This window comes from Bradyrhizobium sp. Cp5.3, from assembly GCF_000426265.1.
Taxonomy (GTDB): domain Bacteria; phylum Pseudomonadota; class Alphaproteobacteria; order Rhizobiales; family Xanthobacteraceae; genus Bradyrhizobium; species Bradyrhizobium neotropicale.
On record NZ_AUFA01000041.1, the window covers coordinates 1 to 55,366 of the forward strand.

Here is a 55,366-nt window from a genome sequence, read left to right on the forward strand (position 1 = left end):
CGGCGTGCAGGGCCTCGTCGTCACCAAGCCCGATGCGCCGTTCGGCCTGCCGATGTCGCAGGACATGTGGCTCTACTACTTCACGCTGGTCGTCACGCTGGCGATCTACCTGTTCTCGGTGAACCTGTTGCGCTCCCGCTCGGGCCGCGCCTTCATGGCGATCCGCGACAACGAGATCGCCGCCTCCGCGATGGGCGTCAACGTCGCGCTCTACAAGACCCTCGCCTTCGGCGTCTCCGCCGGCATCACCGGCGTCGCCGGCGGCCTCAGCGCGATCGCGGTGCAGTTCGTGGCACCGGACAGCTTCACCATCACGCTCGCCATCCAGCAGTTCCTCGGCATGGTCGTCGGCGGCGTCGGCTGGCTGCCCGGCTCGATCGTCGGTGCCGCCTTCATCATCTTCGTGCCGAACCTCGCCGAGGGCATCTCCAAGGGCCTCTCCGGCGCCGTGTTCGGCGTGCTCCTGTTCCTCGTCATCTACCTCGTGCCGCACGGCGCAAGGCAGGTCGTGGTCCAAAGCGAAGCTTGGATCGCCAAAATCAAACAGAAGTGAAACTTAACAAGGAGACCTCAGATGTTTGGAAGGACTATACGGGCGACTGCATTGGCGACAGCAGCGATCGCGCTCGCCTCTGGCAGCGCGCTTGCACAGAAAAAGTACGATGCCGGGGCTACCGACACCGAGATCAAGGTCGGGAATCTCATGCCGTACAGTGGTCCAGGATCCGCTTACGGCGTCATCGGCCAAGTGGAGGCCGCCTATTTCAGGATGATCAACGACAAGGGCGGCATCAACGGTCGCAAGGTCAACTTCATCAGTTACGATGACGCCTACTCGCCTCCAAAGGCCGTCGAGCAAACGCGCAAGCTGGTGGAGAGTGATGAGGTTCTGCTCATGTTCGATCCGCTGGGCACGGCCAACAACACAGCCATCCAGAAATATCTGAACTCGAAAAAAGTTCCGCAGCTCTTCGTCGCGGCGGGTGCAACGAAATTCAACGACCCCAAGAATTTCCCCTGGACCACGGGTTGGCAGCCGTCTTATCAAAGCGAGGCGCGCGCCTATGCGAAGTACATTCTCAAGGGAAAGCCGAACGCAAAAGTTGCGGTATTCTTCCAGAATGACGATCTCGGGAAGGACTATCTGAAGGGCCTCAAGGAGAAGCTCGGTGCACAGATCGTCGCCGAGGAGAGTTATGAGACGACGGAGCCGACGATCGAGAGTCATATCGTCAAGCTCAAGGCTTCGGGGGCCGATACGCTGGTCAACATCAGCTCTCCCAAATTTGCGGCTCAGGCCATCAAGAAGATCGCGGAAGTTGACTGGAAGCCGCTGCATATCCTCAGCAATGTCTCGGCCTCTGTGGGCAGTGTGATCAAACCGGCCGGCTTCGAGAACGCGCAAGGCATCATTTCGGCGACGTACCTGAAGGACCCTGCAGATCCGCAGTGGGACAATGATCCCGGAATGAAGGAGTTTCAGAGCTTTCTGGGCAAATACTATCCGGAAGGAAACAAGCGCGACATATTGCTGATCACCGGCTACGCTCTCGCAGAGACGCTGGCTCAGACGTTGAAGCAGTGCGGCGACGATCTCACTCGCGAGAACGTCATGAAGCAGGCTGCGAACCTGAAGAACTGGCGCACCGAGGCACTGTTGCCTGGTATCTACGTGAACACCTCTCCGACCGACTTTGCGCCGATTAGCCAACTCCAGTTAATGCGGTTCAGCGGAGAGAAGTGGGAGCTCTTCGGTGGTGTAATCAACGGCGACGCCGACGACTGACCGCTTCGTGGACCGCGCATGCCTTTTACACGGCAGCTCTGATTCTAGGGTCTTTGTCGAAGGGTGTGCGCGGTCGGCCCTAGCCGGTTACGTCCGATTGGAGGGGCGCTGCCCCTCGTTATCAAACTGCACGCGGCCGCTCTTTCGCGCAGACGCAAGGGCAATGAACGCAATTTGCGTTCGTCACAATGGCGAGTAACGCATGATCGACTATCGACCCTCCTGGCTCGACGCCGACCTAGAAATGTACCGAGACACAGTGTCGCGCTTCGTTGAGAGGGAGATGGCGCCGCTGGACGAGGAGGCACGCAAGCAAGGCAATGTCGGCCACGAACTCTGGCTGAAGGCCGGAGCGCTTGGGCTTCTGTGTTCAGACATCCCCGCAGAGTATGGCGGCGGCGGGGGTGATTTTCGACATGAGGCCATTTTTTACGACGCCATGTCGCGTCGTGGCCTGACGGGAATGAACCCGTCCGTTCACACGATCGTCGCCCACTATCTGCTTAACCATGGGACCGAGGAGCAAAAGCGCGAGTATTTGCCGCGCCTGGCGAGTGGGGAGCTGGTCGGCGCCATCGCAATGACCGAACCAGGGGCGGGGTCGGATCTCCAGTCCATCCGAACCCGCGCGGAGAAACGCGGTGGGAATTATGTGATCAACGGCTCCAAGACCTTCATATCCAACGGCCTGCTTGCAGGACTGGTGCTCGTTGTCGCGAAGACCAATCCGGCTGAGCGAGCGAGCGGAATGTCGATCATCCTGGTTGAGACTGCAAAGGCTCCCGGCTTTAGGGTCGGCCGCGTCCTCGATAAGCTTGGACTGAAGGCGCAGGACACTTCCGAACTGTTCTTCGATGAGGTCGTGGTTCCGACCTCAAATCTACTCGGCGGAGTGGAAGGTCGTGGCTTCTATCAATTGATGTCTGACCTGCCTTATGAACGCACCGTTATCGGCGTGATGGCGGTGGCAGCAATGGAGGGAGCTCTGGAGGCCACGCTTGCCTTTGTTCGTGAACGAAAAGCGTTCGGAAAGGCGATCGCTGAATTTCAGAACACGAAATATAGACTTGCCGAATTGGCGACGGCCACCAAGGTCACTCGCAGCTTTGTCGACCAGTGCGTCGAAGCGCTGGTCTCCGGCACGCTGGATGCGGCCACCGCGTCGATGGCCAAACTCTGGGCATCGGAGCAGCAGGGTAAGGTCATCGACGAGTGTTTGCAGCTGCACGGTGGATACGGCTTCATGAATGAGTACCTCATTGCACGCATGTATGCCGACGCACGCGTGCAGCGCATTTACGGTGGAACTAGCGAAATGATGAAGGAAGTGATCTCCAGGTCGCTTTAGGGCTGTCGGAATTGTTCAAATTCTGTCGCGTGTACTCGTTGGCCGCCAAGTCGGCACGCTCAAGAGGATTTCATGAAAGCAGTCTTGGTTGAGACTTACGACCGGATCGAAAATATCACCATCAAGGACGTGCCTAAGCCGGAACTGTCAGCGGGCATGGTCCGCGTTCGAATTCAGGCCGCAGCCGTCGGTTTCGTCGACGGCTTGAAGGTGCAGGGCCTGTATCAGACCAAGGACCCGTTGCCGTTCACACCCGGTTCGGAGTTTGCGGGCGTGGTCGACGAGACGGCCGCAGATGTTGAGGGCTTCGCGCCCGGTACGCCGGTCATTGGGATGGTGAGAAATGGCGGCCTTGCGGAATACATCTGCGCAGCACCCGCGGACCTTTTCGTTACGCCGAAAGGCATTGAGCCCGAGGTCGGGGCCTCGTTCTTCGCCAACTATCTCACGGCACTATATGCACTCAGCGCTCGGGGAAAGTTGCAGAGCGGCGAAACGCTCCTGGTTTTGGGGGCGGCGGGGGGCGTGGGAATTGCCGCTGTTCAGGTCGGAAAGTTGCTGGGCGCCCGGGTCATTGCTGCGGCTTCGACTGAGGAGAAGCGACAATTTGCGATCAAGTTTGGCGCCGATGCGAGCCTGGATTACACACGTGAAGGCTGGCGCGACGAGCTCAAGGAAGTCACCGGTGGTCGCGGCGCCGACGTGATCTATGATCCCGTCGGTGGAGACCTGAGCTTGCAAGCATTCCGGTCGATCGCCTGGAATGGGCGGCACCTGGTGGTCGGTTTTGCTTCCGGAACGATTCCGGCGCTGCGGTTCAATCTGCCTCTCCTAAAAGGGGGAGCGCTGCTGGGTGTCGACCTCGCGCAAATTGGTCGTCGTGAACCGGACGTGCGAGATCGCGTCATCGGCCAGCTATTTACTTGGTTGAGCGACAAGACACTCGTCCCCGTTGTGGGAAAAGTCTTTGCATTCGAGGACTTCCACGCAGCATTCAAGGCGATGACTACGCGCTCGGCGCTCGGAAAGATGGTCGTCAGGATCGGCTGACAATCCTCCTCGCCTGGGTCTTTGGAGTAACCTTCATGAACGTTTCTGACGCGGTGAATTCGCGGACCTCCGTGCGGGCATTCTCGGACTTCCCAGTCCCCGCCGAGATTGTCCAAGATATTTTGGTGGCAGCGAGCCGCTCGCCTTCTGGCGGAAATCTACAGCCTTGGCATGTCTGGGCACTAGGCGGCCAAGAACTCGCGCGATTCAAGGCGTTGATGGCCGAGCGGATCAAGATCAACCCGGCGGGCGAGCAGCCGGAATACAACATCTATCCGCCAGAACTGAAAGAGCCGTATAGAACCCGGCGATTCAAGAACGGCGAAGATCTCTATCGCACGATCGGAATTCCGCGCGAAGACAAAGCTGCGCGTCTCAATCAGCTCGCAAAGAACTTCACGTTCTTCGGTGCGCCTGTCGGATTGTTTTTCGCCATCGATCGCCAGATGGAGCCGGGGCAATGGGCCGATCTCGGCATGTACATGCAATCCATTATGTTGCTCGCAGTCGAGAAAGGGTTGAGTACCTGTCCGCAAGAGGCCTGGGCGCTCTGGCACAAGACAGTCGCGGAATTCATCGGCTTGCCGTCGCATCTCATGCTCTTTTGCGGCATGGCTCTGGGCTACATGGATCGCGAACATCCGATCAACAGTCTGCGCGCAGATCGCGCTGACCTATCAGAATTCACAACCTTCATCGGATTCTAATCGCGAGACGCGGAAAATTTCGCGTGCATTGATCTTGTCGTCCAGCGTAACCCCACGTCGAAAGGCTAAGCGGAAATGACGTACGAATATGTCAAGGTCTCCCGTGAGGGGCACTGCACAATCGTGACGATTAACCGGCCTGAAGCACACAATGCCTTGAACTTTGCTTGCCATTCCGAACTTGAAGACGTCTTCGACAAATTTGCCGCTGATGACGAACAGTGGGTCGGTATCATCACGGGTGCCGGACAGAAGGCCTTCTGCGCTGGCCACGATCTAAAACAGCAAGCTGCTGGCGGGGGACTTGTAACCCCGCTCAAGGGTTTTGGTGGTCTGACGAAGCGCTTTGACCTTGCGAAGCCGGTAATTGCGGCAGTCAACGGAGTTGCGATGGGGGGCGGTTTCGAGATCGCGCTGGCGTGCGACATCGTGGTCGCGTCGGATAATGCCGTGTTTGCTCTACCGGAACCGCGTGTCGGCCTGGCGGCGCTCGCCGGAGGGATTCAGCGGTTGCCTCGCGAGATCGGCCTCAAGCGAGCAATGGGCATGATGCTGACCGGGCGGCGGGTCAGCGCCGAGGAAGCGCTCTCGCTGGGGCTCGTCAATGAGGTGGTGAGTGGTGACGTTCTGGAGGCGGCCAGACGTTGGGCCGGCGAGATCCTTGCCTGTAGTCCAATGTCAGTCCGGGCCACGAAGGAAGCAGTCCTCCAGGGATTGTCGCGCTCTATCGCCGAGGGGCTTTCGGAGGAATGGGATTACCCGGCCATGAAGGCGATGCTTGCTTCTGCGGACGCGGTAGAAGGTCCGCAGGCTTTCGCAGAGAAGCGAAAGCCGAATTGGAGGGGGCGCTAGACATACGTCGTCGCTGTGGATTGGCCGGGCGGCGAGTTCTCCAGCCCACTGTGTTGTCGCGGTGGCTTGGAGGAGCCGAGTGTCGGTTCCGGGCTTTTGCTGCACGGGCAAGAGCCGAAGCAGCGGGCCTTCGAGTGGGATCTAAGCGTCCCGCGACGAGCGCGCGATCAGGGACTTGTGTCGTCGGTGCGCGACATCTTGAATGAGAGTTCGTAACCACTGCAGGCCGGGATCTCTCTCATGTGAGATGCGCCATTGAAGGACGTCGCTCATCAGGGGGAGTGATATGGGAGCTGCTACTTGCCTTATCGGCAGGGTGGTAGCCGCGCGTTCTGCTAAGTCTGCGGGTATCAGCGCCAAGAAGCGGGTCCCGATGATGGCTTCTGGAATGAGTGTGAAGCTTGGCGCAGTTATCCCGGCTCGGGGAGCCCGACCAAATTGCTTGAAGAACCAGGTCTCTATGAATGTCGTCCGTTCGCTGTAGGCTTGTGCATGGCGCATCTCGAGAAATTGGTCGAGCGACAAGCTGTCCCCGACTGCGGCGTTGTCCTGCCACACGATGCACACGTAATTCGTCGAAGGGAGGACGGTGAACGGGCAATCCTCCAACATGAATCGATCAGGAACAATCAGGAAATCGATTTCCGTCCGAAAGAAGCGGGTGCTGGGACCTTGATAGAAAATGTCAACCGATGGCGCCGTAGTGCGCAACTCGGCGAGGATATTCGTTTACTCATTTCGATGTGTGGGCTTATGGCACGAACTTCTTCAACATTGATATGTTGAAATCCACACACAACGATCCTGCTTCACCTTGCCAACCCACCGGTACCTTGCCGTTCGGCACGACAGGAGCCTGCGCCGGCGCGACGGAATTCTACGGCATCGAGCGCAGCACGTTCGGCTGGAACGAGATATTCAACACTAACGCGTTCAAGATTGGGCCGCTGCGAAACATCTCGTTCGAGGTTGGCGTCGATCTCGGCACGGCGATCAGCTATTATGCGCCCACGACGAACAACGTCGTCGGCGGTCTGCAATTCGCCTTCGACCTTCCATACAAGGGCTATGTCAACGTGGCGCCCCTGGTGGTCGCGGGGTTGGCGAGCCACAAATCGTTTCTTCAGTGCGGTCTCTTCAATCCGGGCGTTCCCGGGGTGACCTGCCTCGCGGACGGAAACAGGGTGTTCCCGCCGACGTGGAAGGTCGAGACCAATTACTACATGGATCTGGGATTCCTCCCCGAAAGCATAAGGTACTTCGCGATCAGTGGCCGCGTTTCCGTGACTGGGCAGAAGGGCGATATCAACACCCTCCCTGCGCGGTCCGGCGTCGGACGTTTCAGCAACGCCAGCAAGATCGAAATAAACAGCGAACCGATCCGCTTGACCTTCGATGCCAGCAAGGCCTTCATCGGCCCCAAGTACAGTCACTTTGTCGATCTGTGGGTTGCCTACCGTTACTGGCAGAACAAGTACGGCCTTGATAGCAACGCCACTCCCGGAACTTGCACCATCGCGGCAACGGGCGTCAGCACCAATAGCTGTACGGAAAAATCGGCCAGCGCCGGCGTCTCGGTGAAGTTCTAGCACCTGTTCGCATGGGGCGGGAATGCCGCGGTGGTGAAACTCTGCAGCGTCGTCCAGGCTCTTCGGCGGAGCCTGGACGGTTAGTTCCGGTGGCCAATCACCGAAGGCGCTAAGTTTGGTCGATTCAGCGACGTTCGTCACGAAACAGTTCCGCTGACATTCGAGGGGTAAGAGGCGACAATCTCGTCGATTTATCTGCCTCCGAAGCCGCTCGACCACCCGGCTCGGAAGCACGAGGGCCCGCTTTCGATGCCGCTGACCAGCCGGCTCGGGAGCGGGCCATTTCCTGCACAAGAACTCGTACTATGGAGCCGTGGCCTTGGCTGCGGAGAGGACGCATGTCGTACATCAGACGTCTCATTTGCTTCGCGGGCTTGAGCGCGGCCAGTGCAGTCGCCCTACTGTCCCAAAGCGTCGCGGCGGAGACTCTGAATCTGCGCTTTAGCTGGAAGCTGAAGGGGGAATATGCCTTTTTCTACCTTGGGCAGAAAAGCGGTGTCTACAAGGAGGCGGGAATCGACTTGAACCTCGGTGAAGGTGCCGGAGCCCAAGCCGCACTCGCTGCCGTCGTGCAGGGGCGAGAGGACCTCGCGGTGGTTCCCGGGATATTCGCCATCACCGCAATTCAAAAGGGAATGCCAATAAAGATCGTGGCCTTGTATCAGCCAGAGGCTCCGGTGGTGTTCATCTCGCATAAGGCAAACCCGGTCCTGAGGCCCGCTGATCTTGAAGAGAAGTCGATCGCGAGCTCGATCGGCGAGACATCAACAGCATATCTCGACGTCTTTTGTAGTCGAAACAAGATCGACTGTAACAAGATCAAGAAGATTCACATGGACAGCCAGGTTCGAATTTCGCAGTTCATGCAAGGAAAGGTCGACGTCGTTGGCGTTTATCGCACCAGCGACCTGCCGACACTTAGGGACAAGACCGGCAGCGATTTTGCAGTGCTCGACCTGCCGGAGTTCGGCCTAGCGGTCCCTGGCCTGGCGGTGGTCGTAAGGGTCGCTGCCGTGGAAAAGAATGCCGTCGCGCTTCGTCGGTTTTTTAGCGCAACGAACCGGGCGATCGAGATGACGCGGAGCGATCCGGACGCCGCCACCGCTGCACTTAAGACTGTCTGGCGGACCGGACCAGCTGATGCGATCGTGCGAGAGCAGGTTGAAGCAACCTCTCGATCCATTCCACCTGGGGCGGGAAAGCCGCTCGGCTGGGTCGAAGACAACACGATCTCGGATGCTGTCCATCTCATCCGGACCGTTGAGGACATCGGCATGCCAAGACCGTCCTCGTCTTTTTATACCAACGAACTCCTGACGCGATGAAGGCCATCCCCGCCGGCAACATCATGGTCGAGGAGTAACCCTGGTACTGCGCCCTATGGGCTCCGTACCCACGGCTTACGCTCGACGCCGGTCGCGACGATGCGACGGCTGCGCGAATCAAGTTGATGGCGCAGATGGTCGCGGGACAAGATCCGCGAAGCGTTGTTGCGCGGCAAGGCTAATGTGACCTGACGAGTTGGGTCGTATGTCGCTTGCAGCAACCATTTGGCCCCGCACTTACCTCCGACCCTCGCGCTGCATGCCGACCAAGCGGATAGGGAGAGGAGCACGCGTAAGAAATTCTGAAGTCACTCGTCTAAAATTTTGGTTTGCATTTCGATCCGTCTCGGGTCCGAATTGACGTAGACCGAGTTCGATTGGCTGAGGACCATGCTTAGGCGATGGCGTCTGCGCGTCGTAGCTGCTTCTTCTCGTATGGCTGTGCTCGGATTCGCAAATCTCGTTGCGCGGAACGACGAACAACTAAGGAAAAGAGGGGGAGCGTCGGTGAACAAGATGGCGGTTGCGGCGATCGCAACCATCGCCGCGTTGTGTGTACGAGCCAGTAAGGCTGCGGACGAATATCCTAGCAGGGCGATTACGTTGGTGGTGCCGTTCGCGGCGGGTGGTCCGACCGATGTTGTTGCGCGAATTGCCGCGGCCGGTCTCTCGACCCGCCTCGGCCAACAGGTCATCGTAGAAAACGTGGGCGGTGCAGGCGGTACGATCGGAGCGATGCGCGTCGCGCGCGCGGCCCCAGATGGCTACACGATGCTATTGGGCCAAACCGGAACGCACGCCTTTGCGGTCTCTCTTTATTCCAAGCTTCCATATGACCCTCTGAAGGATTTCGAGACGATCGGAAACGTGGCCAATGCGCCTCAAGTCATTCTGACCAAGAAGCCGGGCCCGGCAAACTCGCTCGAGGAGTTGGCGGCTTTCGTGAAGGCGAATGATTCGAAGCTCAATATCGGACATGCTGGGGTCGGCTCAACCTCACATGTCGCTTGCCTGCTCTTCAATTTGCAGGTCGGTGCAAATCCCAACTATGTCCCGTATCGTGGTACGTCGCCTGCGCTCAACGATTTGATCGGCGGTCAAATAGACTACATGTGCGATCAGATTACCAACGTTGTCGGCCAGGCCAAGGGAGGTACCGTTCAGGTTATTTCGATCTTTGGACCTAAACGATCGCCGGCGCTCCCCGAGATCCCCACGGCCGCTGAAGCCGGGATGCCAGGACTGGACGCGGTCATTTGGAACGGACTGTTCTTTCCGAAAGGCACGCCTCAACCGATTATCGAAAAGATGAGCGAGGCTCTGGCTAAAACGTTGGATGATCCGATGACGCAGCAACGACTTGCTGACCTTGGTGCCGACGCTCCGGCCCCTGGCGAGAGGGGACCGATAGCCTTCAGAGACCTGGTGAAGCGGGAGGTCGATCGTTGGACTCCCATAATCAAGGGCGCGGGTGTCCAGGTCGAATAAGACCAGCACTACGCTGCTTGCATTATCGCTTACGCTTGCCGCGGGGCGCGGTTACGAATGATTTGAACGCATCAGCAACAGCCCGAACGGTAGGAGCATCAATTGTCCCACGGCGAGCCAAAATCCCGATTCGCCTATGAACTGGCGGATCGAACGAGATCGACTTCAGGACGTCGAGGTCCGGAGAAAATAAGCCGACGGGAATGATAGTCACTCCGAGCTTGAGTTTCACGATGCGGATCATTGTCTCGATGGAGTCGAACTCCATGAAATCGTTCACCAGAATCCGACGCGCGCGTAATGTTGAATCGATGACCCGTCCGACCCCCATGGCAGGATTGAAGCGAACGAATGGATATGTTCGCAGCATTTCCCCGACCGAACCCCGGGCCAAATCCTTGTGAATGACGACCTTGAGTTCTTCTTCCAATATCTGTTCAAAGACGGCTGATGGATCCAAACGTTCCAGCTCGGTAACGATAGCAACATCCAGGTGCTTTTCCTCAACCTTGAAGGCAAGTTCAGGCGACAGCCCACTTTGGATTTGAATTCGTAAGCTCGAGTGCTCGTTCCGCAGCTTCGATAGCGTCTGCGGAAGCAGGTGCGTCGCAACGGAAGGGATGACGCCAAGCCTCAACGACCCCGTAAGGCCCGTCGATGGTGTCGACGCAAGCAGCCGAAGGGAGTCGTAACGCTCGATAATCTGTCTAGCTTCGTCGACGAGACGCCAGCCGCTACTATTGAGAACCGGCGGCCTGATGGTTCGGTCGAAGAGCTTGGATCTCATGTCGACTTCCAAGGCCTTCATCTGCATGCTGACCGCCGATTGGGTCATGTAGAGTCGCTGAGCCGCCGCGTTAAAGCTGCCGCCATCGGCAATGGCCACGAGTGTGCGAAGCTGTCTGATGCTCATGACAGGCAACTTAACATAATTTGAAGTAGACTTCGCAAAATATTCGTTTGCCTTTCGATCCTTCCGAGAGTGAAAACCGGCCGACCGTCCCGTACCTGAAGAGGATCCGTCCCATGGATATGAAGCTCTCGCCTGAGCAACAGAAGCTGAAAGCCGCTGCGCGCGAGCTTGCAGAGGCGCAATTCGCCGAGAGGGCCGCTGAGGTCGACCGAACGGAGGCTTATCCTTACGACAACGTGAAGGCGCTGACCAAAGCCGGATTTATGGGCTACACGGTGCCTAAGGAGTATGGCGGTCGCGGCGGAAGTTTCTTTGAGGCGACCCTCATCATCGAGGAAATGGCCCGCGTCTGCGGTGCTACCGGTCGGATTACGGTCGAAGCCAACATGGGCGCGATCTCGGCCGTTATGCAGTACGGTACAGAAAAGCAGAAGCGGATGGCGGCGGAATTGGTTCTCGCCGGCGACAAGCCTGCGATTTGCATTACCGAGCCGAATGCCGGTTCGGCTGCAACCGAGATGACTACACGCGCAGACAAGCGCGGCGGTACTTATGTCATCAACGGGAAGAAGCATTGGATTACGGGCGGCGGTGTGTCCAAGCTGCATTTGATCTTTGCCCGCATTTTCGATGAGCGTGGAGAGGAGCAGGGGATCGGAGGGTTCCTTGCCGTGGCTGGGACCCCCGGTCTGAAAGTCGGCAAGCGCGAGCCGGCAATGGGCCTTCGCGGGATTCCCGAAACAGAGATCATTTTCGAAGATCTTGAGATCAGGGACGATATGCTCGTTCTGCCGCCGCGCGGGCTTCGTCGCGGGTTTGCTGATCTCATTGATGCCTACAATAGCCAACGTGTTGGCGCAGGCACGGTTGCGCTCGGCATTGCGCAAGGCGCATTCGAAAAGTCTCTAGTTTTCGTGAAGGAGCGTGAGCAGTTCGGTCGTCCAATAGCGGAGTTCCAGGGATTGCAATGGATGGTGGCCGACATGGCGGTCGCCGTGAATGCAGCGCGCCTGTCGCTGCATCAAGCTGCTTTGAGTGCGAACCCATTTCCGGACCCTCTCTTGGCTGCGCAAGCGAAGATCATCGCTTCGGAAACTGCCAACAACGTCACCAATCAAGCATTGCAGCTCTTCGGCGCTCGCGGATACTCGCGCAATTATCCCATGGAACGCGCGGTGAGAGATGCCCGCATGTTCACCATTGCCGGCGGGACAGCCCAAGTGCTCAGAACCCTGGTGGCATCGCGCGTGCTCGGCATGAAGATCCCGCAAACGCGGGGCGGTTACGTCCAAGTTGAGAAAAGCCGGGCCCGCGATGCTTCAGAATAGATGGCGGTCTGAGGACCGAGCGCCGTCCATCTAAAATCTCGCGGAATGAGGTTTGCGGCCTCGTCCGCCTCGGGCAGGGTCCATGATGCTGTGCGCCCTCGTCCGATAGTGGCGATACAATTTCGACCGTCCTCCCGGTCGGATCGGGGGGCTCGCGTTCGCAGGCCCCGCTACTTGAGCCCGGTGTGTGCAATGTACGTACCGGGCCCTTTTTTTCGAAAAGCATCGAGCAATCGATGCATTCTGTTCAGTGTGGGGCACCAGTTCGTTCATGACGATTTCTTCCGCCAAGCCGCTCGCCGGGACCCGTGTGATTGAGCTGGGAGAGCTCATAGCTGGACCTTTCGTAGGAACGTTGCTGGCTGACAACGGAGCAGAAGTCATCAAGATCGAGCGGCCGGGGCGGGGTGACGTGCTTCGGCAATTTGGCCCGATTGTCGATGGGACCAGTGCATTCTGGCAGGTCAACAGCCGGAACAAGAAGTCCGTCGTGCTAGACATTACCCACGATGGTGGCCTTGCGATCCTGCGTGATCTGATCAAGAGCAGCGATGTGCTCATCGACAGCCTGCGGCCCGGCGTGCTGGACAAGATAGCATTGAGCGACCAAGCGCTCCGGTCGCTGAATCCCAGATTGATCGTCGTGCATGTCTCTGCTTTCGGTCGAGTTGGCCCAAATTCCAGGCGCGGCGGCTATGATCCAGTCGCGCAGGGTTTTTGCGGCTTGAGCAATCTGACGGGTGAGCGCGATGGACCGCCGATGAGGGCGGGCGGTGCCGTCCCGGTCTGCGACTTCATGACGGGATTGCTTGGCGCGTTCGGCGCGGTGCTGGCCCTCCATCAGCGAAATGGCGGAATGGATCCCGTACCGTCGGTCGACGTCGCGCTTTATGACGTGGCGTTCAAGATGATTGCACCACTCATCTCCTACTACGAGGCAACTGGAAAAGCCTGGCAGAGAGACGGCAACCACAGTCTCGGGGGCGCTCCAACAGGGCATTTCATGACGGCGGACGACAAGTGGATCTGTCTTTCCGTTCAGAATGACGAGCAATTCGCGCGCTGCGCGGGATTGGTCGATCGGCCTGACTGGGTTTCCGATGGGAGGTTCGCTACCCTTTCGGGACGCACCGCCCATCGAGACGAGATTGAAGCGTGGGTGTCGAGCTGGATCCGGGAAAGAGATCGGGCGACCGTCATCGCCGCCTTCGAGTCGAAATCGCTGGGCGTTGGGCCGATCCAATCTATTGAGGATATGGCCAGCAACGAACATCTGAGTGCGAGAGATTTGAAGCTCGTCGAAGACCCGGTCCTGGGTTCGGTCAGAATGCCAAGGACGCTGCCTATCAATCCCAATGCTGAGAACCAGACCCCCGCTCCGGTGCTGGGTGAGCATACTCGCCAGGTGCTGTCTGAAGTGCTTGGCTATTCGGCCGAGGCGATCGCGCAAATGATAGGCCATGGTCATGCAGCCTCCGCGTAGCCGCACGCGTTCCAAGGTTCCGAAAGGCTAGGCTATGGCGGGGGCGCTCTCCACTTCATGAATTTTGAACTGTCTCGTGAATTTATCTCGTTTGCTTAAGTTGGCCGATGGCGCGACACATGGCGCTCCAAGCGCAAACTAATGGGCGTCGCGAATGCAATCCCAAGAATTGGCAATGAACTGCAAGTTTCCGCGCCACGTGAAGGCGGTTTTGCGTACGCGATAGACTTGCCCGACAGACGCGCTCAATCCGTACGGTCGTCTCCAGTAATCTCAGAACGGCGCGGCCAACGTCTGTTCGAGGGCTTCCTCCTCTCGCGCTTGGAGCGCCTGAGAAGGGGAGATTTTCGGACGCTCGCAGCGATCACCTTCAACGAAACGTCAAACTTTGAGGTCCCATGTTCGACGATCGAGGCTTGGAACTTAGCAGCCGGAACGAGGCGGCCGTGGCTTCCTATAATCGGGCAGTCAAGAGCTTTCTCGAGTACCGGACGACAGCAATGCCCTTGGCGAAGGAGGCGCTGGACGCCGATTCGCAGTTTTGCCTGGCGCATTGTTTGCGCGGCTACTTCTTCATGGTCTTCGGGACGTTTTTGGTCATGGACAAGGCCCGATCCGCTCTCAAGGATGCTCAAGCGACCCTCGGCAGCGCAAATAGCCGGGAGCGGAGCCACGTTGAAGCGTTGGGCTTTTGGATCGCTGGCGATCTCATGGCTGCAAACACCTGCTGGGAGCGCATTCTATTCGACTATCCTCACGACCTCCTGGCCTTGCGACTGCACCACTTCAACAGCTTCTGGATGGGACAGACGCGCGCCTTGCGTGCGGTGCCTGCGTCCGTGTTGGCGAGTTGGCGCAAAGACATGCCCGGTTATGGCAATGTTCTGGGCATGCTCGCGTTCGGCTTTGAAGAGAACGGCGAGTACGCGAACGCCGAACGTTGCGGGCGAGAGGCCGTCGAGGCCAGCCCTGACGATCTGTGGGCGTTGCACGCCGTTGCCCACGTGTTGGAGATGCAGGGTCGACATAGCGAGGGCCTCAAGTGGCTCAATCATCCTCTTGACCAGTGGAACGATAGAAATCCGTTCCGACGTCACCTGTGGTGGCACAAGGCACTGTTCAACATTGACGCGGGACGTCTGGATGGCGCGCTGCAGCTCTATGATGAGGCGATCAAGGGCGACAAATCCGACTTCTATCTCGATATCCAGAACGCCGCGTCTCTCCTGGCCCGGCTCGAATTCTGTGGCCTCGACGTCGGAAATCGCTGGGAGGCTCTCGCCGATCATGCCGAAACGCACGTCGACGATCACGCGCTGATCTTCACCGACGTCCATTGCGTGATGTCTTTGGCGCACGAGCGGCGCTTCGATGCGGCTCAGAAAGTGATCGAATCCATGAAGAGCTATGCCGGCGACGAGACGCGCTACGTAAGCGGCGTCATCCGCAAGCTCGGTGTCCCCCTGTGCGAGAGTATCATCGCTTTCGAGCAAGGACGATATGACGATGTCGTGGATGGAATTCTGCCGCTGCGTCACGTCACCGGTCCAATCGGTGCGAGCCACGCCCAGCGCGACATCTTCGATCAGTACCTTCTTGAGGCGGCGCTCCGCGCGAACAAGGTGCCACTTGCTCAGAAGCTGCTTCAGGAGCGTAGCTTTCTGAAGCCGGGCAGCCACGAGAGCGAATACAAGCAGGCCAGGCTGCAGGGGGCGATGGCGTCGCTCGCGTAGAATCGCGGGCTGTTCGGTTCAGCAGAAACCTCGCGGCGGCGCTGTCTTGCGCGGGTTGATTGCATCCGTCCGGTGCTTTCGGGGCGGGCCTGAGAGGGTGATCCGGTCGTCGCGGTCATCCGCCGACAACTCCCGTATGAGTCTTCCCTACGGTGAAGCAAGTGGAGGTGGCGTTGGAGAGCTCTCTTGACGCGATGGCGAAGTACATCGAGCGTGGGATGACGGTCGCGCTACCGGTGGACTACGCCGGCGTATCGATGGCCATGACACGCGAAATGATCCGGCACGGTGCGGATGATTTGCACCTCGTCTGCGTGCCGACCGGAGGCCTGCAGGTCGATCAGCTCATTGGAGCCGGCCTAGTTGGGACAGTCGAGACGAGCGCGGTTTCATTGGGGGAGGCTGGCGGCGCGCCTCGATTCAACGCCGCCGTCAAGAATGGCTCAATTCGTGTGAGGGACGCGACTTGTCCGGCGATTCATGCCGGCTTGATGGCTGCGCAGAAGGGCGTGCCATTTCTGCCGATGCGAGGGCTGATCGGAACAGACCTGCTCCGACACCGGAACGACTGGCGCGTAATCGACAATCCGCTTGCTGATGGCTGCGATCCGATCGTCTTGATCCCCGCCATCAAACCGGACGTAGCGATCTTCCACGCCCCCATGGCCGACCGCTTCGGGAACGTCTGGATCGGGCGTCGGCGCGAGCTCGCGGCCATGGCCTATGCTTCAAGTATCACGATCGTCACCGTAGAGCGCATCGTGGAGGAGAGCCTCTTGGCAGATGAGCGGACGGCCGCAGGCGTGCTACCAGCCCTTTACATTACGGCCGTCGGGCAAGCCCCACGAGGCGCGTGGCCCTACGGCCTATGGGGCGAATATCCCCCGGACGTGGCAGAGATCGCGCGGTATGCGCAGGCGGCACGAACGGTCGATGGATATTCCAGATACATGACGGACGCCAGACCGGAGGCGCGATCGTGACGGATGCCCTCCCCCGCGAGATACTGATCCATACCATCGCGAAGCTATTGGACGGCGTCAGACATGTGGCGGTGGGCGCTTCGTCACCTATCCCGGCCGCTGGGGCTATGCTCCTGCGCGAATTGAAGACTGCCAAGGGAGAGCCTGGCCCGCGCATTTCGGTTCTTGGATCGGTTGAGCACAACTTCTTCACCAACGGATCGGCGGAGCTGTTCGATTGCGCTGCTCAGGGGCGTATCGACGCATTCTTTCTTGGCGGTGGTCAGATCGACGGGCTCGGCAACGTCAATCTCGTGGGAGCGGGGGGCTATCCGCAGTCGAACGTGCGCTGGCCCGGATCTTTTGGGTCGGCTTATCTGTATTTTGTCGTTCCGCGGGTCATACTCTTCCGCGAGGAACATTCGCCGCGCGTTCTCGTCGACAAGGTCGATTTTGTGAGCGCGCCCGGAGTGAGCGAAGAAGGCGTGTTTCGAACTGGGGGCCCTATTGCGCTACTAACGGGCAAGGGCCTCTTCCGCTTCGATAAATCCCGCCCAAGATTCGTGCTCGAGAGCATTCATCCTGGATACGATCTCAACGAAATCAAGGCATCGACCGGCTTCAAGTTCGAGCATGATGACCAGCCAAGTCGCACGGCATTGCCGGACGCGTCAACGCTACATTTGCTGCGTGGAAAGGTGCTCGAGGAGCTTGCCGAGACCTACGGCGAGTTCGCCGCCGAGATGCGTGCTGCTACGCCGTAGCCAGCCAGCGGGCCAGGCGAGGATCGCGGGGGGTATGCGATCTTCGCCTGGCGGCAGATCAACTCATCGTCGGCATAACGAACTCCGCTCCTGACCGGATGCCGGTAGGCCATCGCGTGGTGATGGTCTTGAGTTTGGTGTAGAAGCGCACCCCCTCGGGACCATGCATGTGATGATCGCCGAAAAGGGATGCCTTCCAGCCACCGAAGGAGTGGAATGCCATCGGCACAGGAATTGGCACGTTAATGCCGACCATGCCCACCTGAATTTGATGGGCGAATTCGCGGGCCGCATCGCCGTCCCGCGTGAAGATGGCGGTGCCGTTGCCGAACTCGTGCTCGTTGATCATATTGGCTGCTTCGTCATATGAGTTGGCGCGCGCCACGGCGAGCACAGGTCCAAAGATCTCCTCTCTATAGATCTTCATATTGGTTGTGACGTTATCGAAGAGTGATCCCCCGATGAAGTATCCCTTTTCATACCCCTGACGCCGAAAATCCCGGCCATCAACGACAAGCTTTGCACCTTCGTCGACGCCCGCATCAATGTATCCGCGGACCTTGTCGAGGTGCTGCTTGGTCACCAGAGGTCCCATTTCGGCGTCGGGATCCGTTCCTGGGCCGATATTCAGGGCACGAACCTTTGGCGCGAGCTTTTCGATCAATCTGTCAGCGGTGGTGTCGCCTATGGGTACCGCCACCGAGATTGCCATGCAGCGCTCGCCAGCGGAGCCATACGCTGCCCCCATCAGAGCGTCGACGGCCTGATCCATGTCGGCATCCGGCATGACAATCATGTGGTTCTTCGCGCCGCCAAGTGCCTGGCACCGCTTTCCGTGCTGGGTCGCCGTCTCGTAGATGTAGCGTGCGATCGGGGTCGAGCCGACGAAGCTGACGGCGACGATACCGGGATCAGTTAAAATGGCGTCTACGGCTTCCTTGTCGCCTTGGACGACGTTGAAGACGCCGTCGGGAAGTCCAGCTTCTTTCAGCCACTGCGCGAGAACCAGGGACGCGGAGGGATCGCGCTCGGAAGGCTTGAGAATGAAGGTATTGCCGCAGGCGAGGGCGACCGGGAACATCCACATCGGAACCATGGCCGGGAAATTGAACGGCGTGATTCCGGCGACCACGCCGAGCGGCTGACGTAGCGAGTGGCTGTCAACGCGCGTTCCGACGTTCTCTGTAACCTCGCCCTTGAGAAGCTGCGGTGCACCGGTTGCGAATTCCACCACCTCCATTCCGCGCTGGATCTCGCCCTTGGCGTCTGAAAGGACTTTGCCGTGCTCCGCGGTAATGATCTGCGCGAGCTCGTCGATGCGTTCCTCGAGAATCCGAAGGAAGCGGTTGAGGATGCGAGCGCGTCGTAGAGGAGGTGTATTCGCCCAAGCCGGGAATGCCTTCCGAGCAGCGATCACCGCGGATCGAACATCTTGTGCTGATGCTAATCCCAGAATTCCCGATTGCTCGCCGGTGGCAGGATTGTAAACGGCCGTGGTGCGGGAGCCCTGGCTCGGCACCAACTCACCGTTGATGAAATTCGGAATGGCCGCCTGCATGGTCTTTTTCTCCAAACGAAGCTTGATCACCCTCGGTATGGAGCGCATAAAATTGCACTTCAACGGCCGAATTCGCGGCTCCGTTGTGCGGAAATTGTAGTCGATGGATTGGGAACGGGTTCGGATATTCCTTGAGGTCGCAAGAGCGGGACAGATACTGAAGGCGTCGAAAAGCCTACGGCTAAATCATGCGACCGTAGCGCGACAGCTTACGGCGCTCGAGCGGAGCCTGAACGCCAGGCTGCTCGAACGACACACATCCGGCTGCACTCTGACCGCAGCAGGAGAAGCGTTAGTCGCAGCCGCCGAGCGCGCCGAGAGCGAGTTCCTTAAGGTAGGCTCCAGTATAGGAGGAGCCACGGAGGCGATCACCGGAACCGTGCGCGTCGGCGCTCCCGACGGCCTAGGCAACTACTTTCTTGCGGACCGTCTCGGAGCGCTCGCCGCGAGCCATTCAAAGTTGGTGGTCCAGCTCGTTCCGTTACCTCGAACCTTTTCGCTGTCCCGGCGCGAGGCTGACATCGCGATTACGTTGGATCGTCCCAAACAGGGGCGACTGATCCTGTCGAAGCTGACAGACTACACGCTGAGCGTCTACGCCGCAGAGAACTATCTTGAGCGCGAGGGATCGATCACCAGCCAGGCCGAATTGGCCGGCCGCTTGTTCGTAACGCATGTAGAGGATTTTGCTTACAGTCGTGCTCTGGACTACGCCTCTGTCCTCGGTCGCCTGATGTCACGCCGATACGAATGCGGAAGTGTGGTCGCGCAAATGGAGGCGGTCCGGGCTGGACATGGCGTTGGCATTCTCCACGACTATGCGGCGCAGCGATATCCCGAGTTGAGGCGCTTGCTCCCAGAGGTTCGTTTCGTTCGAAACTACTGGATAACGTCTCATCCCGACACGCACGAGACGCGGCGCGTCCAGGAGGTGCACCGGTTCATCTCTGTATCCGTAAAGGCCGCCAGATCGACATTTGTCTCAAACTGACGGGCGCCCCGATCAATTCGTCCGGTGCTAGGTCGGTATCACGTATCGCACGAGACAGAAGCTGACCGCTATCAGGAAGATCAGCGACAAAGTCACGGCTACCGTCACTCGGGCTCCGACTTGCGCGACTACGCGAAGATCCACGCCCAGGCCGAGCGCGGCCATCGACAGGACCGTGAGGACGCTCGCGATGTATCGGATAGGTGAGATGAAGGTGTCGGGAATAAAAGATAGGGACCGCAACGCCGCCAACGCAAAAAACGCGATGATGAACCACGGCACAGCTTTGAAGAACTTCTGCTTCGGCGATCTCGCTGCCGCTTCAGTGCGCAGACCGCGCGCCAGGTAGGCGATTGAAGCGACAACTGGTCCTAGCATCATGACTCGCACCAGCTTGACGACGGTGCCGATCTGCGTGCTGACAAGGCTTGCCGGCATTGTGGCTGCGAGCACCTGCGGTACGGCGTAGACGGTCATGCCCGCCAGTATTCCGTATTGAACATCCGAAAGAGCGAAGAGCGGAATCAACAGAGGCAATCCGAGAACGACGATGACACCCAAAATTGCGGTGAAGGCGATCGAGGAAGCAATTTCATCAGAGTTCGCGCCGATTAGGGGCGCCACTGCGGCGATAGCCGAGTTTCCGCAGATCGAGTTTCCGCAAGCTACGAGAATGGAAAGACGATTTGAAAGCCCCAGAAATCGGCTTACCCCGTAGCTGATCACGATGGTCAGAATGACAACGCAAACAATTGCCACGAGCAGAATTGGCCCAGAACCTGCGATCGTTGCGAAGGTAATCGATGCACCCAGCAGCGCGACGGCAACTTCGAGCAATTGCTTCGCGCTAAAGGCGATGCCTGCTCGCCAGCGGGTGCCCGGCGTCCAAATGGTGCGAATAGCCGTTCCGACAAGAATGGCGATCACGATCGCTTCCAGGTAGGGATGACCAAGGGACGATTCCTGCGCCATCTGAAGACCGATCGCTGTCGCTGTCACCGCCGCGCAGAGGGCTATCCCGGGAAAAACCGAGGAAACCACCGCAAAGGTGGAAATAACCGGCACAGGCTTCTTGGTGCAATCGACTTGATCCGACATCTCGTTCCTCTAAAGAGAGCACAATATGCGTGACAGGATCGATTTTGGAAAATATCAATTTGTCATGAGCCGATAATGAGGAATTATGGCCCTCAACCTGCATCTGCTTCGGATGTTCGTGGCGGTGTCCCGAGTAGGCAGCTTCTCTCGGGCCGCTGAAGCCATGAACCTCAGTCAGCCCGCGCTTTCAAAAGGAGTGCGGGACTTCGAACTTCAGGTCGGCTGCCGGCTGCTGAACCGGTCTCAAAAGGGCGTGGTCCCTACGTCGGAAGGCCTCGCTCTGCTGAAGCACGCCGAGGATCTGTTTGCGGCCGAGCGTGCAGCGGAGGAGATGCTTTCGGCTAGACGTGACCTGAACAACGGATCGTTGCGGATCGGTGCAAGCACGACGATTGCCACCTATATGCTCGCTCCTTACCTCGGTGCCTTTCATCAGGCGTACCCGGGGATTGATCTCCATCTTGTTAGCGCGAATACGCGCGAAATTGCTGAGCAGATGGCGGCTCAGGACATAGATATTGGGTTAGTCGAGGGACCGATCGAGGAGGGCGTCGTCATCGCCGAAAAGTGGCGGACTGACATCATGAAGTTGATCGTCTCCGAGCATCACGATTTCGCTGCGGACAAGGAGCCGATCGATCCCCAGCGTTTGGGAGGTGAGGTGTTGATTCTACGCGAGCCGGGATCTGGCTCGCGCGAAGTTGTAACGCAGGCACTTGCGGCGAACAACATCGAGCCGCTCCGGTTTCTCGAAATCGGCAGCACGGCTGCTATCAAGCAAGCCGTGGCGGCAGGGATCGGCGTTTCCATCGTCTCAACGGTCGCGACGAGAGACCAGGTGCGCCTGGGTTATTTGAGAACCGTCGAACTCCGTGGGCTCACGATAGAGCGTACACTATGGCGGCTGAAGTTGCCCGAACGGACCTCAAGGCCTGCCGCCCGTGCGTTCGAGGAGTTGCTAGAGGATCCGCAAATACCACAACCCTAGCGTTGGATAAGGATCAGTTACCCAATGCCAATAGACACGCCGCGTTAGGATTCGAGGCCGGCAAGGCCGCCAAAAAGCCGTTCGTAGAGGCCGGCCCTGACGGCTTCAGTGGAAAACCGTCGGAGTTCGTCGCTCTCTTCAATAAGAACTCCGCGCCGCTAAGGCGAAGCGTCGTGTTCTTCAAGTCCCCGGCCACAATCACGCCCGTGCTGGTTGTTTGAGCGATTGCGCTGAGCCCAGGAGCCGAGAGGTCAGGGACTGTATCGCTCTTCCTGGTCAGCAACATGGTGACAGCCCCACATCCCCTGTGAGGGATAAGAGCTTCGCCGTGCATTCCGCTGGTCCGGATAGCGCGGCCAAGTTCGCATGCGAGCCGTTCCAGGCCGACTGAATAAGCTACCCGATTCGCCCAGAATAGGTTCGCGGCTCGGACTTCGGCTTGACCGCCAAGGTTAGGGAACTGAGTTGAACGTTCGACCGCAATCTCGTCGAAAATCATGCTGTACAGTTGCAGCTCTAACGGTTCTACCGGCCGCGAAATCAGGAGCATAAGTCGCGGTCGCGAGCCAACGATGGAACGAAGTTTCTTCGCCAGCCCTGTGGTTGTCATTTTGTCATCGGTGCGTCTGATCCGGCCCAGATGTTTCCGAGGGACTGCGCAAGTCATTTCACGTCTGGACGAGGATCCCCAACGAAATTATCGCGGTTGGGCATCCTGACGGAGGGCAGCGTCTTCGCATCCAGGGCCGCGCTCTCGGGTAGCAGGCCGTTGAGATGAAGAACGTAAGCCGTAACCGCATACACCTCTTCATTGCTGAGCGATTGAGGCGAAGGATACGGCATGGCTCGGCGAATATAGTCGAACAAAGTGGTTGCATAAGGCCAGTAAGACCCGACAGTCTTAATAGGCTTCGGCGTTGCCAACGTACCGTGTCCGCCAACAAGCCTGTCGCCGACGCCGCCCTCCCCCTTAGGGCCGTGACATGCCGCGCACTGTTGATCGAACACCTCCCTGCCGAGGCCTACCGTGCCCTTGCCTGGCGGCAGGTTCGTCCCGTTCCGGTCAATATCAATATTCCAACCAGCGATTTCGGCATCCGTCGCTGTGCGCCCAATCCCGAGTTTTACGCTGGACTCCGAATGCGCGGGAGGGGGCAGGAAGGCCGCTGCCAAACTAGCGATGAGAAGATCACGCATTCGCATTGGTAACCTCGCCGTCCGCAGCAATCCGCCAGGGCTGGATAGCGTTGTTGTGATAGAAGGAGTTATCTCCGCGCACGCCAACCAAATCAGCCAATGTCGGCTGAATGTAACCAGTTTCGTCGATCGCTCGGCTTTGGATGACAGCAGGGCCGCCATGCCATCGCCATGGCAGCCTGAAGCGCGTCAGAGCTCGCGTAAGTACCGGCTCCTGTAGCTGTGCTTGTTGCCAGCTCTTTCCATCGTCGACCGAGACATCGACACGCTTGATCTTGCCGCGTCCGGTCCATGCAATTCCCGATATCTCGTGGAAGCCATGCGACTTGAGCTTTTGACCGCCGGACGGATAGGTGATGATCGACTTTGCGTCCATGTAGAACGTGAATTCTCGCGACTTCCCGTCCGGCATGAGATCCGTATATTTCGACGTTTCTTCGCGAGAATAGACCGGTTCGGTAACTACATGCAGACGGCGCAGCCACTTTACGCTCATGTTGCCTTCAAAGCCCGGCAAGAACAAACGCAAGGGATAGCCTTGTTGGGGACGAAGCCGCTCACCGTTCTGGCTGTAGACGAGCAGCGCATCGTCGAGGCATTTCTCGATCGGAATACTGCGGGTCAATGCAGCTGCATCCGCACCTTCAGCGATGATCCACGTCGCTTCGCGCCGCAATTCTGCTTCTTGCAGGGCGTGGCTGAGTTTGACGCCCGTAAACTCAGCGCAACTGACCAAGCCGACCAAGTCCGACGCCGTCTTCCCATAAGGCTTCTTGAACCCGGGATTGCCCGAGCACTCGAGAAAGTAGATGTGTGATTCAGACGGGAAGCGTCTCAGGTCCTCCATCGTGAAGATGAGAGGTTTGTCGACGAGGCCGTGGATGATCAGGCGGTGTTCGGCCGGATCGATTGCCGGAACACCAGAATGGTGACGTTCGTAGAAAAGGCCGTTCGGAGTGATGATGCCGTCCAAATCCTGTAGGGGAGTGCGACTGGACGTCCAAAACATCGGATCGCCACTTTTCGGTATGTTCCGCGCGACACTCTTCTCGAATGGCGAAGGCGTCCCGTAAAGCTGGCTACCGACGGGATCGCCGGGCGACTTCATCCATTCGGGAACGTTTGGCGGAAGATTTTCGCCTTGGGACGGATCCGCGAGAGCGTCTCCACCCGCCATCGCGCTAACAGCCGCACCGCCAACAAGAGCGCTTGCGCCGCGCATGAATTGCCTACGCGAGGCGAGGAGCATTTCCTCATCCGAGTTTTCGGTACGGTCGGCCATGTCACCCGTCTCCTGACGCTGCGAATAGACGGCCAAGCCGTGTCCTATCGGAAGGAGATGCGCAAACTAACTTTCCTGAAAATGCATTTCAGGAATCGTGAAGTGCGACGCTTATGTCGGTTGCCGACTGCCGAGCTGGAAAGACCAGCGGTGGAAGTGATCGATCGGCTTCTACCGCTTGAGGCGTGCGTGTCGGAGCAACTCCCGCGACCCAATTAGCTCGTCTTGATAGTTTCACTTACATTTTGCGTCACTATTTTTGGGTTTCTGTCAGAAAAAACGTCAATATAGTCGCTGGCGGATCAATCAAAATTCCTGGGAGCGAGCGCTTGTCCTCGGACACTAAAACCCTCGACGTATCCGTTTGGCGGGGAGACAGCGCTGGGGGGAAGTTCGAGCGCTTCGAAGTCCCCAACCAGGAAAGTCAGACGATCCTGGACGTGGTGGTTTGGATCCAGCAGAAGATAGATCCCACGCTGGCCTATCGATACGCGTGCCGGGTGGGTATGTGCGGATCTTGCGCGATGATGGTCAATGGTCAGCCTCGCTGGACCTGCCGCACGCACGTGCAAAAGGTGGCACGCGACAATCGTATCGAGGTGGCGCCTCTTCGCAATTTACCGGTGATCAAGGATCTCGCGGCGGATATGGATCCCTTCTTCACGAAGTGGATCAAGGCTGAAGGCGTATTCCACCCGACAAGCACGAGGGATGACGACATCGTCGGAGTGGACCCGTCGAGTGCCGATCGCATTCTCGCGGATGCCGCGATCGAGTGCATCAACTGCGCGGTTTGCTACGCCTCTTGCGACACTGTGCAGGGCAATCCGGATTACCTGGGGCCCGCCGCACTCAATCGCGCATGGACCCTCGTCAACGATGCGAAGGACGGAAAGCGGTCCGATATCCTCGAGGCAGTGTCGCAGGGTGGTGGCTGCCACAACTGCCATTCTCAGGGAAGCTGCGCCAAGTTCTGCCCGAATGAACTGAGCCCAATCACGTCGATCGCCGGATTGAAGCGCGAGACCATGAAGTCATTCTTCAAAGGGCGGTGATCATGCTGACATTTCGTCTGTTCATGTTGCAGCGGGTGACCGCGCTAATTATGGCGCCGCTGGTGCTGGGGCACTTGGCCGTGATGGTCTATGCGACACGCGGCGGCCTATCGACCGGAGCGATCCTTTCCAGGACGCAGGGAAGCCTTCCCTGGGCCCTCTTCTACGGGACCTTCGTGGTGGCGGTATCGGTTCATGCCGCGATCGGTGTGAGGGCAATTGCCGCAGAGGTTCTCCACATTCGCGGGGTTCTCCTCAATGTACTGTCCGCAGCCCTGTGCGCATTCTTGCTTTACGCTGGGCTGCGCGCCGTTCTTTCGGTGACCGCGCTATGATCCGCCCGCATCGAAATCATCCACTCTGGTTCGCCTACATCCTTCATCGGCTGTCCGGCTTAGCGCTTGCGATCTTCCTTCCGGCGCACTTCTACGTCCTTTCACTCGCACTCACGGCGCCCAAGGATTTGGATGGGTTCTTGCACTGGGCAGACAAGCCGTTGGTCAAGGCTGCTGAGTTTGGGCTTGTGTTCTTGCTCGCGGTCCATTTCTTCGGCGGCCTGCGGCTCATAGCTTTCGAACTGCTTGCATGGACGAGGGATCAGAAGACTTGGGCCGCGGCCAGCGTTGCGTTCGCGTTCATGGTCGCCGGTAGCTTCCTTCTGAGGGCGATTTAATCATGGCGTCCCCATTCGATCTCGAACGGCACGACACCGACATCCTGATCATCGGGACTGGCGGAGCGGGTCTGTTCGCCGCACTTCACGCTCAGCAGGCCGCCCCCGAGGGCACAAAGATCACGATCGCCGTGAAGGGGCTCATCGGGAAATGTGGCTGCACGCGAATGGTCCAAGGGGGTTATAACGTAGCGCTAGGCGGCGGCGACTCCGTCGAACGTCACTTCATGGACACGATCATCGGCGGCAAGTGGCTTCCTAACCAGGACATGGCATGGAGGCTCTGCGAGCAGGCGGTGGTGCGCGTTCGCGAACTCGAGAACGAGATCGGATGCTTCTTCGACCGAAATCCTGACGGCACGCTGCACCAGAAAGCGTTTGCGGGGCAGACTGCGGATAGAACGGTTCATAAGGGGGACCTGACCGGTATCGAGATCATCAGTCGCTTGATGGAGCAGGTGCTTGCTCGACCGGTCGAGAAGCTTCAGGAACACCGTGCAGTGGGCCTGATCCCATCGAAGGACGGTTCGTCCCTTGCCGGGGTCTTGTTCATCGATATGCGTACAGGAGCGCTACGACTGGTGCGCGCCAAGACGGTGCTGATGGCGACCGGCGGCGGGCCAACGATGTACAAGTATCACACGCCTTCCGGCGACAAGACGATGGACGGCCTCGCTATGGCTCTTCGAGCCGGCCTGCCGCTCCGCGACATGGAGATGGTCCAATTCCATCCCACCGGACTGCTCGCGGGTGAAGATACTCGGATGACGGGCACGGTCCTGGAGGAGGGACTTCGGGGCGCGGGTGGTCAACTGCTAAACAGTTACGGTCACCGCTTCATGTTCGACTACGACGCAAAGGGCGAAAGGGCGACCCGCGACGTCGTCAGTCGCGGAATCTATGCGGAGATGCGCAAGAACAACACCTCGAAGAACGGTGGTGTATACATCTCGATGGCCCATCTCGGACCTGAGAATGTACGGCAGAAATTCAAAGGCATGGTGAAGCGATGCGCGGACAGCGGCTTTGACCTTGCCGCTGGGCAGGTCGAGGTGGTTCCCACAGCGCATTATTTTATGGGTGGCATTGTCGTGGATACCGAAACGCACACCGAGATGGAAGGGCTGTACGTCGCCGGCGAGGACGCTGGCGGCGCGCACGGCTCAAATCGGCTGGGTGGAAATGGTGTGGCCAATTCAACCGTCTACGGAGGGATCGCCGGCGACGTCATGGGCCGTGACATCCGTAAGATGGCGCGTCTGCGGGACCCAGACGAAGCGGTTCTCCAGGCCGAAATAGAACGCGTCGTCTATCCGTTCACGAAATCACCGGGAAACATCCGGGAGTTGCGCAACGAACTTCAGAATACGATGTGGGACCACGTCGGCGTGATGCGTACTGCAGCGGGAATGAACAGGGCTGCCGGTCGCATCTCGGAGATTCGGTCCCAACTCATGAATGTCGGTGTCGCGGGAGGCAGTCGAGCCTTCAATCTCACTTGGCACGATTGGCTGAACGTGAGCTCGCTCTGCGACATCTCGGAGGTCATCACCAAGGCAGGTCTGGAGCGCGAAAATTCCCGCGGGGCCCACTATCGGGAAGACTTTCCAGAAAGCGGAAGCTTGGAGGAGTCATATTTCACCTTGGCACGTAAGAGCGACGAGGGACTTCAGATGAGCCGGGAGCCTGTCCAATTCACTATCGTGCGGCCGGGCCACTCGATCCTATCCACCGAAGAACCTGACACTCTGGTGAGGGCTGCAGAATGATTTCCATCGATGCGATTCAGAAGACTGCGGAAGCCTTGATGGAAAAGGCCGCAATCGAGATACCCGAAGATTATCTCGACGGCCTCAAGGCCGCTGCAGATGTCGAGGACGGTGATCTGTCTTCGTTCGTGTTGCAAGCGATGCTCGAGAACTATGAGGCGGCCAAGCAGGACCGTCGTGCGATGTGCGGAGACACTGGGTGTCCGCGTTGGTACGTCAAAATGGGCAACGAGGCGAAGATTGAGGGTGGGCCGATTGCCCTGGAGACTGCGTTGCGCCGTGCGACCGCCAACGCGACCAGGAGCGTTCCACTCCGACCCAACCGCGTCCATCCCCTTTGGCGCACCGACCACGACAACAACGTCGGCATCGGGGCGCCGGAGATCGAATATGCGTTCGAACCCGATGGTGACTGGATCGATCTGATCACTGTCCACAAAGGTGGTCTTTTCGGAACCGACTACCGCATGCTGTTTCCGTCCGACGGGATCGCTGGCATCAAGCGGTTCTATCTCGACAGCCTGGTCGCATTCGGCAAGCGGGGACTGGCCTGTCAGCCGGCGATCATCGGCATCGGGCTGGGAGGGTCAAAAGACGCGTGTATGGTGTTGGGTAAGCGGGCCGCCTGCCTGAGAACCGTAGGTAACAGAAACTCCGACCCTCGGATCGCCGAGATGGAGCGCGAATTCAAGGAGCTGGGAAACTCCATCGGAATGGGAGCGATGGGTTTCGTCGGCAAGTCCATGGTCATCGATTGCCACATCGAGGTCGGCTACTGCCACACCGGCGGAATGCAGATGAGCGTGCATGCATTCTGTCTTTCGTCTCGCCGCGCGGTTGCGCGGGTCCATGGCGACGGTCGAGTCGAGTACCGTACCGATCCGGATTGGTTCACTGATTATCAACGTCGGGAGACGGTGGAATGGAACGTACTTCCAAGCCTAAGCAAATCCGCCTGAGCACAAAGCCTACGCGCGAGGCGCTGGCGGCGCTGAAGATAGGCGACATCGTCTACCTGGACGGGCTGATTTATACCGCCCGCGAGGGCGTTTACATGCGCGTCCTGGAGGGCAAGGAGCCTCTCCCGCTCAGCTTGCCGGAGGAGAGCGCTGCGAACTTCCACTGTTCGCCGGCGGCGACGGTCGAGACTGACGGCAGCATCAAGATGGGCGCTGTCACGGCTACCGCATCCTTCCGCTTCGCAAAGTGGATCGGTGAGTGGCTTCGGATCTCCGGTGCGAAGCTGATCATCGGCAAGGGCGGCATGACCTCGCACGACTACAAAGAGAACTTCGTTCCAAACGGGGCGATTTATCTTACGACGGTCGGCTACGGTACCGGTGCGCTGCTCGGCAGGGGCATCAAGCGCGCACGTGACATCTATTGGCGCAAAGAGCTTGGGCTCGCACAGGCCATGTGGCTGATCGAAGCCGAGAACATGGGACCCTTCATCGTCGAGAGCGATCTCGAAGGCAACAGTCTGTTCGAGCGCGAAAACGCTAAGGTCTCTGCCAATCTTGATCGCGTCTATGCAGGCACGAAGCCGGCAGTTCTGAAGCGGTTCGGGGAGACGGATGATCGATCGGACGAGCTGATCGGCTGAATGCGATGGCCTAGGACGATAGCGGAACCAAGGATGCGGAAATGTTCGTAGACGAGAGGATCTATACCCTCCAGGCGGGCCAGGTGCCCACCTTCCTGAAACTCTACGAAGCGGAGGGAATGGAGTGCCAGATACGTATCCTCGGCAAGATGGTCGGCTACTACTACACCGACTTCGGCCCACTCAACCAGGTCGTTCACATGTGGGGTTACGAGAGCCTGGATGATCGGTTCGAGCGGCGGAAGGAGCTTCAGGCGTCGCCGGAATGGCAGTCCTACGCCAGGAAGATGCGCCCTCTGGTCGTGAAGGTCGAGAACAAGCTCCTGGTACCGGCGCCGTTTTTTCGTGTGCCGGCCTAGCGGACCTCTTCATGTCGACCGGAGGTTGGGCAGCTAGGTCATGAGCTTCTATCTCTGGCTCGCAGCCGGTTCCGCCGCGGGCGGCTTCATCAACGGCTTGGCCGGGTTCGGCACCGCGCTGTTCGCGTTGGGCTTCTGGCTGCAGATTCTGCCGCCAACTGAGGCCGTTTCAATGGTCGTCATCATGTCAGTTGTCAGCGGACTGCAGGGTGTCGCGCTGGTGCGGCAGAGCATTCGAGAGAATCCGTTACGTCTCTCTCGATTCTTGGTGCCGGGACTCGCCGGAATTCCTGTTGGCACGAAGCTCCTTGCTCTCGTCAGTCCGCTCACCATCAAGTTGGTCGTCGCCACTTTCCTGATTTCGTACGGTGGGTTCATACTGGCGCGTCGTGGTCTTCCGCGGTCTCCTCGACACTGGCCGATCGTGGACTGTTGCGTTGGCTTTGTGGGCGGTATTTTGGGTGGGGCAGCCTCGTTGTCGGGGGTCGTTCCAACAATGTGGTGCGCTCTGCAGCCTTGGACGAAATCCGAACAAAGGGCAGTATTGCAGCCGTTCAACGTGCTGATCCTCGCGATCGCAGCGATCGTATTCGCCGCGAGTGGCTATTACTCGTCGCGCACGGTCCCACTCATCCTCATTGCGCTTCCCATCACGCTCGTCTTCGCCCAGCTTGGCATTTGGGCGTTCAAGCGGATGACGGATGATCAATTCCGGCGGCTGCTCGTAGGCTTAATGTTTGTGTCCGGAATTATTCTGGTCGCCAAGGAAGTCCTACTTAACTGACCGCTTGCGCCCTTTCCTTGGTGGAATTCTCGTGGATCGTTGCGGAAGCGAACGCTGCCCCTCACGTATCGCGGCCGCGAGTCTGACGTTCATCTCGTCGATGGCGCGTATTCGAACGCTGTCCGCCCGCGAGATGCATCCCAGCATTCGGGAAAGGCCTTTCCCTGGACCGAGTGGCAGGTGCTTAAGTGGGAGCGCATTCGAGGCCGCGACGCAGGTTCGTGGCGCAATAGAGACGCCCAGGTTGTAGTAGACCATGCTTGAGATCGCCTCCAGGCTCTCCAGCTCCATGCTCTCCCGGACGACGATCTTGTTTTCCTGTAGCCAGGTTTCGATCAACCCGCCTACCACGGCCTGACGCGAAAATCTGATGAACGGGCTGTTCTCCAGCAAGTATACCGGATCCTTGCCTCCGGCTTCGACTGAGGCGAGCAGTTCCAGGACTTCCTCTGCAAGGTCATACCAAACGAGATTGCGAGGAATGAACTGTGGCTTCGACACGATCGCGAGGTCGAGTTGACCGCGTTCGACCTGTTGGATCAGGGCGGTCGTCAAGCCAGGTACGACTACGACATGCAGCGCAGGATAGTCTCTCTTCAGCTTTGAAACAGCCAGTGGCACGAGCCCCGTGAGGGTGGTCGGAACTGCACCCAGCGACAAAACGCCCTCAATGCCCTGATTGCCCAGAACGCTCGGGACGATGTTGTCGTACGCAGCGACGACCTCTCGCGCCTTCGACACCAAAGCGCGACCGGCGGGCGTCAATTCGGGGGTTCGGCGAGTTCTGTCGAAAAGGGGGACTTTCCATTCGTCTTCAAGCGCTCTGATCTGTTGGCTCACCGCTGCATGGGTAACGAATACTTCCTTGGCTGCCGCACTGAAGCTGCCCTGATCGGCAACAGCAATCAGCGTTTTGAGCGTTCGAATGGACATGTGTGCACTCCGCACTCGATGTAAGATAAACTTTCAATAAGCGTTAGCATTTGTGCCTTTGAGAAAGAACGACTTTACGCCAATATTTTGCGGCCGGGACAACTATCTCGCCGCAAAAACATGTGACGAAACCCGCGTGAGGAAAGGCGCAGAGGTGTTGAGCTTGAAGCCTTGCGGCGGGCCAAGATGCCTTTGCGGCTGCCGTCGCGTGAGCGAGCGGCAGGTGCGCATTTCCTGTCGCACGCGCCGCGGCGAGATCCTCGCTTTCCGGACCTGGAGGGCAACAACCGCAGAATGCCTGGCATCCGCACTGCGCTGACGAACGAGGCGCCGGAATAAATGGATCCCAATAAGCAAGACATCAGGGACGCAAATGGGAGGAGAAATGGACCGCGACGAGCCGCTTCTGAGGGTATCCGGCGTTACGCTTCAATATAAGACGACGTCTCATATTGTAACGGCAACGTATCGGGTCGGCTTCGAGATGTTGAAGAGTGATCGGTTCGTGCTGCTCGGACCGTCAGGATGTGGGAAATCGACGCTTCAGAAGGCCGTTGGCGGATACATCACGCCGACAGAAGGCGAGATGCGCCTCAAGGGAAAGCTGATCACCAAACCGGGGCCCGACCGCATGATGGTCTTCCAGGAGTTCGACCAGCTCCTGCCCTGGAAGACGGTGCAACAGAATGTTGCTTTCGCGCTCGAAGCGGCAAAGAAGCTGTCCAAGCGCGAGGCGGGCGATCGGGCCGGCCACTACGTTGAGATGGTGGGGCTCTCTAAGTTCGCCAACAGCTATCCTCACATGCTGTCGGGCGGCATGAAACAGCGTGTCGCGATTGCGCGCGGCATGGCAATGGAGCCGGACATTTTGCTGATGGATGAACCCTTCGCTGCGCTCGACGCCCTGACCCGGCGCAAGATGCAGGACGAGCTTCTCTCTCTCTGGGACAAGACGCGCTTCACTGTCATGTTTGTCACGCACTCGATCGCCGAAGCCATCAAGATCGGAAATCGCATCCTTCTGTTATCGCCACATCCGGGCCGGGTGAGAGCGGAGCTCAACAGCGCAACGACGCCTGAGGACGTCGCGCACCTCGAGCGCCAAATCCACGAAATGCTGTTTTCCGAAGCTGCGCCGGAGGCGGCCCATGCATAATCAATTGAGCGTCGTATCAAATTCGCAGATGACCAACTCCTTCCGTCCCGAGATCCGGAATGCTCAGAGCCTCGAAGAGATCAAGGTCGTCGAGAAGCCTCGATCACTGTTCGATAAGCTCTACGGCGAAGACTTCGTTCGGAAGGCATTCATTCTCGTCGTCCTCGCGCTTGTCTGGGAGGCGTATGGGTGTTGGCTCAACAACGAACTCCTGTTCCCGACCTTCGGGGCGACCATGACGGCATTCGTCAAGGGCGTCGCCAACGGTGTTCTGCCCGGCCGGGCATGGGGGTCGATCAGAGTTCTGCTGATGGGGTATGCGGCGGGTGTCGTTCTCGCTGCGACGTTGACTGGTCTGGCGATCGCGTCCCGGATCGGTAGGGATTTTCTTGAGACCATGACCTCCATGTTCAATCCCCTGCCGGCGATCGCGCTGCTGCCGCTCGCCTTGATCTGGTTCGGCCTGGGGAATGGAAGTCTCGTGTTCGTCTTGGTCCACTCAGTCACCTGGGCGATTGCTCTCAACACCCATGCCGGCTTCCTGTCCGTGAGCAAGACCTTGAAGATGGTCGGCCGAAACTACGGACTCGGCGGTCCTGCTTTCATCATGAAGATTCTGATTCCCGCAGCCTTTCCCAGCATCCTGACCGGTTTGAAGATCGGGTGGGCGTTTGCCTGGCGAACGCTGATAGCAGCCGAGCTGGTGTTCGGCGTCAGCTCCGGCTCGGGCGGTCTGGGATGGTTCATCTTCGAGAACAAAAATATGTTGGATATCCCGAACGTATTTGCCGGCCTGTTGACCGTCATCTTGATCGGGCTTGTCGTCGAAAACTTCATCTTCCGCATCATCGAGCAGCGAACGATCAATCGATGGGGCGTCCATAGCTGATAGCGGCGAGGATCCACTCGCATACGCAAGAAGCGACAGGAATGGGAGGACAAACGGTGAAATCCAGCTATCTGGCACTGGTCGCGCTCGCTCTGGCGAGCGTGCTGACGCCAAACGCTTCAAGAGCGGAAGTTTCGACGATACGTCTCGCCAAGCAATATGGCCTGGCCTATCTGCCGCTGACCATCATGCAGGAAGAGCAGTTGCTCGAGAAGGAGGCGGCGAACAGCGGCCAAACCGTCAAAACCGAGTGGCTACAGTTTTCCGCCGGCTCGGGCATGAACGAGGCGCTTCTCTCTGGCAACCTCGACATCGCATCGGGCGGCGTCGGCCCGATGCTTACGATTTGGTCACGTACGCTGAAGAACTACAAGATCCGGGGCATCTCGGCGATGGCTTCGCTGCCCCTGTACCTCGTAACTGTGAATCCAAACGTGAAGTCGATCGCGGACTTCGGTAGCGCCGACAAGATCGCGATGCCGACGGTGAAGACCTCGATCCAGGCGATCACGCTGCAGATGGCCGCCGAGAAGCAGTTCGGGAAGGGTCAGGCGACCAAGCTTGATCCACTGACGGTTTCCTTGAGCCATCCCGATGCTCAGGTTGCGATGTTGGGCGGCAAGGCTGGCATCACCTCGCATTTCGGGTCCTCTCCGTTTCAGGAAATGGAGCTCAAGGATCCCAGGGCGCATCGTGTGCTTGACAGCTATCAGGTTCTTGAGGGGCCCCATACGTTCAGCGTCGTGTGGGCGACGGACAAGTTCGTGACTGCGAACCCGAAGATCGTGGCTGCCTTCTATGCGGCGCTCAAGGAAAGCATCAATCTGATCATCTCCGATCCAAAGAAGGCCGCAAGCCTTTGGATCAAGGGAGATCGTCTCAAATTCTCGGAAGAGGATGCCGAGGCAATCATCAAGAATCCAGAGAACAAGTGGACGACGGAGCCTCGGAAGCTGGTTGTGTTTCTCAATGGAATGCACGCCGCGGGGTTGATCAATGATACGACCAGTAACTGGAAGGACCTCTTCTTCAATTATGTCCACGATACGAAGGGAAGTTGAGGCGCGGGAGCGGAGTTAGTGCAGCGCGTCGACACCCGAGCGTGTGGCGCAAATCTGTTGTTGGATGGGACTGCGCCGAAACGCCGTGTCTGTAACCACAATTCCCCGCATCACGACCAGCGCCAGTTAGTTGCACCGGTGCAAGGCTCAATTGGTGAGTGGTCAGATGCCGCGTTATGACGCGCGGCCGCGCAGTAGTGCGTGTCGGCCGACTAGTCCAGCTTGAAGCCGATGCGCTTGACGTAGGCGCCGAAATCTTGACGCTCCGGAAACGCGTATTGCCGGGCCTTGTCTTCGGACCAGCCGTAACTTTCCGACCGGCCGAATTCCGTGACGTATCGTTGCGTTGTGTACGGCTGGTCGGCCAATCTGCGCCGATCATAGTCCTCGATTGCTGCGTCGAGCGTGTCGTCGGTATAGGTGTTGTGATGAACCGTGACGGAGAGGGGCAGCCGCAGACTCCTTGGTGGCGGTCCATCTGGATATCCGACAGCGAGGCCTGCCACGGGAAAAACGTGTTCGGGTAGCTTCAGCAGCTCTGCGAGCCGATCCGGATGGTTGCGCACCGCGCTGATGGGGCAGGCGCCCAGGCCTTCGGCTTCCGCCGCGATGACAAACGATGAGAGCGCTATCGCAGCGTCGACCGAGGCGTTGAAGAAGGCATCCAGATGGTCGTTGGCGAAGTGCCGATCCCTCAGGACATGGAGGCGGCGCTGCCGGCGGTTGTTACCGCAGAAGATCAGAAGGTTCGGGACTTCCTCGAGCCACTTCTGGCCCAGGCGGCCTCGCGCCAAAAGCGCGCAGATCTCGGATCGCAAGGCAGGCGAATCGATAATGATGATGTCGCGTTGCTGCAAATCGCTCTTGGTCGGGGCGCACAGCGCAAGGGCGCAAAGTCGTCGCAGGATGTGGTCTGGGATTTGTTGGGGGCGAAACTTCCTAATAGAGCCGCGCTTGGCCAGTTGGCTGTGGACGGCAGGAGCGCCGTCCTGAAGCTCCAGATCCGCTGCCTCGGGGCCGAAGCGGTTTGAGAGCAGATGAAACTCATCCATGTGACGGTCCAAGTCCGATTGCTTTGAAGCTCGTGCAATTCCATCAGGCTAGTCGAACCGGACTCCGGAGTCGCGCAAAAATTCTTCAAGTCTAATGTTCAGTCGTCTTACGTGTGCCTGAACAAGCGAAGAATATGCCGGTCGATTAAGGAGTGGACGCCTTGCCCCGACCCTGAAGGGCCAAGTTTGCCGCGCGCAAGAGGATCAAGGCGTACGCGTCGTGCGCCTTGTTGTAGGCGAGCGTGACGGATAGCGGGTCGAGAAAGACTTTCTGAGGGAGTCGGCCAGTTCTTCCACTTCGGCCCGCGATGGTCGGATCCCATATTGCCGTCAGATCCATGCCGAGAGCGACACCGTTGGCCGTGATCTTCGCCGTATAGAGATCCGTCCGAGTACTCGATGGCATGACCGCGGTACCGAGGAAGGTGGCGTCGAGAACCTCGCATGCCAGACCAGTGACGCAAATGGACAGCCTATTCCTCTTCCGTTAGCGTGCGCACCACGTCGAGCAGGATATTGGCGCCCGCGATCAGGTCATTACCGGTAGAGAACTCTTTCGGGTTATGGCTGATGCCACCCTTGCTCGGCACGAAGATCATCGCCGACGGCGCAATCCGCGCGATCATTTGCGCATCGTGGCCGGCGCCTGAGGTCATCCGCTTGAAGGGGAGGGCACGCGCTTTGGCAGCAGCCTCGATGGCCGCGACGATCCGCTCATCGAACTTGACCGGCTCGAAGCGCGCCAGACGTTCCACGGATATCGTGACACCCTCTTCGGCGGACAGCGCTTCGAGGAGATCAGCAAGGGCGGCTTCTTCCTGCTTTAGCCGTTCTTCGTCGGGGTCACGCAGGTCGACCGTGAATGTCGTGCGAGAAGGGATGACATTGATGGCGTTGGGCTCGAAGGCCATGCAGCCGACGGTCGCCACCGTCGGCGTATTCGATGCCTTGGCTCGTGCCCGCAGAAAGGTGATGACCCGGGCTGCCGCGTGACCAGCGTCACGCCGCATGGAGATCGGCGTCGTTCCGGCGTGATTGGCATCGCCTTCGATCGTCACCCTTTGCCACGAAATGCCTTGGAGGTTTTCGACCGCGCCGAGCGGGATGCCTTCCTTTTCCAGCACTGGGCCCTGCTCGATATGCAGTTCGATATAGGCGTGCGGCTTGAGGAAGCCTGGCTCCCTGTCGCCCGCATAGCCGATTTTCCGGAGCTCGTCGCCGAGCCGCGATCCATCGGTTCCGATCGTGGCAAGTGCCACATTGACATCAAGCCCGCCTGCATAGACGAGCGATCCCATCATGTCGGGCGCATAACGCACGCCTTCCTCATTAGTGAAGGCCGCAACGACGATAGGTCGCGACGGCACGAAGCCGGCTTCCTTCAGCGTCTCGATAACCTCGAGGCCCGAGAGTACGCCGAAACATCCGTCATAGATCCCGGCATTGATCACCGTGTCGAGATGCGAGCCGAGCATTAGGGGAGCGGCATCAGCGTTGCCGTCGGTGGCCCAGACGCCGAAGATATTGCCGATCCTGTCCACCACGACGTCGAGACCGGCCGCCTTGATCCAGGAGACGAGGCGGTCGCGGCCCTCTCTGTCCGCACGGGATGCAGCAAGGCGCACCAGTTTGCCGTCTTCATCGCGGCCAATCGCGCCGAGTTCGGCAAGCCGCCCAAGCAGGCGAACGGAGTTAACGGAATGATTGCTCATGCTGCACCTCGTAACGCGACCTCACCAGGCGAACGCCCGACGATCTCCTGGTATTTTCGGGGATCGGTCGCGCCCTCCGTGTTGACCAGGAAGATGCGGGAATCCGGGCCAATGGAAAGGGCCGTTCGCATCTCAGGATCCGCCGCAACCTTCAGGAGTCCGGCAAGGCCGACAGCGCCGCTCTCGCCGGAGACAATAACCGGATCAGTTCCGAGAGGATCGGCAAGACGGCGCATCACCGCGATTGCGTCCTCCTCATCGACGGTCATGAAGGCATCGGCTACGCGCGACAGGATGCGCCAGGCGACGAGCGACGGTTCGTAACATTCCAGCATGGCCATGACCGTGGGCTCGCCATGCGGGAGCGTTACCGGATGGCCGGCCCGCGCCGTCTCGAACAGACAGGCGGCCCTGGCGGGATCGACGACGGTGAAGACCGGCCGCTGCTCGCCGAGCGCGACTGCCAGGTGCCCGGCGACCGCAGCGGCGATGCCACCAACGCCGGACTGGATGAAGACATGCGTCGGCGGCATGGGCATCTGCCGCAACGCCTCCCGCACAAGCGCGGTATAGCCTTGCATCACCAGACCGGGAATGCGCTCGTATCCCCGCCAGGAGGTGTCGGAGACGATGGTCCAGCTGCGGTCATAGCTAACACGCGAGGCCTCCTTAACGGAGTCATCGTAGCTTCCGGCCACGCGGATTATTTCGGCGCCGAAGCGCGCGATCGCCGCTACGCGCTCGTCGCTGACGCCGGCATGGACGAAGATCACCGCCCGCGCTCCCACGAGGTTGGCGCCTTGGGCGACCGAGCGGCCGTGATTGCCGTCGGTGGCACAGGCAAAGGTCAAAGTCTCGGCGACCTTCCGGACCTCAGGGGAATGCATCTCCCCCATGTCCACCGGCCGCCTCAGCCTTGCCTCCGCTTCTTCCAAAGCGAGCCGAATGACGGCATAGGCTCCGCCCAGCGCCTTGAAGCTGCCGAGGCCCAAGCGCTGCCCTTCATCCTTCATGTGGAGGGCGGTAACGCCCATTTCCGCCGCGAGGGCCGGCAAGGAAACAAGCGGCGTCTCGGAATGCTGATCGCGGTAGCTAAGGTGGTGCTCCACGGCTCCCGCCGCTTCCAAGCCGAGTATATCGGCATCCGCCGGATGGAGTGGGCATCGATAGTCGGCATTGCGGTTGAGGATAAACAAAGGGGTCTCGTTTGCTGTTTGGCAGAAACGTATTGCAAGGTGCGCGTAAAAGGCGCCGATATTTGACCTTGTTTTTGCAAGTTTGTTTCGTGAAATCGTTCAAGCGACCGTCTGATGCGCCGCAAGTCAATGCCCTCGATTCCGTACAACTTGGCTCGGATCCAAACGGACTGAGGGCGCGGCGGTGGAATGCGTCAGTTCTCTCTGAGAACTTGACCCAAGAATAGCCTCAAGCGATCCGTCTTCGGCTGACCGAATACGGACTGCGGACTACCCGATTCGACGATCTGCCCGTGGTCCATGAAGACGACGCGATCGGCCACCTCACGCGCGAACCCCATCTCATGGGTGACACAGATCATCGTCATGCCGTCCTTGGCAAGCGGCACCATCGTGTCGAGCACTTCCTTGACCATTTCAGGGTCGAGCGCAGAGTTCGGCTCATCGAAACAGCATGATCTTGGGTTTCATGCATAGAGCCCGGGCGATGGCGACGCGCTGTTGCTGTCCGCCCCAAAGCTGACCTGGGAACTTACCGGCCTGGTCGGGAATGCGGACGCGCTCGAGGTAGGCTCTCGCCTGCGCCTCTGCCTCCGCGCGAGCGACGCCGCGCACGAGCATAGGCGCCAGCGTGCAGTTCTCGAGGACTGTCAGATGCGGAAATAGATTGAAGCTTTGGAACACCATTCCGACCTCCCGGAGCCCCGCTTCAGAATCGCCTTCTGCGCGCCGAGTGACATGGAAGAAACCATCGAGATTGATCCCCAGCAAGTTGGCATAATCTTCGTCCGTATATTCGGTGAACGGCTTGGCGATGAAGATGCCGGCGTTGTTGACGAGGGTGTCTACGCGTCCGAAGCGCTCGAGCGCCAGCGACACGATGCGTTCTGCGGTGTTTGGATCGGTGATGTCGCCGGCAACCGCCAGGATATCCGGATCAGACGATGGCCTGATCGAGCGGGAATTTGCGACAACGCAGAAATTGCGATCGCGAAATGCCCTGACCAAGGCTTCGCCGATACCTTGCGACCCGCCGGTGATGATAGCGACTTTATGCGCTGCACCCATTACGGGCCTCCGTGTTCCTGTTGAAGCGGCGGGCAACGCCGGCCGCGCTTGCTTCGTTACTGAGCGGTCCAGCCACCATCGACCGAGATTGCCGTGCCCGTGATCTGGTCTGCAGCAGGCGAACAGAGGAAGGCCACGGTGCCCCCAAGCTGCGAGGGAGAGACGAACTCCAGAGACGGCTGCTTCTCAGCCAAAATCTCCTCGGCCGCTTCCCTCTGGCTTATTTGCTTCTGCGTAGCGATGTCGCTGATCTGCTTTTCGACCAGAGGCGTTCGCACCCATCCGGGACAGACGGTATTGCAAGTGACGCCACTGCCGGCCGTCTCCAGGCCGACTACCTTGGTCAGACCAACCAGCCCGTGCTTGGCCGCAACGTAGGCCGCCTTGTGTGTTGACGCGACAAGGCCGTGCGTTGAAGCGATGTTGACGATCCGTCCCCAACGCTGCTTTTTCATCTGAGGCACCGCCGCGGCAATTCCGTGAAACGCCGCGGACAGATTGATATCGAGAATTGCATTCCACTTGGTAGCAGGAAACTCCTCCACAGGCGCGGTAAACTGAATGCCGGCATTATTCACCAGGATGTCGAGACGTCCGAACTGCTCGATCGTTCTGGCGATCAGTCCGCGCACGGCTTGTTCCTTCGACATATCGGCGCCGTCGTAGACGACGCGGACGCCGTGCTCACGTTCGATGCCGCTTCGGATTGCCTCGATCTCGCCGGCGTCGCCGAGGCCGTTCAACACCAGGTCGGCGCGGAGCTCGGCCAATTCCTTCGCGATGCCCAGCCCGATGCCGCTGGTCGATCCGGTGACGATTGCTACTTTTCCCTTCAGCATGGTGAGATTCCTTTTTGGTATTTGAGAAAGCGAATCACGCAGAGTCAGGTGGCCGCTGCCGCCATTGCTTTGGCCGGTGGCACCGCACGGAAGGAGATCGCGAGCCGGTTCCATGCGTTGATGGTCCCAATCAGCATGGTCAGGTTCACCGCCTCGGCCTCGGAAAAGTGCCTGCGGAGCTCTTCATAAGTGTCGTCGGGCGCGTGCGTTTCGGAGATCAGCGTCACGGCCTCGGTCCAGGCCAGCGCGGCGCGTTCGCGATCGGTATAGAGCGGCGCCTCGCGCCAGGCGTTCAGGAGATAGAGCCGCTGCTCAGTCTCGCCATGCTTGCGCGCATCCTGGGTGTGCATGTTGATGCAGAAGGCACAGCCATTGATCTGGGAGGCACGGGTTCTGACAAGCTCGATCAGCGACTGTTCGAGACCGGATGACTGGATCTGAGCCTCGACGGCGGTGAGAGCTTTGATGCTTTCAGGCGCGGCCTGGTAGAAATTCATGCGGGGCTTCATGGGCGTTCTCCTTTCGGGTTTGAAGATGGTCAATGGGCGCCGCCGCCGTCGAGACGGTCGGGCTTGGTGAGCATGAGCGCCGCTATCAGGGCGACGATCTGCGAGACGCCGAGCAGATAGAAGGTGTCGCTGAAGCCGAGGATGAAGGCTTGCTTCTGGATGATCTTGCCAATCGCGACATAGGCGTGGTGGACGGCATCGACGCGGTCGATCACGCCGTGGCTCATGAAATACTGCGTGAGCTGATCGAGCCGGGTACGGGTGGCCTGCTCGAACATCGATACCGATTGCATCAGGATGTTGGAGTGGTACTGCTCACGCTTGGTTAGGAGCGTCTGCAGCGCAGCGATACCGATCGCGCCGCCGAGGTTGCGCATCATATTGAACAGAGCTGACGCCGACCCCGCATTCTCCGCTTCCATCCCCGAAGTCGCAACGCTCGACAGCGGTGCGAAGACCAGGGCCTGGCCAAGCGCGCGGACGACGTTCGGCCAGAACAGTTGATCTGCCGCATAGTCGTTGGTCATGTAGATGTTCAGGAAATTGGATCCGCCAAACAGTGTAAAGCCGACCCCGATCACGAGACGCGGATCGAACCGCTTCATCAGGCGAGGTACCAGAGGGATCAGCATGAGCTGCGGCAGGCCGGTCCATGCCAGCACCATGCCGATCTGCTCGGAGTTGTAGCCCTGGATGCGGGACAGATAGACCGGCAGGACATAGACGGAGCCATACAACGATACGCCGAGCAAAAAATTCGCGAGCACGCCAAAGCCGAAATTGCGGCGCAATAGGATGCGCAAGTTGAGCAATGGCTTCCTTGCGGTCAGCTCGATTGCGAGAAACAGCGCCAGCGCAACCGCAGCGATCACCGCCAACCGAACGATGAATGGCGAGCCGAACCAGTCGTCCTTGTTGCCTTCCTCCAGGACGGTCTGAAGTGCAGCGAGCCCGATTGCCATGGTGATGATGCCAGCCCAGTCGCCTTCCGCGAGCTGCGACAGCTTCATGGGCGTCGCCTCTAGCGAAAAGAACAGCATGGTGATCATGATCGCGCCGGGTACGATGTTGACATAGAAGACGTACTCCCAGCCGAAGCTTTCGGTGAGATAGCCCCCGATGGTCGGACCGATCGCGGGGGCAAACGTCGCGGAGATGGCAAACATCGCCAGCCCGATCGGCTGCTTCGCCTTCGGCAGGAGCGTGATAATGAGCGTGAACGCCATGGGGATCAGCACGCCGCCGGTAAAACCCTGTATTGCGCGGAGCGCGATCATCTGCGGCAGGTTTTGCGCGAGCGCGCAGGCGGCCGAGAACACCAGGAACAGGGTCGCGTTGGTGAGAAGATAGATGCGGACCGAGAACACCTGAGCGAGCCAGCCGCTAAGCGGAATCACCACGATCTCGGCGATTAGATAGGAAGTCGAGATCCAGCCGCCGTCATCGATGCCCGCTCCGATCCCGCCCTGAATATCGGCAAGCGAGGCATTGACGATCTGGATGTTGAGCACCGCCATGAACGCGCCCAGCGTGGCCCCGACCACCGCGAGCCAGGTTTTGGCGGAGACGGCGGGAGCGGCAGCCGGTAGCGGATCCTCGCTGGCGGGCGCGGCTTTGATGACGGATTGCAAGGTGGTCATTGCTGTCTCCCGGCATGCAAGAGAGGATGCATTGTTCAGCTGCGGGGCTCGCCTCTACGCGACGCGAGCCGCCTTTCGGTGTCGCGTTCGGCGACTGCAGTCGACTTGGTATTGATGGTCGGCTCCGCCGACATGCCAGGGCGCAGCAGACCGCTCAAGCGCCGGTCGTCGAGCACGATCTTCACCGGCACGCGCTGCACGATCTTGGTGAAATTTCCGGTGGCGTTGTCCGGCGGGAGCAGCGCGAATTCCAGGCCGCTTGCTGGCGACAGGCTGTCGACATGGCCCTTCAGTCTGGTCGAATGATAGCTGTCGACCCGAAGCTCGACCGGCTGTCCATTGCGCACATGGGTGAGTTGGGTTTCCTTGAAGTTCGCGACCACATAAACCGCGTCCAGCGGCACCACCGCCATGAGCTGCGTACCGGCCTGGACATATTGGCCGACGCGCAGCGTGCGCGCGCCGACCGTGCCGTCAACGGGCGCGGTGATCTGCGTGTATGACAGATTCAGCGCGGCCTGCTGCTCGAGTGCGCGGGCGTGATCGAGTTGGGCGAGCGCCTGGGCGCGTTGGGTCGAGAGCACCTCGATCTTCTTGTTGGCGGCGATCAATCCCGCCTTACCTTGCTGCAATTGTGCGGTCTGCGAGCGCAACGCCGCATCGGTCTGCTGGGCGCGTTGAATTGTGCCAGCGCCCGATTTCATCAGATTGTCGTAACGGGCGCGCTCCTGCTGGGCGAACGTCAGAGTGGCCTCGGTCGCATCGACCTCGGCCGCTTGCTGTTGGATCAGCGGCTCCTGCAATTCGATCTGCGCGTTGAGATTCTTTACCGCGGCCTCGGATGCCGCAACGTCGGCCCTGGCCTGGTTCAGCGCGGTCTTGAAATCGCGGTCGTCGATCCGCGCCAGCACCTGGCCCGCCTTCACGGGCTCGTTGTCAGCGACGAGAACGTCCGCAATGTAGCCGGAGACTTTCGGCGCAATGATCGTGGAGTCCGCCTTCACATAGGCATCATCTGTCGTTTCCAAATAGCGACCGGTCGTGACGTAGTAGTGGCCGAAGGTGGTAGCGCCGGCGACACCGAGTGCCGCGGCGAACGCGAGCGCTGCGCGCCGGATCGCCAGACGCGACGGGCGAAGGCCGGTTTTGACGTCTTGCTCAGGCGCATAGGAAAGAGTTGACATGGCTTTCTCCGAAATTTGCAGACGGTGCTGAGTTCAATCGCGGCGATGGACGTCATGCGTGACGATGCCGAGCTCGGGAGGCGGCACGTCCAGGCGGCGCGGCTCGGCCAGCGTGCGGCGAATGTCCTCCAGCCCGCTCTGCCAGTGAGCGCGCATCGCGCTCAGCCCGAACTCGTAGTCCTTTGACTGCCCCTCGTAGGTCTTGGACTGGTAAATCAGGTGGATGATGTTGTGAGAGCTATGACGGGCCATATCCGCGATGGCCCGAATTTCCGGATCCTGCTTTGCGCTTTCCGGCAGTTTTTCGATGGTTCGTTGCAAGGCCCGACGCATCTTCTGCATCCGCAGCGCCTGATCTGTGATGGCGCGCGTCCGGCTCGAATATTGAATGTCCTTCTGCCGGCTCGACACCTCCATCATGTCGTGGGGAACGCGGCCCCTCGCGGACCAGAGGTCGACCTGAAAGGTCAGGGTCTCGCCCGGCTCGCCGGACAGCACGCGAGAAAGAGGCGTATTCCAGGCCACGCCACCATCCCAGTAGTGCTCGCCTTCGATTTCGACGGCGGGAAATGCTGGCGGCAGGGCGCCGGAAGCCATGAAATGCTTCGGCGTCAGCCGGCGTTCGGCGGTGTCAAAATAGGTGAGGTTGCCGGTGCGGACGTTGACCGCGCCGACGCTGACGCGCACCTCACCCGAGTTCAACCGGTCGAAGTCAACGAGCCGCTCCAGCGTCTGGCTCAGCGGTGACGTATCGTAAAAGCTCGTTGCTGCATCACCCGAGAAGGGCGACCAGAACGGCGAAGGGAAGCGCGGCTTGAAGAAGCCGGGCTGACCGTGGAACAAGGCCCGCATCGCGGCAAACGTGTTTTGCAGCGAGCGCAGGTCGAACGCGAACGGCAACGCATCGCCAAGCCCTTCGCCAGCGGGCCATCCCACCGGGCAGGCGCAGATGGTTTCCCAGAACTCACGCAGCCGCCCGACCCGTTCGGCTTCCGGCGAGCCCGCGATGATGGCGGCATTGAGCGCGCCGATCGAAATGCCGGCCAGCCAGTTCGGCCGAATGCCTGCTTCATGCAGGCCCTCATAGACGCCGGCCTGATAGGCTCCCAAGGCTCCGCCACCCTGCAGCACCAAGGCGACCACATCATATGGCCGCGGTCTCGATTGCTGCGGCTCCGACGTGATTTGCTCGCGCATCACCTTCAGCATTTTGCAAACTCCTTATGTTGCGGCCGATCCGATCAGCCAGCGTTCGCTTCGCTCAAGATTTCGGAATCGAGCCGTCGTGCAGCCCGACTTGGGGACAGATAGTCGTGGACCACGGTGCCCAGGCCGAGCGTTAGGTCGGCGACAAGGTGCTTGGCTGACAGCACTTGAAGAACCGGCAGCTCGGCGACGGGGGCCAGGGCGTGCGAATACAAGTCGAGCGCAGCCGGCCCCGTCCATGCGCCCTTCACGGTGATGTCTTCGAGGTGAAAGCGAACGAGCTCGCAGACGCGCGTCGTGCCGTCGACATGCGGGATGATCTTGAGCAGAAAATTCGGTGCGGCGAGCTTCCTGGCTTCGACTGCGGCGTCGAGCGCCCGGTGCTTGTAGCCCATGGTGCCGGTCGCGATGCGGACCGAGCCATAGTTCAGGGTGCCGACCAGCGTGTCGATCTCGACCGCGAGCTTCGGCTGCGCCAGCTTCTTGGGAAAACCCCACAGCTCCCGCCCGCCGGCGATGGGCGGATGGTCATTGAGAAACATCTGATGGGTGAAGCTGCCAGCCTGACCCTGAAAAGACACCGGAATGACCTGACCGCTTTCGGTGTAATCGCCGAAGCCGGTCGAGTCAGGCATGCGGATGAACTCATAATTTACCACCGGTTCGGCGACCGCGAGCGGTTCTGGCACGATCCGGCGCAGTAGCTCGGGATCCGTCCGGTACTGGATGATGAAGTACTCGCGATTGACGAAGCGGTATGGGCCGGGCGGAAATGCCGGGTTCATCAGTGGCATTGCGAACGCTGTGGCGCGCACGGTGTCGTGTTTCATCGTGGTGAGCTCCAGATTGATCTGCTTGGGTGGGGCGCGCGTTTTTGAGGCGCGCGGCCCAAGTCGCGTGAGGTAGCTAAACCTCGGTGACGTGCTCCGGATCGGCCGAGGCCAGCGCGGCGGCGCGTTCAGGCCGCGGCGGATAGATCTACACGGTGTTGATCTCGTGCTTGGTCTTCTTGGCCTTATCGCCAACTATCTCCACTTTGCGCTCCCAGCCGCGCGTGAAGACCGCGCCGGCCTCTCCGAGGTCGAGACAGGTGACGTAGGCCTTCTGGTGATATGGCTTGGTCGGCACGCCCAGGAGCTCGGCGGCGGCGTTGTTGCCGGCAAAGGCACCCATCCGCGTGGCATGCTGGCACGACATCAGCGCGTAGTTGCCGGCATCGTCGCATGCGGCGCGAGCGGCATCGCCGGTGGCGAAGACGCCGGCTACCCCCGGCACGCGCAAGTCGCGGTCGACAAGCAGCCGACCGGATTTGTCGCGCTCGCCGGGTATCTGCGCGGTAAGCGGGGCGGCACGAATGCCCGCTGCCCAGATCACGGTCTCGGCCTCGATGCGTTCGCCATCGGAGAGCGTGACGCCGGATTTGTCGAGCGATGCGACGCCGGCACCGACCCGCGCCTCGACACCGAGCTTCTTCAGCGCGTCCTCGACGACGGGGCGGGAATCTGCGCCCATATCGGGAGCGATCGCGGGATTCCTTTCGACGATGATGACGCGCGGCTTTGCATCTTTGCCGAGGATCGCACGAAGCCGCGCCGGCATCTCCGTGGCCGCCTCGATGCCTGTGAACCCGCCGCCGGCCACGACGACCGTGTCGCGCCCGTTCATTGCCGGCCGGTCGGCCAAGCCATGCAGATGCCGGTCGAGGGCAATCGCATCATCGAGCTGGTCGACGCTGAAGCCGTGCTCGGCGAGGCCCGGAATATTCGGGCGGAACAGCCGGCTTCCGGTCGCCACGACCAACCGATCATAGGGGAGCTGCTTGCGCCGGCCATCGGCAGTGCAGAATCCGACCGCGCGAGCCTTGGTGTCGACCGTCTCGGCGCTGCCTTGAACGTAGACGACGTCGATGGCCTTCAGGACATCCATGAGAGGCGCCGTCAGGGTCTCCGGCTTCGGCTCATAGAGGCGCGGGCGAATCACCAGCGTAGGCTCGGGTGCGACCAGCGCGATCTCGAGCTCCTCGGGTGATGCGCCATGGATGTCGCGCAGGCGGGCGGCGGAAAGTGCGGCATACATGCCGGCGAAGCCGGCGCCGATGATGACAAGTCGCATGTAATTTACTCCTGTGGTTGATTTTCTCGGGCGTGCGCGCGCCACCGCCGCCGCTTCCGCGGCGAACTTCTTGCGATCGACGATGGCGTGAAGGGGTGAAACGAGATTGTAAGTTCTTAGGGCGAGGAGCAGCTCGTCATTGACGATGCTCGCAGCGGCCAGCCGTGGCCAAGGAAAATCGACTGGGTGGCGTTCGGGCTCCAGTCGGCGTAGGGGAGCTGGGCGCCGTCCTTGGTCATGGTAGACATCGCCGTTGGTAAGGACTGCAGCGGAATTTCCACCTCCTCGCCGGTCGCCGAGGTGAAGCGCACGGCCAGTGAAAGTCCGTATACGAGTGCGGTCGCGATCACTCTACTTCGCGGTCTGATCGCGATTTGGCTGACGAAGGTTTTCCGGATCATCGTTTGTCTCCGCCGGTTGTAGGCGTGGGCACCCTGATCATCTAGCGGATCGGATCTGCGATTGCGCCAGAGCGATTGCTCTACCTGCAGAGTGATTGCTGTTAGCGCGTGCGTCGTCGCCAATCGCTCGGTGTCTCGCCGGTCAATCGCCTGAACGCGGCAGTGAAGGCCGTTTGCGAGGCGTAGCCGAGCTCTGCGGCCACCGTTGCGATCGACGCGTCTGTATCGCGCAGCATGTTCATGGCCTGCTCGAGCCGGTGCTGGCGCAGCCAGGCATGCGGCGAAAGGCCGGTGCTTTCCTTGAAGGCGCGACAGAAGTGGAAGCGAGACAGACCTGCGTCCGAAGCCAGAGCCGCAAGGGAGACGTCAGTATCGCTGTCCGAACGCAAACGTTCGATCGCGCGTCGCAGAGCGTGGGGAGCCAGCCCGCCCATGATCGGCTCGAAGGCGGTTGGCGCGCCGGTGTGCTCAGCCAGGATGCGCGTGGCCACGAGATCCGTCAGTCGCTGCCTGAACAGGGCGTCCAGGACCGCATTGCCCTCCAGCACATCGGCTGCACTCATCAGCAATCCGGATGTGACGGGGTCGGGATGCCCGGTGCGCTCCAGAAGATCGCCGGGAGCCGGCGCCTCGGCTTCGCGGGCAACGCGTTCGAGCGTTGTCTGCGGAAGATACAGCTGGATGACGTCGACTAGGCCGGGAATATCCCATCTGGCGCTTGAACCCGCAGGGATGATCGTCACAACTCCGGAACGCGCCGTTCCAATCGCAACCGATTTCCCGGCGCGCCGCTCCAGGCGCTGAACGCCTGTGGGGTAGGCCATGATGACGTGGTCGGTCATGGGCTCGACCACATCGTGAAGAGGCCCATGCTTCCAATGCGCGATGCCGCCATTGGAAGGGTCCGAAGCCATTTGGAGCGGTGCGGTCTTGAGGATGCGCGCCATTTCCACATCGGCAGCGCGCCGCTCGGAGACCGGCGAGTCGCTATGGCGCGCACTGGGTGCGGCAAGCAGAGCCTCCAAGGGATCGTGCAAGATCGGCTTGTTCATGGAGCTGTCCTCGCATTCGGAAAGCGCTTGGCTCCCCGCAGAGCGATTGTTGTTAACGCATGCGTCGTCGCCAATCGCTCGGCGTTTCGCCGCTCAGTCGCCTGAACGCCGCGGCGAAGGCAGTCTGCGAGGCATAGCCAAGCTCTGCTGCCACCATGGCGATCGATGTGCCGGTATTGCGGAGCATGTTCATGGCCTGCTCGAGCCGGTGCTGGCGCAGCCAGGCATGAGGCGAAAGGCCGGTGCTTTCCTTGAAGGCGCGGCAGAAGTGGAAGCGCGACAGACCGGCATCGGAGGCGAGGGAATCGAGGGAGACGTCCGCATCACTGTCCGAGCGCAAGCGTTCGATTGCACGGGCCAGGACCTTCGGCGAAAGCCCACCCATGGTCGGCTGGAATGTGGTTGGCGAGCCGGTGTGCGCAGCCAGGAGGCGCATGGCCAAGAGGTCTATCAACTGATGCCTAAACAAACTATCCAGGGCGCCATTGCCCTCCAGCGCGCTGACCGTGCTCAAGAGCAATCTGGAAGTAATGGGATCCGGATGCGCCGTTCGCTCCAGGAGATCGGTGAGTGTGCCGGTAACGGCCTCGTCGGCGACGCGCTTCAGCGTTGCGTGAGGAAGATAGAGCTGTACGACGTCTACAGGTTTCGGAATGTCCCAGCGGGAGCTTGATCCTTCCGGAATGATGATCACGACCCCGCGACGAAACGTACCGGTCGCAACCGCCCTTCCTGACCGCCGCTCCATGTGCTGCGTCGAGCCGTTGTAAGCCATGATGACGTGGTGGCTCATGGGCTCGACGACGTCGTGCAATGGCTCATGTTTCCAGTGGGCAATCCCCGTGCCGGAGGCGTCCAAAGCCATGCGAAATGGTGTGGTGTGGAGGACGCGCGCCATCTCTGCGTCGGCGGCACGTCGCCCGGATGCCGGCGATTGGTCCTGGCTCGTGTGAGCGGCGGCCGGAGGATTTTCATACGCAGCATCGTGCGAGATCGGTTCACTCATGGGAGGTGCTCGCTTCAGGGGGCCTTGCACTCGCGTCGCCAGGCGTGACTTGCGGGCCAGAAGCCATCGCTTCTTTTGTGCCGGTATTGCGCCGCTAGGCGCCGCGAGTTCTCGCCGGAGGTTCTAGGCACGTAGGACTACGGGGTCTTTCCCGAAGCTGCTCGGCTTTTCCCAATTCTGCTCTCAAAGCATCTGCGTGCGAGATTTTGTGATCGGCTGCCCTGGGCAGTTGCTCACGACCGCCGGCAGGCCTAAACTCGCAGCCCGGCGCGCTTTGCATTGAAATCACTTCCGAAAATGGCTTTTTCTCGGTGCATTTCGCGTTTCCACCGGCCTTCCGCCGCATCAATGCCTGCTTCGCCAGCGCGTGAAGGCGGCCAAGCAGTTGATGAGCGTACGCGACCTGCCGCTGTCCGAGAATGCGATATCGGTCGGGTTCGCCAACCAAAGCCACCTGACGAAAGTATTCTCGGCGCAGGTCGGCGTGAGCCCGGCGACATGGTGCCGCGGGGTGCTTGGCGTCAGGGACAACGAGACGTGATCGTCTGATCAGCGGCGCTGCGCCAGTGAAATGGCGTACGCGGCGCGGCGCGCCGCAAAGATCTCATCCGGCGGATAACCAATGCCTTCGGCGAGAGTCGCCGGATTGAAAACCGATGAATCGCACACCTCGTTCGCTTCGAGACCAGTGATCACGATTGTTCCGAGCCTCACTGCTTCACGGCTGTCCTCGTCCGGCCATCGCATCGTGACATCCAGCGTTGGGTCATCGGGACGTCCGAGCAGTGCCATCAGGCTGAACCGGACATCGCCCGTGGCGATCCTTCTTTCGAGATCGTCGTAAAGGACGTTGGCGGACTGCGTCCGGACCTCAGCCTCGGCCTGCGCAAGCTCGCTACCGACCGGGACTACCTTGAATTTGATGAATTGCGTCTCGCCCTTTGAATTCGTTGCGGGAAAGGCGTGGACGGCCCAGTAGGTCGTGCCGGCCAAACTCGGGGGCTGCGGATGGGCTGTGATGTAGTCCGCCTGATGCAGCGTTTCAGGATAGGCGGCGGAGAACGCCTCGAGTTCCTCCAGGTCCTGCCTTCCGTCCGGTCCCGGAATGCGCGCCTTGAGGAACGCCAGCATCTGGCGTAGCGTCCTCGCGTAATGAACGGGAGCGCTCTGCGTGAGGACGTCCGATCGATGGTTAGTGTCGCCGAGCCTGAAGCTGAAGCCGCGCAGCGCGAGGTTGCCGGCATCTGATATGCTGGGATTGCCGGCGTTTTCGGAGAATCGCGCAAGCACGCGCGATGGTCTCGTAAAGCTCCGGGACCTCGTAATCTCGCCGGCCCGATCCGACGGGATGTAGGTGCCCCGGACGCATCGGCCATTGGCGAAGCTCGCGCGTACCTTCGGCGAAGCACCAGAGGTCGTTTTCATGGCATGGATGATTGACGCGAGCGTGGTGGCTGTGACCCGGATCATGGCGAGATGTCCAGCGTCTTGCTAAAGCGGCCACGCGCGGCAGCCACTCGGGCTGTGAATGACAATCCGTTGGACCGGCTTCGGCCTCCACCCCCTGCAGAAGATCGGAGCGCCGTCCCCGGTCATGATTGAAACCAGGGGATTGTGCGTGTGAGCCGTTAGCGCCGGAATCTTCGTTGCTTCATCGGCTGTTGAAGTGAGGCGAACCGTCGCCGAGAGGGCGCACATGAAGGTGGTTCTGAGGACCCTCGGCCGCGATGCAAGTGTCGCGGATTGGTTGACGAAGCTCTTCCAGGCCATCATTGTCTCTCCGTCCGTTGCTGGCGTCGAAACAGTGATGGTAGTGAGCGCGCCCAGCGCTGCCCCATAGCAATTGATCCCATTGCAGAGGGATTGCTGCCAGGTGAGCGACATCGCGACTGGCGCGGCCCCGCGCGCACGGCGGCAGGCCTTCTTTCTGCTGGCCTATGCCCGGAGAAGCGCGAACGCCGCAACTATCTACCATGCGGACAAGAAGTGGAAGACACAAGGAGAAGCGGGCGCGGGTAGGTTCGAGATCGATGTCCTGCGTCGCAAGGAATGGCCAGGGCCACTCTGTGCCTCCCGCATCGATGCTCTAGGCCCGCGGTCTATCGCTGGTTCAGCTCCAGCAAGGCCTCGAACGTACCAGTCATCGTGGACAATCGACCCGGAGCAGGCGGCAATATCGGCTCCGATGCGGAGGCGCGTTCCGCGCCGGACAGCTACACACTGCCGCTGGGTACCGTGGCGACGCACCGCATCAATGCGAGCCTCTACAAGAATCTGCCGAATGACCCGGTGAAGGACCTTGCTCCAGTCAGCTTGGTCGCATCGTCGCCGAGCGTGCTCGAGGTGAACCGCTTGCTGCCGATCAATTCAGTCTCCGAGCTGATCGCATACGCGAAACAGAACCTGGCAAATGTTGAAGGGCTGCAATGCTACACGGTGGCAGCCTGGTAAGATGGCGCCTTCCGTGACGGCCGTGCGGTCAGCACCGACGAGATTTCAAGTCACAGCCAGAAGTGATCGTCGATCAGTGACGGAACCTATTCAGTTGCTCTTTTAGGCGGCGAGGGAAGCGCCGTAAACGGCGGGATCCGGCGCACTATCGAGAGGGACATTCCGAGTTAAACTGCTCTCCGACAAAAAAAACAGGGTCTCCGAAATAGTGGATGTAGCGATAGCGGCCCCGGCTACCAAGGTTCGTCGGCTCTGCGCTGTCATCTGATGGGCCCGGTTCGCGGAATTTTGGTGTCGATTTGATACGGGACGACTCCTCTTTCGATTGTGCCCACGTCAAGTGGATGTCCGATCGGCGGTAGCGCTCGGTGACGACAATCTTTGCGTTCGCATGCTCGGCATCCCGGGCCGATAGGATCGGTCGAATCGAGATCGTCCAAGTCCAGGCCTTTCGAGTAGACCGTCTCGCTTGCATAGGCAATTTCGCATCCCAGTCCGACCGCAACCGCGCGCGGGCGGCTGAGATAGGAGCCTGCCGAGTGGCTCACGGTTCGAGCCACGGAGAGGTACCTCGTCCCATCCGGCGTGGCAGCCAACTGGACCAGGATGCGGCCAGGATGCGAAAACGATTGGTGCACGTTCCACAGGGGGCAGGGACCTCCGAAGCGGGCGAACTGGAAACGGGTGGCGCTGCTGCGCTTCAGCACATTTCCGGCGATGTCGATCTTCAAAAAGTAGAACGGAATTCCCGGCGAGCTTCGCCGTTGAAGCGTGCTCAAGCGATGGCATACCTGTTCGAAGCTCGTGACGAAGCGTCGCTGAAGGCGTTCGATGTCGTAGCGAACGTCGCGCGCTGTGGCGAGGAATGTTTCGTAAGGCATGACCAGAGCGCCGGCAAAGTAGTTGGCGAGAGCAACGCGTGCCAGCGATGCAGCCTCCTCATTGCTCAGTCGTGCCTGTTTAATTTGCCGCTCGATGCTGTCCCGCTGCTCAAGGAGGCCGATGACGTGAGCGACCCAGAAGATCCGACTTTCGACGGGGGCATCTTCAGACAGAAAGAGCGTCTTGGCATTGTTATCAAGCCGCCAGATCATCCCCTTACCAAGATCCTCTCGAGCTTGCCCCGTACGGATCCCATACGCGTCGCGCAAGTACTTGATGAAGTCCTCGCTGCGGTTCTCGGGATGAAAATTTCGTGCTTCGGCGAGTCTCTCGGCGGCGCGGTCAAGCGCATCGAAATAGTTTCGCTTTGATTGCACCCAGTCCCGGACCTCATCGTAGGGAAAGCGACTGGCGGCTCCTACCTCGTTCTGCGCGACGCGCGTTTGTAGGGAACGATGCTCTTCTTCGAGCGCAAGATAGCCGCGGTAGAGATGGAGAAAACGCTGCGCGATGTCAGGTGCGACCCGGACCGCCGCGCTCGCCTCGTCGGCCGAAATGGCTGATCCGAACAGCGGGTCGCTGGCGCTTTCGCGAAGTTCGCTTGCGAGCCGCAAGTCGTCATCGGCTGCGAAATAGTTCGGTTCAATGCCGAGCAGCCGGCTGAGCCGCATTAGCAGCCTGCGCGTGATTGGCCGCTGATCCCCCTCCATTTGGCTCAGATAGCCTGCCGAAATGCCAAGACCGCCGGCGAGTTCCGCCTGCGTCGTCCCGCGTTGTTCGCGCAGCCGCCGCAGCCGGTCGCCGGCAAAGATCTTGTGATGCTTCGTCAATTTGCAAACTTTACAAAAAGCAGCGCGAGGTCAGCAAAAATGAGCACTTCTTTAGTCCTCCTGCGGCAAATAATTTGCTAACTTTGCATACATCCGACAGAGTTGCAAAGCTGCTGATGCCTTCAACCCCGGTGGGGATTGCATCTCGGGAGTAGGTGGCCTCTGGGGGATTCAACCGTCGGTACTGTTGGCTTGTGAGGCTTTGGTGGATCATCGCAGAGGCCGCGGTTCGTTTCCAGGATCAATGGCGGCGCTGAGAAGACGAGTAATTATGAGCGTGATTGACCGAGCCTACGAAGACGGCGCTGCCCCCACGGGAGCAGTTCATCACCAGTGGACCCGCTCCGAAGCCGAGGCGATCTACAATCTTCCCTTTTCCGATCTCGTTTTCCGTGCCCAGAGCACTCATCGAAGCAACTTCGATCCGAACACTATAGAGTTCGCGAGCTTGCTCAGCATCAAGACCGGCGGTTGTCCTGAGGATTGCGGATACTGTTCGCAAAGCGCGCGTTACGATACGGGCGTCGGTGCAACTCGTTTATTGGATCAGGCCGACGTAATTGCTGCCGCGCAGCGTGCCAAGGACGCCGGTGCGACCCGATTCTGCATGGCTGCCGCCTGGCGTAGCCCAAAAGACCGCGAGCTTGATCGCGTTTGCGATATGGTGACCAAGGTGAAGGGGCTAGGTCTCGAAACTTGTGTCACGCTCGGAATGCTGACGGCCGAACAGGCCGAACGGCTCGCGACTGCGGGCCTCGACTTCTACAATCATAACGTCGACACCTCGCCCGAGTTCTACGACAAGATCATCACCACCCGTACTCTGCAGGATCGCCTAGACACGCTGGAGCGCGTCCGCCACGCCGGCATCAGCGTCTGTGCGGGGGGAATCATCGGAATGGGCGAGGGAATCGAAGATCGGCTCGGCATGCTCGTATTGCTTGCCAATCTGCCCGTCCATCCCGAAAGCGTACCCATCAACCTCTGGAACGAGGTCAAGGGTGTTCCAGTTGCGGATACCGCAGCGCGTCCCGATCCGATCGAGGTGGTGCGGTTGGTTGCGGTCGCCCGCATTTTGATGCCGCGCGCGGTGGTTCGGCTGTCGGCCGGACGCCAGTATATGACCGATGAGCTGCAGGCGCTTTGCTTCCTGGCTGGTGCGAATTCGATCTTCATCGGCGACGTACTGCTCACAACGAAGAATCCACAACGCGATCGGGATGCAAGTCTTCTGGAGCGGCTTGGCATGAACTCCAGGCTGGATTGACGATTGCGTCGCATCATCGGCAAATGGACTGTTGCCCTACATCCATTCTGTAAAGAGCGCTTTTCTTGGTTCGCACCAAGTCGGACCTGACCGTGAGGACGTACGCTGCCGTGACTACATTGACTGAACTCGAAGATAGACGTGCCGGCGCAAAGCTCGGCGGCGGGGAGAAGCGCATCGAGGCGCAGCACGCCCGCGGCAAGCTGACGGCGCGCGAGCGTATCGAGCTCTTGCT

48 protein-coding genes and 5 pseudogenes are annotated in these 55,366 nt (G+C 59.7%); 30 read left to right on the forward strand and 23 right to left on the reverse strand.

Translation table 11 applies throughout. The annotated features are described in order from the left end of the window. The 6 genes and pseudogenes from K289_RS0133665 to K289_RS0133690 form a co-directional block, all read left to right on the forward strand. Positions 1 to 553, forward strand: a pseudogene (locus tag K289_RS0133665) (branched-chain amino acid ABC transporter permease); the annotation flags it as partial. A gap of 21 nt (positions 554 to 574) precedes the next feature. Continuing rightward, entirely contained in the window at positions 575 to 1,786 is a 1,212-nt protein-coding gene (locus tag K289_RS0133670; RefSeq protein ID WP_027555489.1) for an ABC transporter substrate-binding protein, read from the forward strand. A 202-nt stretch (positions 1,787 to 1,988) separates the two neighbouring features. Beyond that, positions 1,989 to 3,134: an acyl-CoA dehydrogenase family protein gene (locus K289_RS0133675; RefSeq protein WP_027555490.1), complete on the forward strand. Its 1,146-nt coding sequence runs from the start codon at positions 1,989 to 1,991 to the stop codon at positions 3,132 to 3,134. A gap of 72 nt (positions 3,135 to 3,206) precedes the next feature. Then, on the forward strand, positions 3,207 to 4,184 hold the full coding sequence (locus K289_RS0133680) for an NADPH:quinone oxidoreductase family protein (protein WP_027555491.1): 978 nt from the start codon (positions 3,207 to 3,209) through the stop codon (positions 4,182 to 4,184). A 35-nt stretch (positions 4,185 to 4,219) separates the two neighbouring features. Further along, on the forward strand, positions 4,220 to 4,891 hold the full coding sequence (locus K289_RS0133685) for a nitroreductase (protein ID WP_027555492.1): 672 nt from the start codon (positions 4,220 to 4,222) through the stop codon (positions 4,889 to 4,891). A 75-nt stretch (positions 4,892 to 4,966) separates the two neighbouring features. Next, positions 4,967 to 5,743: an enoyl-CoA hydratase-related protein gene (locus tag K289_RS0133690; RefSeq protein ID WP_027555493.1), complete on the forward strand. Its 777-nt coding sequence runs from the start codon at positions 4,967 to 4,969 to the stop codon at positions 5,741 to 5,743. A 141-nt stretch (positions 5,744 to 5,884) separates the two neighbouring features. Here the strand turns inward: K289_RS0133690 and K289_RS53170 are convergent, their stop codons facing one another. Beyond that, entirely contained in the window at positions 5,885 to 6,454 is a 570-nt protein-coding gene (locus tag K289_RS53170) for a LysR substrate-binding domain-containing protein (RefSeq protein ID WP_156918333.1), read from the reverse strand. A gap of 11 nt (positions 6,455 to 6,465) precedes the next feature. Here K289_RS53170 and K289_RS46035 point away from each other — a divergent pair. The 3 genes and pseudogenes from K289_RS46035 to K289_RS0133710 all read left to right on the forward strand — a co-directional run. Further along, positions 6,466 to 7,332: pseudogene (locus K289_RS46035) on the forward strand (hypothetical protein); the annotation flags it as partial. Positions 7,333 to 7,670: 338 nt separating this feature from the next. Continuing rightward, positions 7,671 to 8,657, forward strand: a complete 987-nt coding sequence (locus K289_RS0133705) for an ABC transporter substrate-binding protein (protein WP_035686778.1) — start codon at positions 7,671 to 7,673, stop codon at positions 8,655 to 8,657. Positions 8,658 to 9,173: 516 nt separating this feature from the next. Next, complete coding sequence (locus K289_RS0133710) at positions 9,174 to 10,145, forward strand: tripartite tricarboxylate transporter substrate binding protein (protein WP_051311085.1); 972 nt, start codon at positions 9,174 to 9,176, stop codon at positions 10,143 to 10,145. A 22-nt stretch (positions 10,146 to 10,167) separates the two neighbouring features. Here K289_RS0133710 and K289_RS46040 read toward each other — a convergent pair whose 3' ends face one another. Continuing rightward, a complete protein-coding gene (locus K289_RS46040; protein WP_051311073.1) occupies positions 10,168 to 11,058 on the reverse strand; it encodes a LysR family transcriptional regulator in 891 nt (296 codons plus the stop codon). 113 nt (positions 11,059 to 11,171) lie between these two features. Between K289_RS46040 and acdA the strand changes: the two genes are divergently transcribed. The 5 genes from acdA (at position 11,172) to K289_RS0133740 (ending at position 17,328) form a co-directional block, all read left to right on the forward strand. Further along, complete coding sequence (gene acdA / locus K289_RS0133720) at positions 11,172 to 12,386, forward strand: 3-sulfinopropanoyl-CoA desulfinase (protein ID WP_027555497.1); 1,215 nt, start codon at positions 11,172 to 11,174, stop codon at positions 12,384 to 12,386. 271 nt (positions 12,387 to 12,657) lie between these two features. Then, positions 12,658 to 13,869, forward strand: a complete 1,212-nt coding sequence (locus K289_RS0133725; protein WP_035686781.1) for a CaiB/BaiF CoA-transferase family protein — start codon at positions 12,658 to 12,660, stop codon at positions 13,867 to 13,869. Between the two features lie 398 nt (positions 13,870 to 14,267). After that, entirely contained in the window at positions 14,268 to 15,602 is a 1,335-nt protein-coding gene (locus K289_RS46045; RefSeq protein ID WP_051311075.1) for a tetratricopeptide repeat protein, read from the forward strand. 194 nt (positions 15,603 to 15,796) lie between these two features. Then, a complete protein-coding gene (locus K289_RS0133735) occupies positions 15,797 to 16,585 on the forward strand; it encodes a CoA transferase subunit A (protein ID WP_035686803.1) in 789 nt (262 codons plus the stop codon). Further along, a complete protein-coding gene (locus K289_RS0133740; RefSeq protein WP_027555500.1) occupies positions 16,582 to 17,328 on the forward strand; it encodes a CoA transferase in 747 nt (248 codons plus the stop codon). The genes K289_RS0133735 and K289_RS0133740 overlap by 4 nt, the downstream gene beginning before the upstream one ends. A gap of 58 nt (positions 17,329 to 17,386) precedes the next feature. Here the strand turns inward: K289_RS0133740 and K289_RS0133745 are convergent, their stop codons facing one another. Then, on the reverse strand, positions 17,387 to 18,886 hold the full coding sequence (locus K289_RS0133745; protein WP_027555501.1) for a CoA-acylating methylmalonate-semialdehyde dehydrogenase: 1,500 nt from the start codon (positions 18,884 to 18,886) through the stop codon (positions 17,387 to 17,389). Positions 18,887 to 18,989: 103 nt separating this feature from the next. On the opposite strand from K289_RS0133745, the gene K289_RS0133750 reads away from it, so the two are divergent. Continuing rightward, entirely contained in the window at positions 18,990 to 19,877 is an 888-nt protein-coding gene (locus K289_RS0133750) for a LysR family transcriptional regulator (protein ID WP_027555502.1), read from the forward strand. 27 nt (positions 19,878 to 19,904) lie between these two features. On the opposite strand, the gene K289_RS0133755 is transcribed toward K289_RS0133750, so the two are convergent. Beyond that, positions 19,905 to 20,975 carry a YeiH family protein gene (locus tag K289_RS0133755; RefSeq protein WP_035686784.1) on the reverse strand — a complete coding sequence of 357 codons (1,071 nt, stop codon included), beginning with the start codon at positions 20,973 to 20,975 and terminating at the stop codon, positions 19,905 to 19,907. Between the two features lie 85 nt (positions 20,976 to 21,060). Here K289_RS0133755 and K289_RS0133760 point away from each other — a divergent pair, with 85 nt between their 5' ends. Next, positions 21,061 to 21,963 carry a LysR substrate-binding domain-containing protein gene (locus K289_RS0133760; RefSeq protein WP_027555504.1) on the forward strand — a complete coding sequence of 301 codons (903 nt, stop codon included), beginning with the start codon at positions 21,061 to 21,063 and terminating at the stop codon, positions 21,961 to 21,963. Positions 21,964 to 22,626: 663 nt separating this feature from the next. Here K289_RS0133760 and K289_RS0133770 read toward each other — a convergent pair. Both K289_RS0133770 and soxC read right to left on the reverse strand, forming a co-directional pair. Continuing rightward, entirely contained in the window at positions 22,627 to 23,166 is a 540-nt protein-coding gene (locus K289_RS0133770; RefSeq protein ID WP_027555506.1) for a cytochrome c, read from the reverse strand. After that, positions 23,153 to 24,409: a sulfite dehydrogenase gene (gene soxC, locus K289_RS0133775; protein WP_371260890.1), complete on the reverse strand. Its 1,257-nt coding sequence runs from the start codon at positions 24,407 to 24,409 to the stop codon at positions 23,153 to 23,155. Before soxC ends, K289_RS0133770 begins: the two co-directional genes overlap by 14 nt. Before the next feature lie 362 nt (positions 24,410 to 24,771). On the opposite strand from soxC, the gene K289_RS0133780 reads away from it, so the two are divergent. Genes K289_RS0133780 through K289_RS0133815 form a run of 8 tightly spaced genes read left to right on the forward strand, consistent with a single transcriptional unit; the run spans position 24,772 to position 30,685 of the window. Continuing rightward, the gene (locus K289_RS0133780) at positions 24,772 to 25,497 is read left to right on the forward strand and encodes a succinate dehydrogenase/fumarate reductase iron-sulfur subunit (protein WP_027555508.1); all 726 of its coding nucleotides are present in this window, start codon (positions 24,772 to 24,774) and stop codon (positions 25,495 to 25,497) included. 2 nt (positions 25,498 to 25,499) lie between these two features. Further along, positions 25,500 to 25,832 carry a succinate dehydrogenase gene (locus tag K289_RS0133785; RefSeq protein ID WP_027555509.1) on the forward strand — a complete coding sequence of 111 codons (333 nt, stop codon included), beginning with the start codon at positions 25,500 to 25,502 and terminating at the stop codon, positions 25,830 to 25,832. Beyond that, positions 25,829 to 26,170 carry a succinate dehydrogenase, cytochrome b556 subunit gene (sdhC, locus tag K289_RS0133790; protein WP_027555510.1) on the forward strand — a complete coding sequence of 114 codons (342 nt, stop codon included), beginning with the start codon at positions 25,829 to 25,831 and terminating at the stop codon, positions 26,168 to 26,170. Before K289_RS0133785 ends, sdhC begins: the two co-directional genes overlap by 4 nt. A 2-nt stretch (positions 26,171 to 26,172) precedes the next feature. Further along, positions 26,173 to 27,939, forward strand: coding sequence for an L-aspartate oxidase (locus K289_RS0133795; RefSeq protein WP_027555511.1), 1,767 nt, complete (start codon positions 26,173 to 26,175; stop codon positions 27,937 to 27,939). Further along, positions 27,936 to 28,898: a fumarate hydratase gene (locus K289_RS0133800; protein ID WP_027555536.1), complete on the forward strand. Its 963-nt coding sequence runs from the start codon at positions 27,936 to 27,938 to the stop codon at positions 28,896 to 28,898. The genes K289_RS0133795 and K289_RS0133800 overlap by 4 nt, the downstream gene beginning before the upstream one ends. Continuing rightward, a complete protein-coding gene (locus tag K289_RS0133805) occupies positions 28,862 to 29,542 on the forward strand; it encodes a fumarate hydratase C-terminal domain-containing protein (protein ID WP_027555512.1) in 681 nt (226 codons plus the stop codon). Before K289_RS0133800 ends, K289_RS0133805 begins: the two co-directional genes overlap by 37 nt. A gap of 41 nt (positions 29,543 to 29,583) precedes the next feature. Further along, positions 29,584 to 29,901, forward strand: a complete 318-nt coding sequence (locus K289_RS0133810; protein WP_027555513.1) for an NIPSNAP family protein — start codon at positions 29,584 to 29,586, stop codon at positions 29,899 to 29,901. A gap of 40 nt (positions 29,902 to 29,941) precedes the next feature. After that, positions 29,942 to 30,685, forward strand: coding sequence for a sulfite exporter TauE/SafE family protein (locus K289_RS0133815; RefSeq protein WP_027555514.1), 744 nt, complete (start codon positions 29,942 to 29,944; stop codon positions 30,683 to 30,685). Here the strand turns inward: K289_RS0133815 and K289_RS46050 are convergent. Beyond that, entirely contained in the window at positions 30,674 to 31,618 is a 945-nt protein-coding gene (locus K289_RS46050; protein ID WP_051311077.1) for a LysR family transcriptional regulator, read from the reverse strand. The two genes, K289_RS0133815 and K289_RS46050, sit on opposite strands and share 12 nt — an antisense overlap. A 385-nt stretch (positions 31,619 to 32,003) precedes the next feature. On the opposite strand from K289_RS46050, the gene K289_RS0133825 reads away from it, so the two are divergent. The 3 genes from K289_RS0133825 to K289_RS0133835 are packed head-to-tail and all read left to right on the forward strand — an operon-like array spanning position 32,004 to position 34,724. Beyond that, a complete protein-coding gene (locus K289_RS0133825) occupies positions 32,004 to 32,774 on the forward strand; it encodes an ABC transporter ATP-binding protein (protein ID WP_027555515.1) in 771 nt (256 codons plus the stop codon). A 28-nt stretch (positions 32,775 to 32,802) separates the two neighbouring features. Continuing rightward, positions 32,803 to 33,663, forward strand: a complete 861-nt coding sequence (locus K289_RS0133830; RefSeq protein ID WP_051311079.1) for an ABC transporter permease — start codon at positions 32,803 to 32,805, stop codon at positions 33,661 to 33,663. A gap of 56 nt (positions 33,664 to 33,719) precedes the next feature. Then, positions 33,720 to 34,724: an ABC transporter substrate-binding protein gene (locus K289_RS0133835; protein ID WP_245284072.1), complete on the forward strand. Its 1,005-nt coding sequence runs from the start codon at positions 33,720 to 33,722 to the stop codon at positions 34,722 to 34,724. Positions 34,725 to 34,936: 212 nt separating this feature from the next. On the opposite strand, the gene K289_RS46055 is transcribed toward K289_RS0133835, so the two are convergent. From K289_RS46055 to K289_RS0133915, 14 genes and pseudogenes are all read right to left on the reverse strand, one after another. After that, on the reverse strand, positions 34,937 to 35,776 hold the full coding sequence (locus K289_RS46055) for a nitroreductase family protein (protein WP_027555518.1): 840 nt from the start codon (positions 35,774 to 35,776) through the stop codon (positions 34,937 to 34,939). A gap of 473 nt (positions 35,777 to 36,249) precedes the next feature. Further along, complete coding sequence (locus K289_RS0133850; RefSeq protein ID WP_027555520.1) at positions 36,250 to 37,488, reverse strand: Zn-dependent hydrolase; 1,239 nt, start codon at positions 37,486 to 37,488, stop codon at positions 36,250 to 36,252. Further along, complete coding sequence (locus K289_RS0133855) at positions 37,485 to 38,684, reverse strand: diaminopropionate ammonia-lyase (RefSeq protein ID WP_027555521.1); 1,200 nt, start codon at positions 38,682 to 38,684, stop codon at positions 37,485 to 37,487. The genes K289_RS0133850 and K289_RS0133855 overlap by 4 nt, the downstream gene beginning before the upstream one ends. Positions 38,685 to 38,878: 194 nt before the next feature. Beyond that, positions 38,879 to 39,752: pseudogene (locus K289_RS52520) on the reverse strand (SDR family NAD(P)-dependent oxidoreductase). A gap of 56 nt (positions 39,753 to 39,808) precedes the next feature. After that, positions 39,809 to 40,591: a 3-hydroxybutyrate dehydrogenase gene (locus K289_RS0133870; protein ID WP_027555523.1), complete on the reverse strand. Its 783-nt coding sequence runs from the start codon at positions 40,589 to 40,591 to the stop codon at positions 39,809 to 39,811. Between the two features lie 44 nt (positions 40,592 to 40,635). Beyond that, positions 40,636 to 41,100, reverse strand: coding sequence for a carboxymuconolactone decarboxylase family protein (locus K289_RS0133875; protein WP_027555524.1), 465 nt, complete (start codon positions 41,098 to 41,100; stop codon positions 40,636 to 40,638). Positions 41,101 to 41,129: 29 nt separating this feature from the next. Continuing rightward, the gene (locus K289_RS0133880; RefSeq protein ID WP_027555525.1) at positions 41,130 to 42,740 is read right to left on the reverse strand and encodes an MDR family MFS transporter; all 1,611 of its coding nucleotides are present in this window, start codon (positions 42,738 to 42,740) and stop codon (positions 41,130 to 41,132) included. A 35-nt stretch (positions 42,741 to 42,775) separates the two neighbouring features. Then, on the reverse strand, positions 42,776 to 43,924 hold the full coding sequence (locus tag K289_RS0133885) for an HlyD family secretion protein (RefSeq protein WP_027555526.1): 1,149 nt from the start codon (positions 43,922 to 43,924) through the stop codon (positions 42,776 to 42,778). A gap of 33 nt (positions 43,925 to 43,957) precedes the next feature. Beyond that, on the reverse strand, positions 43,958 to 45,133 hold the full coding sequence (locus tag K289_RS0133890) for a patatin-like phospholipase family protein (RefSeq protein WP_027555527.1): 1,176 nt from the start codon (positions 45,131 to 45,133) through the stop codon (positions 43,958 to 43,960). Positions 45,134 to 45,165: 32 nt separating this feature from the next. Further along, positions 45,166 to 45,960, reverse strand: a complete 795-nt coding sequence (locus K289_RS0133895) for an acetoacetate decarboxylase (RefSeq protein ID WP_027555528.1) — start codon at positions 45,958 to 45,960, stop codon at positions 45,166 to 45,168. Between the two features lie 76 nt (positions 45,961 to 46,036). Continuing rightward, positions 46,037 to 47,242: pseudogene (locus K289_RS46070) on the reverse strand (NAD(P)/FAD-dependent oxidoreductase). 116 nt (positions 47,243 to 47,358) lie between these two features. Beyond that, entirely contained in the window at positions 47,359 to 47,643 is a 285-nt protein-coding gene (locus tag K289_RS0133905) for a hypothetical protein (protein ID WP_027555529.1), read from the reverse strand. Between the two features lie 101 nt (positions 47,644 to 47,744). Further along, positions 47,745 to 48,695 carry a helix-turn-helix transcriptional regulator gene (locus tag K289_RS0133910; protein ID WP_027555530.1) on the reverse strand — a complete coding sequence of 317 codons (951 nt, stop codon included), beginning with the start codon at positions 48,693 to 48,695 and terminating at the stop codon, positions 47,745 to 47,747. Between the two features lie 52 nt (positions 48,696 to 48,747). Next, positions 48,748 to 49,701, reverse strand: a complete 954-nt coding sequence (locus K289_RS0133915; RefSeq protein WP_027555531.1) for a helix-turn-helix domain-containing protein — start codon at positions 49,699 to 49,701, stop codon at positions 48,748 to 48,750. Positions 49,702 to 50,005: 304 nt separating this feature from the next. On the opposite strand from K289_RS0133915, the pseudogene K289_RS50935 reads away from it, so the two are divergent. Next, positions 50,006 to 50,242, forward strand: a pseudogene (locus K289_RS50935) (helix-turn-helix domain-containing protein); the annotation flags it as partial. A gap of 8 nt (positions 50,243 to 50,250) precedes the next feature. Here K289_RS50935 and K289_RS0133925 read toward each other — a convergent pair. Further along, the gene (locus tag K289_RS0133925; RefSeq protein ID WP_027555532.1) at positions 50,251 to 51,171 is read right to left on the reverse strand and encodes a catalase; all 921 of its coding nucleotides are present in this window, start codon (positions 51,169 to 51,171) and stop codon (positions 50,251 to 50,253) included. A gap of 675 nt (positions 51,172 to 51,846) precedes the next feature. Here K289_RS0133925 and K289_RS0133935 point away from each other — a divergent pair. Next, the gene (locus tag K289_RS0133935) at positions 51,847 to 52,152 is read left to right on the forward strand and encodes a tripartite tricarboxylate transporter substrate-binding protein (RefSeq protein WP_027555533.1); all 306 of its coding nucleotides are present in this window, start codon (positions 51,847 to 51,849) and stop codon (positions 52,150 to 52,152) included. Positions 52,153 to 52,412: 260 nt separating this feature from the next. Here the strand turns inward: K289_RS0133935 and K289_RS0133940 are convergent, their stop codons facing one another. After that, positions 52,413 to 53,864, reverse strand: a complete 1,452-nt coding sequence (locus K289_RS0133940; protein ID WP_035686790.1) for a short-chain fatty acyl-CoA regulator family protein — start codon at positions 53,862 to 53,864, stop codon at positions 52,413 to 52,415. Positions 53,865 to 54,135: 271 nt separating this feature from the next. Here K289_RS0133940 and bioB point away from each other — a divergent pair, with 271 nt between their 5' ends. Then, positions 54,136 to 55,131 carry a biotin synthase BioB gene (bioB, locus tag K289_RS0133945; RefSeq protein ID WP_051311083.1) on the forward strand — a complete coding sequence of 332 codons (996 nt, stop codon included), beginning with the start codon at positions 54,136 to 54,138 and terminating at the stop codon, positions 55,129 to 55,131. The last annotated feature ends 235 nt before the right edge of the window (positions 55,132 to 55,366 follow it).

Bases quoted from the DNA above. Each gene is read 5' to 3' on its own strand.
- K289_RS0133670 (WP_027555489.1), top strand. From the start codon at position 575: ATGTTTGGAAGGACTATACGGGCGACTGCATTGGCGACAGCAGCGATC.
- K289_RS0133725 (WP_035686781.1), top strand. From the start codon at position 12,658: ATGACGATTTCTTCCGCCAAGCCGCTCGCCGGGACCCGTGTGATTGAG.
- sdhC (WP_027555510.1), top strand. From the start codon at position 25,829: ATGATCCGCCCGCATCGAAATCATCCACTCTGGTTCGCCTACATCCTT.
- acdA (WP_027555497.1), top strand. From the start codon at position 11,172: ATGGATATGAAGCTCTCGCCTGAGCAACAGAAGCTGAAAGCCGCTGCG.
- K289_RS46040 (WP_051311073.1), bottom strand. From the start codon at position 11,058: ATGAGCATCAGACAGCTTCGCACACTCGTGGCCATTGCCGATGGCGGC.
- K289_RS0133925 (WP_027555532.1), bottom strand. From the start codon at position 51,171: ATGATCCGGGTCACAGCCACCACGCTCGCGTCAATCATCCATGCCATG.
- K289_RS0133905 (WP_027555529.1), bottom strand. From the start codon at position 47,643: ATGATCCGGAAAACCTTCGTCAGCCAAATCGCGATCAGACCGCGAAGT.
- K289_RS0133735 (WP_035686803.1), top strand. From the start codon at position 15,797: ATGGCGAAGTACATCGAGCGTGGGATGACGGTCGCGCTACCGGTGGAC.
- soxC (WP_371260890.1), bottom strand. From the start codon at position 24,409: ATGCTCCTCGCCTCGCGTAGGCAATTCATGCGCGGCGCAAGCGCTCTT.
- K289_RS0133895 (WP_027555528.1), bottom strand. From the start codon at position 45,960: ATGAAACACGACACCGTGCGCGCCACAGCGTTCGCAATGCCACTGATG.
- K289_RS0133675 (WP_027555490.1), top strand. From the start codon at position 1,989: ATGATCGACTATCGACCCTCCTGGCTCGACGCCGACCTAGAAATGTAC.
- K289_RS0133875 (WP_027555524.1), bottom strand. From the start codon at position 41,100: ATGAAGCCCCGCATGAATTTCTACCAGGCCGCGCCTGAAAGCATCAAA.
- K289_RS0133830 (WP_051311079.1), top strand. From the start codon at position 32,803: ATGACCAACTCCTTCCGTCCCGAGATCCGGAATGCTCAGAGCCTCGAA.
- K289_RS0133705 (WP_035686778.1), top strand. From the start codon at position 7,671: ATGTCGTACATCAGACGTCTCATTTGCTTCGCGGGCTTGAGCGCGGCC.
- K289_RS0133880 (WP_027555525.1), bottom strand. From the start codon at position 42,740: ATGACCACCTTGCAATCCGTCATCAAAGCCGCGCCCGCCAGCGAGGAT.
- K289_RS0133690 (WP_027555493.1), top strand. From the start codon at position 4,967: ATGACGTACGAATATGTCAAGGTCTCCCGTGAGGGGCACTGCACAATC.
- bioB (WP_051311083.1), top strand. From the start codon at position 54,136: ATGAGCGTGATTGACCGAGCCTACGAAGACGGCGCTGCCCCCACGGGA.
- K289_RS0133710 (WP_051311085.1), top strand. From the start codon at position 9,174: ATGGCGGTTGCGGCGATCGCAACCATCGCCGCGTTGTGTGTACGAGCC.
- K289_RS0133885 (WP_027555526.1), bottom strand. From the start codon at position 43,924: ATGTCAACTCTTTCCTATGCGCCTGAGCAAGACGTCAAAACCGGCCTT.
- K289_RS46045 (WP_051311075.1), top strand. From the start codon at position 14,268: ATGTTCGACGATCGAGGCTTGGAACTTAGCAGCCGGAACGAGGCGGCC.
- K289_RS0133915 (WP_027555531.1), bottom strand. From the start codon at position 49,701: ATGAGTGAACCGATCTCGCACGATGCTGCGTATGAAAATCCTCCGGCC.
- K289_RS0133910 (WP_027555530.1), bottom strand. From the start codon at position 48,695: ATGAACAAGCCGATCTTGCACGATCCCTTGGAGGCTCTGCTTGCCGCA.
- K289_RS0133795 (WP_027555511.1), top strand. From the start codon at position 26,173: ATGGCGTCCCCATTCGATCTCGAACGGCACGACACCGACATCCTGATC.
- K289_RS0133770 (WP_027555506.1), bottom strand. From the start codon at position 23,166: ATGCGAATGCGTGATCTTCTCATCGCTAGTTTGGCAGCGGCCTTCCTG.
- K289_RS0133750 (WP_027555502.1), top strand. From the start codon at position 18,990: ATGGATTGGGAACGGGTTCGGATATTCCTTGAGGTCGCAAGAGCGGGA.
- K289_RS0133810 (WP_027555513.1), top strand. From the start codon at position 29,584: ATGTTCGTAGACGAGAGGATCTATACCCTCCAGGCGGGCCAGGTGCCC.
- K289_RS0133785 (WP_027555509.1), top strand. From the start codon at position 25,500: ATGCTGACATTTCGTCTGTTCATGTTGCAGCGGGTGACCGCGCTAATT.
- K289_RS0133755 (WP_035686784.1), bottom strand. From the start codon at position 20,975: ATGTCGGATCAAGTCGATTGCACCAAGAAGCCTGTGCCGGTTATTTCC.
- K289_RS46055 (WP_027555518.1), bottom strand. From the start codon at position 35,776: ATGGATGAGTTTCATCTGCTCTCAAACCGCTTCGGCCCCGAGGCAGCG.
- K289_RS46050 (WP_051311077.1), bottom strand. From the start codon at position 31,618: ATGTCCATTCGAACGCTCAAAACGCTGATTGCTGTTGCCGATCAGGGC.
- K289_RS0133815 (WP_027555514.1), top strand. From the start codon at position 29,942: ATGAGCTTCTATCTCTGGCTCGCAGCCGGTTCCGCCGCGGGCGGCTTC.
- K289_RS0133800 (WP_027555536.1), top strand. From the start codon at position 27,936: ATGATTTCCATCGATGCGATTCAGAAGACTGCGGAAGCCTTGATGGAA.
- K289_RS0133850 (WP_027555520.1), bottom strand. From the start codon at position 37,488: ATGAGCAATCATTCCGTTAACTCCGTTCGCCTGCTTGGGCGGCTTGCC.
- K289_RS0133680 (WP_027555491.1), top strand. From the start codon at position 3,207: ATGAAAGCAGTCTTGGTTGAGACTTACGACCGGATCGAAAATATCACC.
- K289_RS0133890 (WP_027555527.1), bottom strand. From the start codon at position 45,133: ATGCTGAAGGTGATGCGCGAGCAAATCACGTCGGAGCCGCAGCAATCG.
- K289_RS0133805 (WP_027555512.1), top strand. From the start codon at position 28,862: ATGGAACGTACTTCCAAGCCTAAGCAAATCCGCCTGAGCACAAAGCCT.
- K289_RS0133825 (WP_027555515.1), top strand. From the start codon at position 32,004: ATGGACCGCGACGAGCCGCTTCTGAGGGTATCCGGCGTTACGCTTCAA.
- K289_RS0133760 (WP_027555504.1), top strand. From the start codon at position 21,061: ATGGCCCTCAACCTGCATCTGCTTCGGATGTTCGTGGCGGTGTCCCGA.
- K289_RS0133685 (WP_027555492.1), top strand. From the start codon at position 4,220: ATGAACGTTTCTGACGCGGTGAATTCGCGGACCTCCGTGCGGGCATTC.
- K289_RS0133870 (WP_027555523.1), bottom strand. From the start codon at position 40,591: ATGCTGAAGGGAAAAGTAGCAATCGTCACCGGATCGACCAGCGGCATC.
- K289_RS0133745 (WP_027555501.1), bottom strand. From the start codon at position 18,886: ATGCAGGCGGCCATTCCGAATTTCATCAACGGTGAGTTGGTGCCGAGC.